Raw genomic sequence first — 52869 nt, forward strand, 5'->3', positions numbered from 1 at the left:
GACGCCGACCGAAATGCGGAGTGCTTCTATCGATGGACTCCGTGACGTGGGCGTCTCTGAACGGAAGGGAGAGACCATCCAAAATATCGCAATTGCATTCGACGAACGCGACTATTCACGCGAATCGTTCGATGGCCGGTCGGACGAGGCAGTCATCGACGAACTCACCGATATCTCCGGGATCGGTCCGTGGACCGCGAAGATGTTCTGTATGTTCGCGCTGGGCCGTGAAGACGTGTTTCCGGTTGAGGATCTCGGTATCCGGAAGGGGATGCAGACGGTTTTCGATGACGAGATGGAGCGAAGCGCCATGGTCGCCCGCGCCGAGCGCTGGCAGCCGTATCGCTCGATCGCCTCGCTGTATCTCTGGCGCGTCGTCGATTGAACTGGGGGACCGACCCACCCTACAGCGAGCTCTTCAGCCGGTCGAAAAAGCCCTGTTCGACGTCGATCTCCTCGCCGCTTGCCTCCGCAAACGCTTCGAGCGCCTCGCGTTGCTCGTCGTTGAGCGATTCCGGCGTGTAGACCTGGACGGTGACCAGCAGGTCCCCCTGTCCACGCCGGCGGAGCCGAGGCATGCCCTTGCCTTCCAGGCGGAACGTCTCCCCACTCTGGGTGCCGGCGGGGATGTCGACCTCGACGGGCCCGTCGAAGGTCGGCACCTCCACCGTATCGCCCAGCGCGGCCTGCGGGAACGTGATCGGTGCGGTGTAGTGGAGGTCGTCGCCGTCGCGCTCGAAGTCATCGTGATCCGCGATCTCGACTTCGATCAGGAGGTCGCCGTTGGGACCGCCGTGTTCGCCGGGTGCGCCTTCGCGTTCCATCCGCAGCGACTGGCCGTCGCGGATACCGGCGGGGACGTCGACGCTGAGGGTCGCCTCGTTTCGCACGACACCGTCGCCCCGACACGTCGAACACGTCTCCTCGTAGAGTGTCCCATCGCCATCACACCGTGAACAGGTCGTCGTTTGCTGGACGCGACCCATCGGCGTCCGCTGGACGCGGGTGACCTGTCCACGTCCCTCACACTCGGGGCAGGTCCGGGAGTCGGCATCAGGGGGATGGCCCTCGCCGCCACAGTCAGAACAGGTCTCCGGGCGCGTGACGGTGAACTGCTTTTCGACGCCCTCGTAGGCTTCGTCGAGGCCGATCGAGAGGCGTGTCTTGAGATCCTGGCCCTGTCGCGGGCGGTCACGACGACGGCCGCCGCCACCCCCGCCGCCGAAGAACTGATCGAAGATGTCCTCGACGCTGCCAAAGCCTCCACCGCCGAAGGGATCGCCCCCACGTTGACCGCCGGCACCACCCCGTCCACCGCGGTCGTCGAAGCCCCCACGTTTTTCCGCCTGCTCGAATCGGTCGTGGCCCATGCGGTCGTAGGCCTGGCGTTTCTCCTCGTCGGTGAGGACTTCCTTTGCCTTCTTTGCCTGTTTGAACTTCTCTTCGGCGTCAGGATCGTCGCTCACGTCCGGATGATACTCGCGTGCTTTCTCGCGGTAGGCTTCCTGGATCTCCTCCTCGCTCGCATCGCGGGAGACACCCAGAACGTCATAGAAGTCCTCGCTCATTCGTTATCGAGCGATAGGCGATTGAGACACTTCAAAAGACCGGGTTGATGACGCCAGCGATCCCCGCCACCCGTCTCACTCCCACCCGGGAGTGGTTCCGGCGTGTTCTGCAACGGCGGGATGGTTTAAGTTCCGCGGGGTGCTACGGTTGGATATGTTCACTCCGCTCTCGTCGGGGGTCGATACGACGGTGATCAACGTCGCCGGTGCGGTCGTCGGCCTGGGCAGTGTTGTTCTTGCGCTGGCGTGGTGGCGCTACCTCGCCCGCTAACGGTCACTCTGTGGCTGAGAGCTCAACCCGGTCGCGGAGCCACGCAGTCGCGCGTTCGACGGCCGTTTGATCCGGACTGGAGATCTTGATGCGGACGGTCTCGCCCGGATAGCTTCCGACAGTTACGTCAAAGCGCTCACTGAGCGTTTCAATCCGATCCAGCAGCGCACTCTCGGGTTCGTCGACGTGGATGACTTCGACGTGTTGCTGTTCACCCGCAAAATCCGCGTTTACGACGCCGAACATGGCTTTCATCTCTTCCGGGACGCCCGGGAGGACGTAGACGTTCGCGAGCACACACCCCGGTGCGACCCCCTCGTGGTTGGGAATCATTCGGGCACCGGCCGGGATCGCCGCCGTCCCGTCGGCGAGGTCTTCGCGAGCGTAATCCCGATGGTCGGCGAGCCAGTCAAGGGCGGCCTGATCCTCGACGAGAGCAACGTCGAACGCCTCGGCGACGGCGTCCATCGTGACGTCGTCGTGTGTCGGCCCGATCCCGCCCGTCACCAGCACGGCATCGTACTGTGTCCGATACGCGTCGACAGTCTCGGCGATGTCCGCCCGCCGGTCGGGCACGACCGTGATTCGATCCACGTCGACGCCACGGTCGGTCAACTGCTCGGCGAGCCAGGCGGCGTTCGTATTGACGGTATCCCCCGCGAGAAGTTCGTCACCGACGGTGATCAGCGCCACGCGCATATCGCGTCTCGGCACCCGGCGAATAAAGGGATGACGCCCGCCCGTAGCCGGCAGCTTCCGGACATCGGGTACGAGACCGGGCTGAACGTTCGATCACAGTCACTACCGCATGCCCGGCGGCGGCCCGCGGTCCCGCGGATCGTCGTCCTCGCTCTCGTCTTCGACATCGAGACCAAGCTCCGTTCGCTCGCGTCTGAGCTTGGCAATTTCCCGACGGTAGTAGAGCACCCCGATTACCGCGACCGCGACCGCGAGCGCCACAAGCCCGCCGAACAGCAGGATGTCCCGTTCGAGATAGGTCTTGACGGAGATCGTGTTCCGGTCAAGTGAGTCCCACTGGAGTACGACACGGTCCTCGACCTGCTCGGTTTCATAGCCACCGGGAACGACTCGCGAGACGACCGGCAACCCGACACGTTTGTTCGGCGGGAGCGCGACCTCGTGTGACCCCTCGACGAGCGTCCGGGTACGGAAGTTCGGCCCGGACCGCTCAGCGGTGAACGCGACAGTGCCGTTCCCGACGGGTGGTTCGAGGACCACTTCGGATTGGCCCGTCGAGACCTCGTAGACTGAGTCATTCCCAACCGTGCCATTTGGGTATTGGAACTTGAGTCCCGAAATCGGAATCGCCATTTTAGATCCGAGGCCGTCTTCGAGGAATAGCTCCAGCGAGTCCTGATTTCGAATCTCGATGACCGCCGTATAGTTGCCTCCATAGAGTCGGTAAGTGGCGTTGGCGTCGGTGTCCCAGTCGTAGGTTGCGTTCTCGGCGAGGTCGGCGTCGCTGACTGGCGAGAGACAGCCTGCTAGCGCGAGCAGGCCGAGCAGTCCGAGGAGGCCGAAAACAAGACGTGTTCGACCCTTCATGGCACGACTGCAAGCAGTTCCGCGGGGAGATACTCACCCACGCTGGCAAGCAGCCCGGGCGGATCCGTTCCCTCACGGCAGACGACACTCTGTTCGAGCAAGCCGAGGCGCTCGACGGTCACGATGTCCTCGGCGTGGCCGGCGCGGTTGACCGTCGCGCGAACCTCCGCGCGGGTCGCGCTATTGACGTTCAATCGACCCATCCCGCGGGTCCACTCGTAGAGCCGATCGCGCTCGTCGTCGGCAAGTCGAGCCGTCGGCGGTGTCTCACCGTCCCCATCGGCAAGGCAGACGAACCGGAGCGGGAGGTGCTGGACGAGCCCGAAGCGCGTCCGAATCTGCTCGGGCGTTCCCGGCCCCAGTCCGATCTCGTCGGCCGGAATCCGGACGGGGCGACCCGCATCGAGAACGAACCCGTCGTCGTCCCAGGATTCGAGCGTCCCGACGTACGTCTCCTCGGGGACGAGATGGGGGGTAATCTCGCCGTATTCCTCCCGGAGGAGGTTCCGGGCGACTTCGGCGTCCGGTCCCGTGACCGTCACCGACGGGAAATCGTCGTTGCGGAGCCCGAGGTCGTATTCGACGTCGAGTTCGCCGAGGTCGTTGTCGAGAAGCGAGCCCAGTGAATCAAGCGCCCGGTCGCGAGCATCGCCGTCGACGTAGCATTTGGTTGCGAGGACGACCATCAGGTGTCGATATCCAGGTTGAGTTCGCTTTCGAGTTCGTCGATCCGTTCGTTCATCGCGTCGATAAGTGCCGTGTTCTCCATCGCTTCGAGCGAGGAGCCACAGTCCGGACACTCGAAGCTGTAGTCCATCGCGTCGGCGAACTCGAAGCGAATGCCACAGTTCTCACACAGGTAAAACTCGTGGTCGAGTTCGTACTCACGCCGTTCCTCGAGACCTTCAAAGAGGTCGTGCATCTCCGATTCGAGTTGTTCGGGGATGTTGTCGTATTCGAACGTCCACAGATACGTCAACCACCCCGAATCCTCGTCACGGAGCCGGCGGTAACTCGCCAGGTCGTTCTCGTAGAGAATGAACAGCGCCCGGCGGACGTCGTTGAGTTCCAGACCGAGTTCCTCGGCGAGTTCCTCGTCCGTGACCTCGCCGTCGGGCGGTGCGGCCGCGACCGGCATGCCCGTCGGTCCCACGAGTTCGTGGAGGTACTTCTGTATGACGGGATCCTCGAGATATTCCTCAAAAGCCATTGTGTACCCATCGGGCGGTGACTCGTTTAAATTCTCCGAACGATGGGCGCGAGATCCTGCGGCTGGCCAGCCGCACTCGATTCATGCTCCGAGGACTCCACTACTCGACCTCTTCGACTCGCTTGCCCGTCTTCTTCGGAACGACGCGCTTGTCGGCGTCTTTCCATTCTCGGTCGAGTTCGCGCCCGTCGAACAGGCGATCGAGAAAGACCGAGAGCGCCGCTATCTCGGAGTGGGGCTGGTTGGTGACGCCGACGTTCCAGTCTGCCCGATCGTACACCTCGAAGGATACTTTCTCCGCCCCGACGACCACCAGCAGCGGCTCTTTTCGGTGGCTCGCCCTGATCTCGTCCTCGACGCGCTGGACTGGCTGGCCGTACATCGTGAGGTGGACGATCGATCCCTCCCAGGATCGAAGCCGGCCCAGCGGGGAGTCAGTGACTTCGACCTCGAAAGGGCCACCGAACCGGTCGGTGATGTCCTCGATCGTCTCACGTCGGCCTTCGGCTGCCGATTCGAGGATGATCCGGTCGGCACCGAGCGCCCGTGCCGTGAGTCCGACGTGGGTCGTCATCCGTTCGTCGCGGCCTGGTCGATGGCCGAGGCGGAGAATGACGACTTCGGGTTCGTCCTGCATTGGTTCAGGCATTCGACGTTTTCTCGTCGAGCGTCGTTCGAACTGCCGACTCGTTGAGTGCATTGACTGCCTCGCCGTCGATGACCAGTGTGGGCGTTGAACTGATACCTGTCTGACTCACGGCTGTCGCCGTGGCCTGGACTCTTTGCTTGTACGTTCTGTCTTCGATGGCAGTCCGGACCGCGTCGACATCGCTGACGCCGACGTCCTCGGCGAACCCCACGAGACGATCGGTCGTCGCCCACGTCTCCCGGGGGTCTCCCTGGCTCGCCATGACGTACTCGTGATACTGCCAGTATGACGCAGGATCTGTGTGCCAGACCGCGAGTCCGGCCTCCGCCGCCCGCGGTGCGTCCGTACCCATCCAGGGATTCCCATTGATGTACGCCAGCGCACGATGCTCGATCGCGAGAGCACCCGGTTCGACGTACTCCTCGACGATCGTCCCGAGAAATCCCGTCGAAAAGTCCGCACAATGGGGGCACTTCCAGTTGGCGACGTACGTTGCGGTCACCGGCGCGTCGTTGGTCCCCATCGTCTCGTAGACGTACTCCGATGCATCGCTCGGGATCGGTGCGTTCGCAACTGGGCCGTCAGGCACTTCGACGTTCGCCTGGCCCCCGAACAACCCGCCACAGCCAGCTAGACCGGCGGTTCCTGCGACTGCGAGCCCCCCGATAAATGCCCGGCGCGTCGACCGGGCAGCACTGTCGTCAGTCATGTGTCACTGTTCGGACAGCCACGGATAAAACGTCTGTCGTTCGCGGCCGGTGCTGCTCGAATATCCGTCAGTCGAGTGCACGTCCCCGTCGTCCGAGAAGTCACCGCCGGAAGTGGAATCGCGGAAAGGCGTGCCGGGAGTGCGGTTCTCGCGGAAAGCGGCAGGCCTTTGTAAGCCACGGGCGAGGGTCGGAACATGGCAGACGGATACGACCAGGTCTCTGTCCCCAGCGAGGGACAGCCCATCGAAGTCATCGACGAGGACGCGGACGAACTGGACATCCCCGAGAACCCGATCATCCCGATCATCCACGGTGACGGGATCGGCAAGGACGTCGGCCCCGCCGCTCAGAAGGTGCTCAACGCCGCCGCCGAGGCGACCGGCCGCGAGATCGCCTGGATGCGGGTCTACGCCGGCGAGTCCGGCCGTGAGCGCTACGACGAGAACCTCCCGGACGATACGGTCAACGCGATCGACGAGTTCCGTGTCTCGATCAAGGGGCCGCTGACGACGCCCGTCGGCGCTGGCTTCCGGAGTCTGAACGTCGCGCTCCGCCAGACGCTGGATTTCTACGCGAACGTCCGCCCGACGTACTATCTCGACGGCGTCCCTTCGCCGATGAAAGCGCCCGAGGAGATGGACATGGTGACCTTCCGGGAGAACACCGAGGACGTCTACGCCGGCATCGAGTGGGAGGAAGGCACCGACGAGGTCGAGGAAGTTCGTGACTTCGTCGAAGAGGAGATGGGTTTCGACGAGACGATGCACGACGGCCCGATCGGCATCGGCATCAAGCCGATCACGGAATACGGGTCCAAGCGCCTCGTCCGGAAGGCCATCGACTACGCCATCGAGCACGACCGCGACAAGGTCACGCTCGTTCACAAGGGCAACATCATGAAGTTCACCGAGGGGCAGTTCGGTGACTGGGGTATGGAAGTCGCCGAGGAGGAGTACCCCGACGACGAGGTCTTCGCCGCGCCGGACTCGCTGTGGGAGACCCAGGACGAGGTCGACATTCCGGAAGACGCCGTCATGGTCGAGGAGCGCCTCGCCGACGCGATGCTGCAGTGGATGCAACTCCGGACCGACGAGTTCGACGTGCTCGCGATGCCGAACCTCAACGGCGACTACCTGAGCGACGCCGCCGGCGCACAGATCGGCGGGCTCGGTATCGCGCCGGGTGCGAACTTCGGTGACGCACGCGTGCTTGCCGAGCCGGTCCACGGCAGCGCGCCGAAACGCGCCGGCCAGAACATGGCTAACCCGACCGCGATGATCCTCTCCGGCCGCCTCATGTTCGATTACATGGGCTGGGACGAGGCCGCTGATCTCGTCCGTGACGCCGTCGAGGAGACCATCTCGTCGGGCAAGGTCACCTACGACCTCGAACGACAGCTCGAAGACGCAGAGAAGCTCGGCACCGAGGAGTATGCCGAGGAGATCGTCGCAAACATCGAAGAGTTGGCCTGAGGCCAACTCCTCGGCTCTGGCGGCGTAGCCGCCAGAACATCGAGAAACTGGCCTGACGCAGATCCCCTGTTTCTACCCGCTAATCAGCCGAATCCTGGTAGCCGGCGAACATCGGGAGGTACGAGTGACTAGAAGAGGAAGTCTTCTGATACAACCGGTGGGAGGGGGCATAGTGGTGTTCGCTTCGATCCATCTGTCTCTACACACGATCGTCACGGGACGCGAAGATTTATCCTTGTTATCTGTATAGAGATAACCAATGATGGACTCCGTCGATCCCACCGCAGCGAAGATCGTTTTGGCTGCGAGCGAGGGTGATTCGATCCGCCGGATCGCTCAAAAGATCGACGGCACGTATTCGTGGGTCTACACCTGGGTCGAACGGTTGGAAGAGATCGATGTCGTCGAGCGCGCCGATGGGATTCGAGTGACTGCGCCAGAGGTCCGGGACGGCTATGCGGAGTTGATGGCCTCGATCGCCCGACAGACGTCGCCCGGTGTCGAGGAGTCGTACGTGATCCCACACTTCGCCGGGATGGACTTCGCGTTCACAAAGATCGATGCCGTCTACGTCTGGACCCATGGCGGATATCAGATCGCTCGCGGTGGTGACGCCTACCCGGTCTTCATCCAGGTCCACGACGCCGATGTCGGGCAGTGGCAATCGTTCTTCGAGCGGTACGACATCCCGTGCGTGATTGGCGAACGCGATGACTCGGTCGTTGAGGATGTCGAACAATCCGTCTATTACAGCGTGTATCCGACGACGGATCCGATCGATCCCGAGTGGGTCGAGGGGGATCCCGTCGTTCCCTTGTCGGAAACGATCGAGTATATGCGGGAGTACCGGTGGAACTTCGAGCCGGCGTTGGAGATGGTCGCCGACGAGTACGACGTGGATATCGACGTGGATAGCCCCAGCTACGCCCCAGCACAATGAGTCTACCCGCTCGCGAACAGGAATTACTAACGACACTTGAGTCGATCAACGGCGCGTCCCTACCGTACGTTCTCGTCGGTGGCTGGGCCATCACCGCGTTCAATCAACGCTTCTCCACTGATGTCGATCTCGTCGTCCCCGTGGAAGCGGTCGAAAACTACGAGTCGTTTCTCGGCGTCCGAGACTACGACCGGACGAGTGAGCACGATACGAATGGCATCTACGAAGGCCAGTTCATCCAGTATTCGAAGGATGTCGGCAATCCAGTGAGCATCGAACTGATGGTGGATGCGCTCCGCTGTCGACAGACAGAAGCCGAGTGGTCGTATCGGTATCTCGACCAGCACGCCCAATCCGTCACGGTCGGACGAACGCAATCGGTGACCACGCGGATCCCCGAACGGGAACTACTTCTCGCGATCAAACTCCACAGCGGGCGATTTACCGATGCCCGTGACGTGGTCGCAGCCGCTGACGACGCTGACTTCGATCGGATCGAAAAGCACCTTCACCGTGGGGATCCAGACGCGCTCGCCAAGCAACTGCGTACCATCGATGATCAACTGACGGACGAGTCGTTCGTCGACTCGTTCAAGGGCGAATTCCAACAGCAAACGGTGCCGGAAGGGACAATCGAACGCGTCCGTGAGTTTCTGGCCACACAGCGGGATCGACTCCAGTGACCGCCATCGCAAACGTAGAAATCATCGGCTTTGATCCCGGTCCGCGACCGACGAACGCAACACCCTTTGACCGTCACCGCCTACGCTGCTCCGTCACGAGAATGACCGCCACCGACTACCGCATCGAGGTCGACGGCGACCGCGAGGACGCCTACGACGTCCGCTTTGCCGTCTTCGTCGAGGAGCAGGGCGTCGATCCGGACATCGAGATCGACGACCACGAGGACGAGGCCACTCACTTCGTCGCCTACGCCGACGGCGACCCTGTCGGCGCGGCGCGACTCCGGGAACCCGAGGCCGGCGTCGGCAAGGTCGAACGCCTGGCGGTCCTGGAGTCCTACCGAGGCCAGGGACTCGGCCGAGAACTGATGGACGCCGTCGAGGCCGCGGCGCGACGACAGGGACTAACGCGGCTGATACTCCATGGACAGCTTCGCGTCGTCGATTTCTACGAGCACCTGGGCTACGAGCAGGTCAGCGACGAGTTCGAGGAGGCCGGCATCACGCACGTGAAGATGGCCAAGTCGATAGACCGAGCGGAGGATTCAAGCCCGTCCGGTCGGAGATGACGGCCATGTACTCGGTGGTCGGGTGTACGGAGTGCAGCGCGCTGTGGGTGATCGAGGGGCGACCCGAAACCTCACAGTGTCCACGATGTGGCAAGCGCCGGCAGTTCGACCTCCTCCGGAAGTTCGCACAGACCGAAACGGCCGACGCTGCCCGGCAGGCTCGCGCGGCGATGCTCGCCGAACGCCAGGATCTGGGCGAGGCGTTCGACGGACTGGACTCCTACGCCGAGATGGAGACTCGAATCGACGAGGACGTGATCGATCACGACACGTATCTCGAATCGAAGGGCGTCGATAGCAACGAGGCCGCCGACGCGGGTCGACGCGCAACGGAAGGGGCCGGCGGATCGACCAGCCGCGAGGAAATCGTCCGTACGGCACTCGCCGAGCTGGACGACCCGGACGAGGATGCAGTCGTCGAATACGCCGCCGAACATGGGGTGCCCGAGGATTATACCCAGCGAGCGCTTCAATCCCTCCTCAGAGCCGGCGACGTCAGCGAAAATCGGGGGACGTATCGTCTCGTTTGAGGACGCTATGCGATGCCGAGTGCCCTGAGCACGCCGTAGGCGAGCAACAGGATCGTCAACGAGCGCTTGATCACGCCGAGCCAGGGCTGGATGCGTCCGGGGATCGAGTTGTCTTTGGTGGCCATGTGTCTCACTTCTGGGGACGCCCGCCGGTGCTCGCCGACGGCCGCCGAGTTGGTGTTTGCGGGCGGCACATAAACCGCTCAGCCGTCCGCCCACGGCGAAAGTGAAGGTGAGCCCGTGGATCGTCCCGGCAATCGCCGATTTTCGCACAGTTTCAAGAGGATCGGGTACCAATTGGGGGGTGTGAGTACTCGTGAGTCGACCGACCCGATGGCCATCGAGCCGTTGATCTGCGGGATCGCACTCGCCATTGCGGGTGTCGTTGCCGCCGGTGCATTCGCGCTTGATCTTCGCGTTCGCCTCGGGAGCTACGAGGTACTGAGCGTCATTGCGGGCGTCCTCGCGATCGGGCTGGGAACGTGGGGGCTGTATGCGGCAACGAAAGGGCGATACCGGACTGGTGTCGGGTCACTGTCGGGGGCGGCCGGGTTCACACTCGTCTTTCTCGCACCGCTCGCGAAGTCACCCCTCCTGTTCGCCGTCGTCGGTGGACTGTTCCTCGCGCTCAGTGGCCTCTTTCTCATCGCTACTGGATACGGCTACGCCGTTGTTGTCGACGACACGGCCGAGGCAACGACTGAGGCCGACGACGGGTGAGCATTTCCGCGTTGATCGTCGCTCTGTAGCTACGGGGCTGCCGTTCACCGACCGAGTTCCTCGTGGGCGCTGGAGAGATGCCGGGAAGCTAACGCGGCCAGCAAGGAGAGTTCGCCCGCCAGCGCGGTCGTCGCGATGATCTCTGCGAGTGCTTCGGCGTTCGAGCCGACTGGATCGCCGCCGCCGGCGACTCCCAGGATCGAGAGAGCTTCGGACTGGGTCGGCAGGGCCGTCCCGCCGCCGACGGTGCCCACTTCGAGCGAGGCGAGCGTTACGCTGGCGTAGAGGCCGTCCTCGCGGGCTTCGAGGCTCGTGATCGCGTTCGATCCCTCGACAACCTGGGCCTCGTCCTGGCCCAGCGCGAGGAAGGCCGCGCCGACGATGTTGGCGACGTGGGCGTTGAACCCGAGACTTCCGGCTTTTGCACTCCCCACGAGATTCTTCCGCGTGTTGACCGCCGCGATCGCCTCGCTGGTCGTATGAAAGGTGTCCTCGACGAGGTCCTCTGGGAGGAACACGTCCGCCGCGACCGTATAGCCCCGTCCCTCGACGGAGTTGATCGCCGCCGGTTTCTTATCGGAACAGAGGTTCCCCGAAAGTGCAACCAGTTCCGCCGGCGTTTCTGCTTCGACGAGTTCGCTCGCCGCCTCGCTGGCGATAGTCACCATGTTCATCCCCATGGCGTCGCCGGTGTCGTACCGGAACCGGAGGAAGACCGAGTCGCCGACGACGTACGGCGTCACGTCCTCGAAGGCGATATGCGGGTCGGTGTCCTCGGCGACCGCCGCGAGTTCGGCCTCGTTCTCGCGGACCCAGTCGGCGACTTCCTTGGCCTCGCCGACGTCCGCGACGCTGAAGACGGGGGCGCGGGTGATCCCCGACTTCATGATACGGGCGGTCGATCCGCCGGCGTCCCGGATCGCCGTGACGCCGCGATTGACACTGGCGACCAGCGCACCCTCGGTCGTCGCCAGCGGAACGTTGTACTCGCCGTCGGCCGCCTCGCCGTCGACCGGGAGCGGTCCCGTGACACCCATCGGGATCTGGACCGTCCCGATCATGTTCTCGATGTTGGGCTCGGCGTCGGCGGCGTCGATCGAGTACGAGCCGACTGTCTCTAGATCGGCGTCGGTCTCCTCGGCGATGTACTGCCGGCGGGCGGCAGTCGCGTCGTCCGGATCGGCTATCTCTTCGAGTTCGTACAGCCGGAGCTCCCCGCTGCGGAGGCGCTCGACCAGGTCAGTTACCGCTGCCATGCCCCTACACTCGACAGCCCGGCCCCTAACAGTTTGCCTTCCGGGGAGACTGCGTCACTCCTGGTGAGTCAGCACAAGCAACTGCTCGTCCGTCCGAACCAGACAGAACGGCCCGGGCGGAGACGAGAACGTGTGCATCCGCTTTTCGGAAATGAGCAACCGTTCGAAGGGACGGCCACAGGCTGGACACCCGAACCCCTCGCGATTTTCGAGGTGCGTCGTCTCCCGATCGTCCTTCAACAACTTGAGTCCGTGACGGTACTCATGCACGTCGAACCCGTCCGCGACGTCGAGTTGTTCCATTGTCTCCGTGGCGTCAGTGTCTGCTGGCGAGTCGTCACTCGGGGATGTGAACGCCGTGTTCGAGCGTCCCGATCCCTTCGATCTCGATTTCGACGGTGTCACCGTCTTCGAGTGGCCCGACCCCGGATGGCGTGCCCGTCGCGATCACGTCGCCGGGTTCGAGCGTCATGTAGTCGGTGATCTCGGCGATCAACTCGGGCACCGAGAACACCATGTCCTCACGGCTGCCCGACTGGCGAGTCTCGCCGTTGACCCGGAGTTCGATGCTCGCGTCCGCCGGGACTTCTTCCGGCGTTGCCAGTACAGGCCCCATCGGCGCGGCATTGTCGAATGCCTTGCCGCGGACCCAGTTGGTCTCGACGCGCTGATCGTCGCGGTTCGAGAGATCGTTGAAGCAAGTATAGCCCGCGATGACGTCCTCGGCCTCGCTCTCGCTCACGTCGTGGCAGGTCTCGCCGATGACGACCGCGAGTTCGGCCTCGTGGTCGATGCGTTCCTTGCCGGCCAAAAGCGAGACCGTCGAGCCGTGGCTCGCCACCGTGTTTGGCGGTTTCAAGAAGAGCAACGGACGATCGGGAACGTCGGCATCCTGCTCGTCGGCGTGATCGACGTAGTTGCGTCCGATACAGACGATCTTCGTCGGCTGTGAGGGTGGCAACACGTCGACATCCTCGGCCGGGTACGTTCGGTCGTCCGTTGGGATGGACGCGGGATCCCCTAATGCAGTCGTAACGTACGCTTGCCCCTCTTCGACGACCCACCGTCCCCCCCGAATCGTTCCTGCCGGGTCACGAAAGCGGACGCGCTTCATGCCCCCGACTATTTATTCGGGCGTGTTAGCGCTTTCGAAGGGGCATCGATCGTTATATTTCGCTGACGACACCGGCTGGCGAGGCGAACTGCTTTTGGGTCGTCCCGGAGTATCGAAGTGGCATGAACGTACTCGTCGTCGGGGCCGGGGAAATGGGCCAATGGTTTGCCCGGACTCTCGACGAACACGCCGCTGCTTCACTGGATTTTGCGTTCGCCGACACCGATTCGGCGGTGGCCCGGACCGCGACAGCGACCGTCGGCGGCCGAGCCGTCTCTCCGGACACCACAGAACGCTTCGACCTGGTCTGTGTCGCCGTGCCGATGCCGGTGACCGTCGACGCGATCGAAACGTACGCTTCGAACGCGAAACGGGCGATCTGTGACGTGGCGGGGATCATGGCCGACCCCGTCGCGGCGATGACTGACCACGCCCCGGACTGTGAACGCGTCAGTTTTCACCCGCTCTTTGCCCCGGCGAACGCCCCCGGAAACGTGCCGCTGGTGGCTGACGAATCGGGTCCCGTCACGGACCAGGTTCGTGACGCCCTGGCGGCGGCCGGCAACGACCTCTTCGAGACGACCTCCGAAGAACACGACGCGGCGATGGAGACTGTCCAGGCCAGGACACACGCCGCGATCCTGGCGTTCGGTCTGGCTGGCGAATCGGTCCCGGATCGATTCCAGACGCCGATTTCCGCCGGGCTGTTCGACCTGCTCGAAACCGTCACTGGCGGCGAGGCGCGCGTCTACGCCGACATTCAGGCCGCCTTCGAGGGGAGCGAGGACGTGGCGGCGGCGGCCGAGCGGCTCGCCGACGCCGACGACGAAACGTTCGAAGCACTGTACCGAGCGGCTCGACCGGACGAGGGCACCGATGAGTGACGAACAGCGCGACGCGATCCTGGATAGCGTCCGGTACCTTCGGAACGTGCGGCCGATCGATCCTGACGAGATCCAGGAGTACGTGGCCCAACGACCCCATCCGGGCGTCGTCAAACAGACAATTCGGGAGTCCGCCGTCGAACTCGGCCTCCGCGAGCGGGATGATGGCACCTTCGTGCCGGCTTCCGAGGGACCGCTCGACGCAACTGTCGACCAGGTCGAGGCGTTCCCGGAGCGGTACGCCCGGGTGCTCGAGAATCTGCTGGTCGGGGAGTTCGGGGCCGGCTGGCCGGATGGGGAATCCGGTGAGCAACTCCGCTCGCGAATCCGATCCATCAAGGAGTCGTACCTCCAGGGAGCCGACGTCGCGTACGACCGGGTGACCGCGCTTGCGTACGGGATCTATCACCTCCCCGATTACTACGCCGTCGGGCAATACGCGCTGGAACCATTGCTTGCCGCCGACCGCTTGCCGACACAGCTCCGGGTGCTTGATGTCGGGGCCGGCGTCGGCGGTCCGGGACTGGGGATCATAGATCTCGTGTGTGAGGGCGGCGGAATCGTCGATTACCATGCCGTCGAGCCCAGCGACGCCGCCGATGTCCTCTCGGAGCTGCTGGATGAAACTGGACGAAACGCACACACGACCATCCACCGCGAGCGCGCCGAGGATTTCGATCCGGCCGGCACGTTTGATCTGATCATCTTTTCGAACGTCCTCGACGAACTCGATTCCCCGGCGGCCGTCCTCCGAACGTACGCCGACGCGCTCGAATCCGACGGATCGATCCTGGGACTTTCGCCTGCTGATAAGCGAACGGCGACCGGCCTTCGGACGATCGAGCGAGCCGTCGAGGACACCTACACGATTTACGCGCCTACCGTGCGCCTCTGGCCCGGCGAAACGCCCGCCGGGAAGTGCTGGTCGTTCGATCGCAAGCCCGATCTGGCGGTGCCGCCGTTCCAGGAGCGGCTTGAGGACGCCTGCGACGATCCCGACCATGACGACGGCGAGTTCGAGAACGCCGATGTCCAGTACGCATACTCGATCCTCCGGAAAGACGACGCGACGGCGATCGAGTACACGCCGGATGCATCACGCGTCATGAAAATGGCCGACGCCGACGGGTATGTCACCGACCGGGTCGACGTCGTCGGGATCAAGCTCAGTCCGGATCTACGCTCGGGTCCCGACGCCAACCCGCTCTTTCTCGTGGGCGACGGCAGCGAGGGGACCGACCACTTCGCCGTCCTGACCCGGGAGTCGACGCTCAATCGCGATCTGGTCGCGAGTCAGTACGGCGACTTGCTCTCCTTCGAAAACGCGCTGGCACTCTGGAACGACGACGAAGGGGCGTACAATCTGGTCGTCGACGCCGAAACAGTCGTCGACAGCGTGCCGGTTCCCTGAACGGCGGACGGCTCCGCGCTGGCACCCCGCGAGGAAGGTTTTTGCGCCCGCCGACCCGAGTGCGCGCATGAACGACGAGCCGACGATCCTGCTGACGAACGACGACGGCATCGACAGCGTCGGTCTGGGGGCGCTGTACGAGGCGCTCTCCGCTGTCGGTGACGTAACTGCCGTCGCACCAGCCGACGACCGGAGTGCAGTCGGTCGGTCGATATCCACGAACGTCGGCGTGACTGAACACGAACTCGGCTACGCTATCGACGGCACGCCGGCGGACTGTGTCGTTGCCGGGATGGAAGTCCTCGTTCCCGACGTCGACATCGTCGTGGCTGGCTGTAACGACGGTGCGAACCTGGGGGCGTATGTCCTGGGCAGATCCGGAACGGTGAGTGCAGCCGTCGAAGCGACGTTCTTCGAGGTTCCCGCCATCGCCGTCTCGATGTACGTCCCCGTCCGGGACGACGACAAGTGGGACCCACTCACGGACGAACCGGAGTCCTACGCGAACGCGACTCGCGCCACCCGGTATCTCCTCGAGCATGCGCTGGAATCGGACGTCTTCGAGGAGGCCGACTACCTCAACGTCAACGCACCGCTGGCCGTCGACGGCGAGGCGACGGCACCGATGGAGATCACGACGCCCTCACGGGTCTACGAGATGGGGGCCCTCAAAAACGGCGACGAGATCGAACTCCACGATCGCATCTGGGAGTGGATGGCAGAGGGCACCATTCCGGATCCCGATGGGACCGACCGCCGGGCCGTCATCGAGGATCGCGTCAGCGTCTCGCCGCTGACGGCACCACACACGACGGAGCATCACGAGACACTCGACGAACTCGCGGACGAATACGAGAGAAGAGGATAGAGAACAGCCTGTAGGCGCTTTTAGTCTTTCATGTCCTGGAGTTTGTCCAGGAGTTCGTCCTGTGAGGCGTCCGCTTCGAAGCTCACGTCCCCATCGTGGTCGGTCGCATCGACGTCGACGCTCTCGCTGTCGTCGATGTCCGAGCCACTGGCCTGATTCTCCTGTTCGGATTCATCGTAGCTTCCGAAGCCCATAACAATGGGATAGAGGGGGTCGACCCTCTAAAGCGGTCCGGTGTTGGATTCGGTGTGTGGCTCTTTCACAATTCGATCCGCTCGACGATCCGGTCGGTATCCTCGCGGGTGTTGATGGCCACGATCCGGAGGAACTCCTCGAGACCGGAGTTGTGGAGTTTCGATTTCAGGAGGTTATCGACCTGGTAAACGCCCGCGGCGTTGGTCATCTCGATTTCGACGAGGACGGGGACTCCGTCGCCGGTCCGGAGGTGGACTGCCTCGATCGCCTGGCTGGAGACGGTGTTGATCCCGCGGCCACCGTGTTCGTACGGAATCCGTGACCGGCCACTTTCCATGTCCAGCGCATCAGCCACCCGCACGACGCCGGCTTCGAGTGTCAGTGGTTCCTCCGCGGTGTCGTGACAGAGGATCGCATGAAGGACTTCACTCTTGACCCGGACCGCTTCGGCGATGTCGTAAAACGGCAACTCAGACAGAATACGGTCCAGTAGGTCCGCTGCCAGCGGAATCGAGTAGTAGGGATGGTCGTCCCGGTGGACAACGTGGCCGATGTCGTGTAGCGTCGCGGCCAGAGCGACGATGACGGGTTCGTCAGCCTCCGCAAGTCCCTGTTCGCGTGCGCCGTTGAACGTCACACCGCCTGCTTTCAATAGGTCGTACAGGCATAGCGCTCGGTTCCGGACGATCGTGATGTGTTTTTCGCCGTGGTCGTTGTACTGCTTGCGCGTCACGGGATTGACGTTCTGTGCCGATAAGTACGCCTGGATTTCGGCATCCGTCGTGACGTATTCCAGAACCTCCGTGAGCCGTTCGTCGGGGAACGTATGTTCCGCCTCCGGATCGTAGATTCGACCTGCGCTTTCAGCTTCACTGCCGGCATCTGACGCGTTGCTCATAGAGGCTACAGCGGCCGGGTCGAGAAAAATCGGTCGGCTGTGCGGCGTCAGGCTGCGTCGGCTGCGGCTTCGAGTACCTCGTCGTAGTCCGGCTCGACGCCGGGGTCGTCGCTGACCCACGCGTAGGTGACCTCGCCGTCAGCGTTGAGGACGAACACCGAGCGCTTGGCCACGTCGTAGACGCCGAGGTCGTCGAAGTCCATCGTGAGATCATAGGCGTCGACGATCTCTTTTTCGGCGTCGCTGATCAGATCGAAGGGCAGTTCGAGTTTGTCACGAAACTCGTTGAGCGCGAACGGCGAGTCGACGCTGATGCCGTACAGCGTCGCGCCGGCTTCCTCAACCTCCTGGATGCGGTCGCGGAACGCGGTCATCTCGTGGCTGCAGACGCTCGTGAACGCGCCCGGGAAGAACGCGAGCACGAGCGGGGCTTCGTCGAGATGTTCCGAGAGGGTGAACGAATCGACATCGCCGTTTGCGAGTGGTGCGGTGAAGTCCGGTGCAGAGTCGCCTTCTGATACCATTGCGCTCCATGCTACGGGTGAGTCCCGCAAAGGTGTACCGCTCTCGACAACCCTGACCGCTGGTCGACCCCGGGCGCGTTCCAACGAGGGGGCGACTAGCAAAAAGACTATAATAGACAGTAGGTAAGAATCAGGTAGCGATGTTCGAAACAACAATCCTGCAAGTACCCGGCATTCCCGGCGGGGCGGAGGTACTCCTCCTCCTATTGCTCGCCGTTCTCCTGTTCGGGGCAAACAAGATTCCAAAGCTTGCCCGGTCGAGTGGCCAGGCCATCGGCGAGTTCCAGAAAGGACGTGAACAGGTCGAGCAAGAACTCGAAGAGATCCAAAGTGGCAGTTCCCTAGACGACGAATCGTCCGACGATGCTGGCGTGACGTCGGCTGACGCTGACGCCGACTCCGAAACCAGCACGAGCACCAACTGAGCGGTTTGGCGCGCGTCGAATCGCACGCCACAAACCCAACAGTTTTTCTTTGGCCTCACCCCATTTTCCGGTAGGACGCGTGGCCTAGGGGACAGGGCGAGAGGTTCCTAACCTCTCGATCGCGGGTTCGAATCCCGCCGCGTCCGTTCACGTTTCACGTCGTCGTGTTCTTGCTGACGACAAAACTCCCCTTCCGGCAGCTGTGCAGTGGTCAGTCTGACACATCTGGGCGGTAGAACGCTGGCGAGGTCTGGAGGATCGGTAAAGACGGACTGTGTCAGTATCCGAGCTGCTCGCGAACCAGGACGACGGTCGTTCGCCCGTCTTCGAGTTCCTGTCGGAAAATGAGCTGTTTGGCAATGGCGCTTTCGACGCCGTAAGCGTCCTGGGCGCGTTCGTTCTCCAGGGGATAGGCGACGGATTCGAGCCGCTCGAACGCGGCGTCGAGGTCAGCGACGATCTTGTTCACACCGCTGACGATGACGACGTTCCCGGCGGCGAATGGATAGGCACCGATTCGGCTCCCCGAACGGTCGGCCGCTACTAGTTCCCCGTTCTGTGTGACCGCGTTGATCCCGCCGAGGAAGTACTCGGCTGTCTGGGACTCACGGCGTGCGGCCTGTCGGTCGGCGTCGTCGTCGATGCTCCAGATCTCGTCGGGAAGGCTCTCCCACTCGTGGTCGCCCTCGCTGAGGTACTCCGTGAATCCGATCTCCTCGAGGGTCGTCGAGTGGCCGTTCATCACGGTGGATCCCGCCGGAATGTGCGACTGGATCGTTTCGAGGGCATCCGCGGCGCTGTCGACGACCGCAACGTCGAAGCCGTTGGCTTCGAGATTCGCCACCGCCTCCTCGATGGTTTCGTCGTCGGGGAGTTCGTCGAGCGATGCGTCGATCTCGGTTTCGGCTATATAATTTTCTTTCTGCGACATGGCCATGAAACTGCGTGATTGCAGTACTCGGTAGAAGCGGATGGTGTATAAGCGCTCGCGGACGTCGGTGTTAGATGGTGACGTGAGTGTTACCGGCCCCGTTGGGAGGATCGCACACGACCGACTGGGGGAGCCGCTTCTCATGGATACCACGTCGGTTCTGGCGGGCCAGCCACTGTCGAACTCGCCGCTCGCTGGTACCTGATAGCGCCGTGTTGGGCTCTCTCCATCGCATCGGTCCGGTTTGTGGGTCGGGGTTGGATTTACGTTTCTCGGCCACCGACCCGGTACTATGCGAACGCGGGGAGTGCATCCGTGACTGTCTGGGTCCTGGGAGATCAACTTGCAACCGAGCACGGGCCCGTCGCGGAGCGTCCCGACGAACCGGTCCTGCTAATCGAGGCCCACTCGTTTGCCGAGCGCCTGCCATACCATCCCCACAAGCTGGTGCTGGTGTTCAGCGCGATGCGACACTTCCGGGACGTGCTCCGCGAGCGCGGGCGGGAAGTGCGCTATTATCGGACGGAGACCTTCGGCGACGGACTCAATGCGTATTTCGAGGCGTACCCCGACGACGAAGTGACGCTCATGCGGCCGGCCGGCGGTGGGATCGACAGGGTACGGGCGCTCGTCGGCGACGCCGGCGGCCGCCTGGAAGTCGTTGCGAACGATCTGTTCTGTTGCTCCCGGGAATCCTTCGATGAATGGACGGCTGGCAAAGATAGCGATGGCTATCGCCACGAGCATTTCTACCGGTACATGCGCCGAGAAACGGGATATCTGATGGAAGACGGCGATCCGGTCGGCGGCGAGTGGAACTACGACGAGGACAACCGCGAGACGCCGCCCGACGACTGGACGCCACCCACGGCACCCGCATTCGATCTCGACGAGATAACTCGCGACGTGGATTCGTGGGTGGCCAACCGCTTCGACGGCAGCTACGATGAAGCGCCCTACGGCGGCTCGTGGGCCGATCCGGAGCCGTTTCGATGGCCGGTGACGCGTCAGCAGGCACTCGAAGCGCTCGCGGACTTCTGTGAGCACCGCCTCGCGGAGTTCGGTCCGTATCAGGATGCAATGCGACGCGAGTCGTGGGCGATGAGCCACTCGTTGCTCTCGACCAGCCTGAATCTCGGGTTGGTTCACCCTCGCGAGGTTATAGAGCGGGCGATCGACACTTACGAGCGCGGCGAGGCACCGCTCAATAGCGTCGAGGGGGTCGTCCGGCAGGTACTTGGCTGGCGGGAGTTCGTCCGGCACGTCTATCGACGGGAGCGCGACGAGTTGGGAACCGCAAATCAGTTGAATGCGACCGAACTGCTCCCCACGTTTTTCTGGACCGGCGAAACCGACATGGCGTGTCTCGCCGACGTGATCGACGGGGTTCGCCGTCGCGGGTATTCACACCATATTGAGCGCCTGATGATCCTCTCGAACTTCGCGACGACGTTCGGAATCGACCCCCAGGCACTCAATCGCTGGTTCCACGCCGCCTACGTCGACGCCTTTCACTGGGTGACGACGCCCAACGTCGTCGGGATGGGTACGTTCGCCAGCGATGTCCTCTCGACGAAACCCTACGCGGCCTCAAGCAACTACGTCGATCGGATGAGCGACTACTGCGGTGATTGTCCGTATTATAAGACGAAAACGACTGGCGAGAACGCGTGTCCGTTCAACGCACTCTACTGGGACTTTCTGGGGCGCAACGAGGATCGCCTCCGGTCGAACCACCGGATGGGACTGGTCTACAGCCACTGGGACGACAAGGACGATCAGGAACGCGACGCCATTCGCGACCGGGCCGCGTCGATTCGACAGCAAGCGCGTACTGGCGATCTATGACAAGATGGCGGCCCGCTGGAGTCAGTCCGCCGGTGCCACGTCAGCCGATTCGGGGTCTTCCCGAAGCGCGCTGACTGCACTGTAGATGACGGCACTCCCGACCGCGAGCGCGGCGAGCATGATGAGCCCGAAGCTCACGACCTGGAGGGCGTCGATCCCGGTGGCGTTGCCGACCTGGCGGAGCGCGACCGCGATCGAGCCCCCGACGAGCATCAGCCCGAAGTAGATCTTGATCTCACTTTCGTCGACCAGGCTGGTGGCTGTCGACCCGATTCGAGCGCCGAGCGCGCTCCCCGCCAAGAGCGGCGCGACGATCGAGAGGTCGACGCCGCCCTCCAGTCCGTAGAGGAACGAGCCCAGCCCGCCCGAGAAGACGATCTCGAAGAGGTCGGTCCCGACGGCGATCGGGACGGGCACGCCGATCAGGTAGAACATGGCTGGCATCCGGATGAAGCCACCGCCGACCCCCAGGAATCCTGAGAGCAGCCCGGTCGCGAAGGCGACGCCGAGTACCATCCACAGCGAGACCTTGATGCCGCCGCCGATTGTCATCATCGGCGGGACAGTGTAGGATTGGATCTTCTTCGCGATGTCCGGAATGTCGTCCGGATCGATCTCCGCGTCAGCGTCGTGGTGGTCGTCGCTGCTCTCCTCGCCTTCTTTGAGCGCGTTCCGGGTGACGAACAGCCCGACTCCGCCCAGCAGGACGACGTACGTGACGCCGACGATGAGGCCGGCCAGTCCCTGATCCTGGAGGAAATAGAGGCCGATCCGACCGACTTCGATGCCAGCAGTCGTCCCGACGATCATCAGCCCCCCGAGTTTGTAGTCGACCTGGCCGAGATCACGGTGCTTCAGCGTCGCGATGACGGCTGTCCCGAAGACGAAGGCCATCCCACTCCCGACAGCCGTGGTCGTCTCGAAGCCCATGATCATCAGCGCTGGCGTGACGAGGAAGGAGCCGCCCATCCCGAAAAAGCCGAACAGCACGCCCACCATGAAGCCAAAGCCGACGAACAGCAGTAGCATGCTCGCGGCGAGTCCGAACAGTTCCATTGGTCAGAGTGTGCGAATGCGGTCGACGAGCGGTTCGGCGACGACACTCGACAACGCGCCGTAGGCAAGATAGAGGACGACTGCCTCGAGCAACACCGCACCCACGAGCGCGCCGGCCTGCAGTAACTGGCCCCCCGACCCGAGCCCGATCATGCGTCTCCCCTCGCCACCAGCGGCAGTTGTGTGCGGATCATGGTTTGTCGTTCAATACTCCCTACTCCATGGGTGGATAAAACGCTTTTGAACCGATTGCACAATATTACAAACGCGTATCCGCCACGTAACCGACGGAGATATCTCTCGAAGTTATGCGAATATACTGCCCCGACGCACCGGTCCGCCCCCAAAGCGAACTCGAAATTCGACCGAGGCCGTCAATGCCGGATATTTTCACTGGTTCCTCGATCCAAGGTACCCCATGACCGTGCCGGGCTATCCGGCCCGTGGGGCCTCAGTAGTTCGGGAGTGGACACACACCGGCACCACGTAGTATTGAATGACCGAAGCAATATTATACTCCCCGTGCCCAACTGATTGATATGAAGGCCGTCTACGCGACAGACCTCTCGGAAGCGAGCGAAGCCACGATCGCCAACGAGACCTGTCTCGCTTGTCTCGACCGGATCGGCATCGAGGAGTTCCACCTCGTGACGGTCGTGCCGTCGAACGTCCACTCGGGCATGCCTGGAATGAACTTCGAGAAGCGCCGACAGCGTGCGCTCGATCGCTATCGGAAAACCTTCGAAGATGCCGGCTTCGGCGTCGAAACCCACGTGGTCCGTGGGACGCCACATCGTCGTATCAACGGGATCGCGGAGTCAGTCGGTGCGAGCCTCTCGATCGTCGGCTCGCGGGGATCGAGTCCGCTGGAGAACCGTCTGATCGGCTCGACGGCCCGCAATCTCGCCCGGACGTCGGTGACACCGCTGCTCGTCAACCGGATCCAGCGGGCGACCGAAGATCCGGCCGTGCTCGAAGACCATCTCTTCGAACGGATGCTGTACGCAACGGACTTTTCGGAGAACGCCCAGGAGGCCTTCGAGGCGTTCTCGTACCTGCGGTACGCGACGAAGGAGGCCACGCTGGTACACGTCCGGACGCCCGCCGATCCGGATCTGGATGCCGCCCCTCGCGAGCAACTCGACGAACTGGCCGACCAACTCGCGGAGTGGGACATCGAGACGCGGATTGCGGTTCGGGATGGCGACCCAGTCGAGGAGATCCTCGCCGCCGAAGGGGAATATGACCCGACGACGACGCTGGTCGGCTCGCGCGGCCACAGTCGGCTCCGGCGACTCCTGCTCGGGAGCGTCTCCGAGGATGTCGTGGCAAAGGCAGACGGCAACGTGTTGGTCGTGCCGCCAAAGCGCGTGGCCTGACGGGCCGGCTAGCAGCCCTCTCGGCGTCGTCGAACTGTTTAACTTCGGGCGGCGGGTGAACCTGATATGGTCGAGACGATCCGCGTCCTCCTCGTCGCGGGCAGCGTGGACGCGGAAACCCCGCCGGCGACGGCTCTCGAACGTGTCGACGATCGGCTCGCCATCGAGAGTGTGCCGGACGCCGATGCTGGAGTGGACGCTCTCGCCGCTTCCGGGTACCATTGTGTCGTCGCCAGCGACGACATCCCTGACACGACCGGAATCGAGTTCTTCGAGGCCGTCCGGGCGGACCATCCAGATCTCCCGTTCGTTTTGATCACTGATGTGGACTCCCCGGCCGCCGCTAGCGAGGCGATTTCCGCGGGCGTGACGGACTACGTACGGCGGCCCGATGGGCCGGACGCCTACAGCGAACTTGCAACGCGGATCGTCACCGCCGTCGAGCAGCGTCGACAACGACGAGCGGGCGATTCCCCACCTTCGCTCTCCACGGCTGCGGGCGGCGCGCGTCTGGCAGAACTCGAGCGCACGGAGGCCCGCTTCGAGGCGCTGACCGGGCAGACAACGCTTGGCGTCCTGACTATCGACGAGGATAGCATTATTCAGTATGCGAACGATGCGATCACAGAATTGTTCGGCTATACGCCAGGGGAACTGGTCGGCGAGTCACTCCATACCATTATGCCCGAACGGTTTCACGACGAGCATACGGCGGCGATCTCTCGGTATCTCGAAGCCGGCCAGCGCCAACTCGACTGGGACTGGATCGAACTGCCGGGTCGCCATCGCGACGGGACGGAAATCCCGCTGGGCATCTCCTTTGGCGAGACGACGATCGACGGCGACCATCGCTTTACCGGGATTGTCCGTGATATCTCCGAACGGAAAGAACAGGAGCGCCAGCGCGAGGCGACGGTCGATCTGCTCCAGCAACTCTACGAGATCACGGCCGACACCGACCGGTCGTTCGAACAGAAGGTAACCCGATTGCTCGAACTGGGGTGTGAACATTTGGATCTCGCGTATGGCTTTCTCTCCCAGATCAAACCGGGACCGAACGGTGATTTGGAGTCCGGAACACAGCGGATCGTCTATGCACACGGCGATCACGCGCTCCTCCAACCTGGAGAGACGTGTCCGCTCTCCGAGGCATACTGTCGCAAAACGATACAAGCCGACGATTTACTCGTGATCGCTGACGCCGTCGAAGCCGGATGGGAAAGCGATCCCGCCTACGAGGTGTTCGAACTGGGTAGTTACGTTGGTGGCAAAGTCGTTGCGAACGGTGAACTGTATGGCACGTTTTGTTTTGCCTCGAGTGAGCCGCGCGAGCAACCGTTCACCGACGCCGAGCAGACCATCGTTCGATTGATGAGCAAGTGGGTTGGTTACGAACTCGAACACGGCCTGGTCACCACTGAACTCGAACGCCAGAACGAGCGCGTCGACGAGTTCGCCAGCGTCCTGGCCCACGACCTGCGAAACCCGTTAAACGTGGCGGTGGGACGTCTCGACCTGCTCCGGACGGAGTGTAACAGCGACCAGCTGGACGATGTCGCGGACGCCCTCGATCGGATGGACGCGCTGATCGACGATGTCCTGACGCTTGCACAGGGCGGCCAGACCGTCACCGAGACGGGAGCCGTTGAGCTATCGACGATCGCCGCGGAGTCCTGGGAGACCGTCAAGACGGAGCGAGCGACGCTTCGAACGGAGGGGAACGTAACTCTGCAGGCCGAACGGAGCCGGCTCCGACAGCTCCTTGAGAACCTCTTCCGCAATTCGATCGACCACGTCGGCGAGGACGTGACTATCACCGTCGGGGATGTCGAGAACGGGTTTTTCGTCGCGGACGACGGGCCGGGCATCCCAGAGGAGGAGCGCGTGGATGTCTTCGAGAGCGGTTTCACGACCGCCGAGGACGGCACCGGGTTCGGCCTCGCGATCGTCCGGGAGATCGTCCAGGCCCACGACTGGACGATCACGGTCACCGAGAGCGAGTCCGGCGGTGCCCGTTTCGAGATCATGACCGGGACGTGACCGGCCGCCTGGGTCATCTCGCCACGAACAGTGTCGCGACACCGTATCCGAGTCCCAGCGCCACCGCGAGCGAGCCGATCCACGCAAGGACAGTCACCCCCAGCTTTCGTCCACTGACGTCGGCTCCGCCGACGGCCAGGCCGCTGCCAACGATGCCGCTGACGATGATCTCGTTGAACGAGACCGGAACGCCGAGCAGGACAGCGATTTGGGCGATCAAAAAGGAGGGGACAAGCGTCGCGATCGAGCGCCGTGGACCCAGCGAGGCGTACTCCTGGGAGAGGGCGGTGATCATCCGGGGCGCGCCGGTCCAGGACCCGACGAGCATGCCGAACCCGCCGCCCAGCAGGATGGCGAACGTCGGGACCATCGACTGCCCCTCGAACAGGGGAACCAGCGGCCCGACGGCCAGGCCGACCTGACTCGCGCCGGCCGAGAACGCCACGAGCGATCCGAGCGCGAGCAGGAATCGCCGGAGTCCGCCGGTCAGGTCGCGGGCAATATCCCATCGGACGACGAGTGCACTCGCGACGGCGGCGAGCGCCGTGACGAGCGGGACAGAGAGGCTGCGACCGGCTGGCATCACGCGCCCGCCCGCAGTCGCGATCGTCCCGCCGACACTGCCGAGGAAGGCGAACTCCAGATTGACGACCACTGCGCCGACGAGCGCGGCCAGGATGGGCACGCTCACGTCTTCGGGCACGTCCGGACGTGGGAGCGTCCGTGCGATCCCGAAGGCGACCGCCCCGCCGCCGATCGGCGTCAGGACCCACAGCGCGCCAATTTCCCCATATTTCGCCCAGGCCGGATCGCCCCCCATCGCGAGGCCGACGCCGATCACCGCCCCGGTCACGGTGAAGGCGGTCGCGATCGGATAGCCGGTCTTGATCCCGATCGCCATCAGCCCTGCTCCGATCAACAGGACTGCGATGACGCCCGTCGGCGGGAGGCTGACGCCCTTGATAAGTCCACTGCCGACGGCCTCGGAGACGTTGCCGCCCTGGGTCACCGCGCCGAGAAATCCGAGGACGCCAACGACGAGGGCCGCCCGGAGTGTCGAGATGGCATTGGCACCCACGGCGGGCGCAAAGGGTGTCGCGCCGCTTGAGCCGGCCCCGATCACCCAGGCCATACCGAGACTCGAGACGGTCGCGACGCCGAACAGCGCTATCGTGGCAGGTTCCATGGAAAAGACGAAGCGAAACAGTCAGTTCGTTCGTGATCGCCAGACGCCCTGGAGGTACGCGCCGATGAACATCCCGGCGATCGCGATCAGAATCGGCCAGTTGCCGATCCCGACGCTCGCGTAAGCCGAACCCGGGCAGATGCCCGAGATGCCCCAGCCGACGCCGAAGATGGCCCCGCCGAGAAGGACGTTCCGGTCGAAGGACTTCAGTCGACGGCCGTAGGTGTCGCCGGTCAGCGGCGCACGCTCGCGAAGCCGTGGAAGCACCGCGAAGGCGAGTCCGGAGACGACCGCCGCGCCGAACATCACGAACAGCAGGCCGAGATCGGTTAGCTGGAGGAAATCCAGGACGACCTCGGGCCGGGCCATCTTACTCGCAGCGAGGCCGAATCCGAAGAGGAGGCCCCCGACCAGAATCACGGGCATGAACAGCGGATGCCGACCGCCGTCAGGTCCGTTCGCGCCCGCCATCAGGGGCTCACCCCCAGCGCCATGACGACCTGGGCCGTTGCGATCGCGACCCCCAGGAAGGTGATCACGCCGATCAGCGACGTCTTCGAGCGCGAGCCGATCCCGCAGACGCCGTGTCCGGACGTACAGCCCTTGCCGATGCGTGTGCCGATCCCGACGAGGATCCCGCCGGCCAGGAGCCGCCAGGGCTGGACGTCGGTCGTCCAGACCTCGCCCTGCCAGATGAGGGCGTAGACGGCTGCCCCGAGGACGATCCCCACGGTGAAGACGATCCGCCAGTCACGCGTGGCGCGGTACTGCTGGAAGCGCGATCGATCCGAGACGAACGTCAGCGTCGATTCGAGGAACGTGCTCGCGCCGGGGGCGATGGCGGTGGCTGCGTAGATGACGGCTGTCCCGAGACCGACGAACAGCCCGCCGATGGCGTAGCGGGCGATTCCTTCGGGGAACAGCGTCTCGAACAGCGACAGGACGATCGGGTCCGGGAACATGTGCGTCGATCAGTCCCCGGCGAGTGAATCCTGGCTGGCCGCACAGTTGTTCGGACCGAGTTCCAGCGTGAACGCTTCCTCGTCGTCGATCTGTTTACGGCCCAGATTCGTTTCGATGATGTCCACGTAGTTGGCCGGCCGGGGCGGCATGTCCGCGAGGATCAACTCCACGAAGTCAGCTCGGTCCATCGAGAGGGCGTCCATCTCCGTACGAAGGTCACCAAGCGGCGCGGTGTAGGTGCCGTCGGCGGCCGGTTCCGCGGCATCACTGGTGTGCCCGCCGGCGATCAGCACGTCGTCGTCGAGCGTCAAGATCCTGTCTTGCAATGTCTCGTAGAGTTGCCGAGCGGCGTCCTCGGCACCATCATCGCCAGCTTCCAGGTCCGGCCGGGCGACGCTTTCGACGAACAGGCCGTCCCCGGTCGCGAGCAGCGCGTCCCCCACGAGGTAGGAGGTCATCCCGGTCGTGTGGCCCGGCGTGTGAATCGCCTCGATCTCGATGTCGCCGACGGTGAAGACATCGCCGTCTTCGGCGGCAGTCAAACGGTCTGCGTCTTCGACGCCGCGGTCGATCGCCGCCGCTGGCAGGACTGCCTCGACCCCCGCGTCTGCGAGCGCACGGATCCCGGAGACGTGGTCTGCGTGGACGTGGGTATCCAGTGCGTAGACGAGATCCGCATCGTGGTCCTCGGCGTCGTCGAGATACCGATCAGTGAACGCACGGAGCGGATCGATCACTGCGGCCTCGTCGCCGTCGACGACGAGATAGCCCAGACAGCCACTGGACGGTCGTTGATACTGAACGACCGTTCCAGGGCCGTCGTAACCCTCGACTTCGACGGCCTCGTAGATCTCCGCCCAGCCGTTCATCCCCTTGGCGACGTTTTCGGCGTCGTAGCCACGCGCTTTCAATACGCCCGCGATGTACTCGCTGGCCTCCCCCTTCGCACACACGACCGTAACCGTTCGATCGTCGGGGATCGAGTCAAAGACGTCGCCGCTGATATCGTCGTCGAGGAACTCGTAGTACGGCACGTTGATTGTCTCGACTGAGTCCCCGTCGATATGCCACTCCTCGTACTCGCTGCCCATTCGAACGTCGAGGATCGTGACTGCCTCCCCGGCATCGATCCGGGATTTGAGGGTCTCCGGGGTGATCGTCTCCGCTGTCTCCGCCGGTGTCGGGAAGTCGACGTCAGCCATGTATCGATTCTGTGTATCACCCGAATCCACATAAGCGTTCCCATAGTATTGCTAATAATCCACAATTTTAACCGGTATTCGATATTCTATATCTGTCCATCAACGCTCCATTTCGGATATTCGTAAGGAGGCGATCCCATATATTTGGGTCTTTTATACAATCTCAGTCTTGGCCGGACTCTATCGGACCAAATAGTATTGCAATCTTTAAGCAATATTGCTGTCGCCGCTCAGCCGAACGGAATACTGTAACTCGACGGGAAAGCAGTTCGCACAAAAAGGGCCGAAACTGCGGTGGTCAGTCTTAGCCGAAGAGTTCGCCGAGGCCCTCACCGCTGGCGTCGTCGTCCTCGTCGTCGCCGGCTTCTTCTTCCTCAGCTGCGTCCGCTTCGTCGGCTTCGTCAGCTTCGTCGTCGGCCTCGTCGTCCGCTTCGACTTCACCGCCGGCCGAGCCACCCGTTGCTGCGGGGACGGCGGCGGCCTCTTCGACGGCCTCGTCGATGTCGACGTCCTCGAGTGCGGCCACAAGGGCCTTCACGCGGGACTCCTCGACGTCGACGCCGGCCGCGTCGAGTACGTTCGTCAGGTTGTCTTCGTTGATCTCTTCGCCCGTCTCGTTCAGGATGAGTGCTGCGTAAACGTATTCCATTGTTGTCCTCCGTTGTTATCCGAACATCTCGCCGAGTGCGTCGCCACCGTCGTCGCCGTCATCATCGTCATCGTCGGCTGCGTCCTCGGCTTCGTCAGTGGTATCCTCGGCGTCGCTGTCTTCCGATTGCTCGTCTGCCTGTTCCGCTGTGGCTGTCTCAGATGCAGTGTCGACCTCGACGCCCTGTAGTTCTTCGGGCAGGGCCTCGTCGTCGTCGATCTGGCTCACGAGTGCGCGTACCTGTCCGTCGGCCTTGCTCACGAGGTCGTCCGCGAGGTCCGGACTCTCGATGGATGCCTGGACGCCGAGGCTCTTTGCCTCGCCGCGGGCCTTCTGGAGCAGTGCCGGCCCGGTCTCGGCCGTCGGGTAGACGGCGTTGACCGAGAGATTCCGTGCACGCGAGGCCGCGGCCTGGACGTCGCTGCGGTACTCCTCGACGTCGAGTTCGAGATCCTCTGGTTCGAAGAGCACGCCCTCTGCATAGACCGCACGCAGGTCGAGCCCGACCTCTTTGGGCTCGATGCCGAGTTCGGCCAGGACGTTCGCCAGATCAGCCGAGACTTCCCCGCCGGCCTCGAGGACGGTCGAGTCCTCGAGCACCTGGATCGAACCTTCCTGAATGCGTGCGTTCGCACCCACGGTCTGGAGTTCACCGACGAACGGCCCGGGATCGATCCCGGTATCGCCCTCGGTGATCACGATATCGTTGGGTGCGATCTCGCCGGCGTTGATCGGGGCCGAGGTCTTCGAGGCCTCGAGCTGCTGATAGAGGCTGAAGGGGTTGTCGTTGGTCCCGATGAGGCCGACGTGGCCCGAGACGAACTCGACGAGTTGTTCGAGGCCATTGTCGACGTCCGCCAGCGCTCGCTCGACGAGCGTGTTCCGGCTGACGCGCAGCTCCGCGGTGCCGTAGAGATTCCGGCGCATGTCCTGGAGCTGCTGGCTCGGAATGCCCGTAATGTCGACGATGCCGACGCTGTCGTAGCGTTCGAGCATCCCGACGATGTCGTCGATCTCCTCGCGTTTCCACTCGGGGATGTGCTCGGTCTTGCGCTCGGATTCGGCGCTCATTTAGGCCACCTCCACGGCCGGCCCCATGGTCGTTTTCACGTACACCGTATCGAGATTCAGCGGTCCCTTTTCGAGATCGGCATGCAACCGCCGGAGGATCACGTCGACGTTGTCGGCGATCTCCTCGGCGTTCATGTCCTCCGCGCCGACGCGCGTGTGGAAGGTCCGCCGGTCACCACTCCGCACCTGCACGGTGTTTTTCATCCGTTCGACGACTTCGACGACGTCGTCGTCCGGCTGGAGCGGTTCGGGCATCTTCCCGCGCGGACCGAGAATCGTCCCGAGGTATCGACCGATGTCCTGCATCAGCGCGGCTTCCGCCACGAAGAAGTCGGTCTCCTCGGCGAGATCCTTCGCCGCATCCTCGTCGTCGCCCAGGTCTTCGAGATCGTCACCGTCGAGGACGTCGTCGGCGACGTCCTCTGCCCGGAGTGCGGTCTCGCCGTCGGCGAAGACCACGATCGTCGTTTCCTGGCCGGTCCCGGATGGGAGTACGATACTCTCGTCGATACGGTTCGACGGATCGTCAAGGTCGATGTCGCGCAGATTGACAGCAAGGTCCACCGTCTCACGGAAGTTCCGGTCGGGTGACTCGCTGAGTGCACGAGTTACTGCGTTCTCTATGTCCTGATCTGCCATTGTTCACCTCCGTAGTACGCCCGTTGGGCTTCTACGGGTCAGTGAAACAGGCACTTGCCTGTCTCCTTTGAAACGACGCCAAAGCGACACTTAAACCCGTCGAACCATCGCTCGGCTCGATCCCGGATCGCCCGGACATGTCGGCTGCCTATCCGTACTCGCTGGATTTACGTCACCACACACCAATCTGGAGGCAGACACACAGATGCGCCTCCGGACAACCCTCATCAGCGTCTTGGTTCTCATTGCGCTGGTGCTGTCCGGAACTATTTATGTTGGATTCACATTACATAAAAATGACGTTCGTGTACAGGAACAACAGGCAGTCGAACAGACGGCGACAGTCGTCGCGGATCGAATCGACACCTGGTTCGAGGCGACGACGGAAACTGTCAAACTCTGGACGGCGAACCTGAACGTCAGTACTGGCGCGCCCAGCCAGCAACCGGCACTCGAAACGTTTCTCAATCGGACAGCGTTTGACAGTGCTGGTGTCTACACCGCAGATGGATCGCTCGTCTCACTCGCCGGTTCGAACTTGTCCTCCGCGGAGCGAGCGGCACTCGTCAATGTCAACTACTCCGAGAAGCCGTTCATGCAACCGCCACTCTCCGGGAGGACCTACGTCGGTGACGTCGATCGAACCCTGTCCGGGGCGTACGTCGTCCGGGTTGCAGCCCCAATTCGGGACGACGACGGGACTGTGAGGGGGGTCTTCTCCGGGAATTTCGAGATCGGGCCGACCTCACTGTTCGGGAACATTACCGGGATTAGCCAGCGTAACGAGTTTGTCAGTATCGCCGCCGGTGACCAGTTGCTCTACAGGGGGTCCCGATCGATGAACGGCACCATTTCGGCCACTGCGACTGCCTCTCGGACCGGATGGATCGTCACTGCCCACCGGCCGGAATCGATCATCGCCGATCAACTCCAGGTGGCGACGGCGATGCAGTTCGGCGGTGTCCTCGTCGCATTACTCTCGATCGCGGTCGTCGGCGTCTGGGTGTCACGAACGACGTTCGACCGTATTCAGGAACTTCACGATGCACTCCACGCGCTTGAATCGGGTCAATATCGAACGGATCTCGATCTGGGCTCGATCACGGAGTGGCAGCAGATCAGCGATCGGTTCAATACGGTCTCGGGGATGCTCGAGCAGCGCGATTCACAACTGCGCGTGTTGAATCGCGTGCTTCGCCATAACCTCCGCAACGACATGAACGTCGTTACCTCCCATGCCGAGCGCATTCTCGCTGAGGAGGAGGTTTCCGACGCCGTTGAAGCAGATATTGAGAAGATCCATTCGACAGCTCACCGACTGATCAACACGAGCGATCACGCCCGGACGCTCTATGACGACCTGTTGGCCAAGCCCAAACAGGCCGTTGGCCCGGTAGATGTCAACTCGATCGTCGAGGAACGAACGGCGGATCTGGCCATGCAGTTTCCCGAAGCCACGATCGAAACGGACTTGCCATCGGACGCCTGGGCGCTCGATTCGGCAACGCTACCGATCGTTGTCGAGGAAATCGCCCGGAATGCGCTCATCCACAACGACCTTTCGCCCTCGGATCGACGTGTCTCCATCTCTGTGCGCCATCCGCAGTTGGCGCGTGACGCGGTCGACGCCAGCCGAGAGATCCGAATCGACGTCGAGGACAACGGCCCCGGCATCCCCATGGTCGAGGAAGCGCTGTTGACCAACCAACTCGAAGAAACGTCGATCGATCACGGCAGCGGTCTGGGCGTCTGGCTGGTCAACTGGCTCGTCGACCAGATCGGCGGGACTGTCTCCGTCCACACTGGCGTCGATCGCGGGACCACAGTCTCGATCCACGTTCCTGCTGCCGAGGAATCGCCGGAAGCTGACGGAGCTGCAGACACAAATGGTCGAGGCGTAAACGGTTCTGCCCACGGTGAGGATAGTACTCCCGACGGTTTCAGTGACCCTGAAGACACGAACGAGGAATCTTAGCGCGTTCCCTTTCGCACTGGGGCCGACTGTCACTGGAAGAGGAGCGACGGGTCACTGCACTCCTGGCACGCGCTACTGTCCGTTTTGATATCGCGAGAAACACGTGAGCGCCGATCGCTCGATCGCTTCGGCGTCGTTACGCTTCGGCGGCGTCAACCAGGGCCCCGTCGTACTCGCCGTCGTCGATCTTGGCGGCGACCTCGCGGGGGTCGTCGCCTTCGATCGTGACGCCAAGCGTGACGCAGGTCCCGATGATCTCCTTTGCGGCCTGCTTGAGTTCGTAGGCAAGCAGGTCGGGGTGTTTCTGTTCGGCGATGGTCTTGACCTGTTCGATCGAGAGGTCGGCGACGAAGTTCTCCTGGGGTTCGCCGCTGCCGGTCTCGAATCCGGCTTCGTCTTTGATGAGTGCCGCGGTCGGCGGGACGCCCACGTCGATCGTGAATGCCCCGTCGTCCTCGTACTCGACCGTTACCGGTACTTCCGTGCCATCGAATGCCTCAGTCTGATCGTTGATCTCCTGAACGACGGCCTGCACGTCGACAGGGGTCGGCCCGAGCTCGGGACCGAGCGGCGGACCAGGGTCGACCTGTCCACCAGCAACGAGTACTTCAATCGTACCAGCCATACACGTTTGTCCGTGGGCGTGGATTTAAGAATTGTTTTTCCGTCCGGAGTCTCCCCGCCGCTTCGATCGCTGGTCACTCCCGGAAAAATCACTCGACTGCGACGCCGTTTCGGGTCAAAAACGCGCTCGCCTGCTTGATCTCGACGGGGCTGCCGATGATGCGAACCTGTGACTGCTCACGATGGATCGTGACGGTGAACCGATCGGCGAGATCCTCGGAGAGTCCCTCGATGGCGTCGGCTGGGAGCAGGATCTGCGTGCTGTCCCGGAGGCGAGACGCAGTTGACATCGAATGATCTGTCGGTCTGCCGTCGTATGAGTGTATCGAAGTCCTCCCCTGGAGTCACGACGCATCAGCGACGCGGACGGAAGCGCTTTTGAGTCGGGACAGCCGACAGTCGGGTAATGGGGCTGCAAGCGGAGATCGAGGAACTCGAGGAGGAGATAGCATCCACGCCCTACAACAAGTCCACAGAGGAGCATATCGGCCGGCTGAAGGCGAAACTCGCCGAAAAGAAAGAAGAGTTCGAGAAGCGCCAGTCGAGTTCGGGCGGCGGCGAGGGCTACGCCGTCGAGAAGACCGGCGACGCGACAGTCGCGCTGGTCGGGTTCCCGAGCGTCGGCAAGTCCACGCTCATCAACGCGCTGACCAACGCCGACAGCGACGTCGGCTCCTACGATTTCACCACGCTCGACGTCAATCCCGGGATGCTCCAGTACAACGGCGCGAACATCCAGTTGCTCGATGTCCCTGGACTCATCGAGGGTGCTGCTGGCGGACGCGGCGACGGCAAGGCCGTCCTCTCGGTCGTCCGGACGGCCGATCTCGTCCTCTTTGTCCTCTCGGCCTTCGAGATCCAGCAGTACGACCGCCTCCGGGAGGAGCTCTATAAGAACAAAGTCCGGCTGGACGTCGACCCGCCGCGGGTTAGCGTCCGCAAGAAACACAAAGATGGGATCACGGTCAACGCCTCCGTCGACCTCGATCTCGACGAATTGACCATCAAGAGTGTCCTCCGGGAGCACGACTTCGTCAACGCCGACGTGACTATCGGCGAGCAGGTCGATATCGACCGCCTGATCGACGGTGTGATGGACAACCGCGAGTATCTCCCCTCGATCGTCGCCGTCAACAAGACGGACCTTATCGATCCCAGCTACGTCGATACCGTCAAGAGTGACTTGCGCGCAAACGACATCGATCCCGATGACGCTATTTTCATCAGCGCCGAGGAGGAGCGCGGACTCGACAGCCTGACCGAACGCATCTGGGACGAACTCGGCCTGATCCGCATTTACATGGACAAACCCAGTCGGGGTATCGATTACGACGAACCACTCATCCTTACCGAGGGTGATACCGTCGGCGACGCCTGCGAGAAGATCGGCGGCCGGTTCGACGATCGCTTCCGCTTCGCGCGAGTCTCCGGGGAGAGTGCGGCCCACGAGGACCAGCAGGTCGGTCGCGATCACGAACTCGCCGATGAGGACATCCTTCGGCTGGTCATCGATCGGTGATCCAGGTCGATGCCGACGAACGACGGTCCCTGGACCCGTCTGCTTGCCGTTCTCGCTCTGCTGGTGGTCCCCTGGACGGTCTTGCTCAGTGGCGGATACGTGACGCTGGTCATGCCGTGGGGACTGTTCGATCCGTTCGGCCCGTACGTCACGCTCCTGCCCGAGTACCTTACAGCAACCGGCAGCGGGCCGCCGCCGTTTCTCTCCGCCTGGCCGCTCGGCGTCGGCATTTACATGCTCGCGGTCGGTGGCGTCACCCTGGAACTGTTCGATCGTGGGGATCCACGGGTGACGGCCGGGTTGCTCGTGCTCGTCGGCGTGACCCAACTCACCGTTTCCTGGGGATTCTTCCGCCGCGGTGGGTACGTGGTCGTCCCGCTGGGCACCCTCGTCGCCTGGACCCTCGTGTGGTGGTTCTACTGGCCCGACTTGCGGGGGATCGTCGCGCCGGCGAGATAGCGTTTCGATCCACGACGAACCGACCGCGTCCGGCACGTTTTTCGGCTGTCCGCCCGACCGTTCGAATATGGATGGAACACTCGACCACGTCATGATGCGCGTCGAAGACCTCGACGCCGCACTGGAGTGGTACACGACGCACTTCGATTACGAGGAGAAGAGTCGCTGGGAGGCCGACACCTTCACCAACGTCCATCTCGGCCCCGAGGACGTCCACGACGAGGGCGCGACGCTCGAACTCACGTACAACCACGACGACCGGTCGTACACGATGGGCGACGCCTGGGGGCACATCGCGGTCCGGGTCGAGGACGTCGAGGAAGCCTACTACGAGCTGATGGACGAGGGCGTCGAGGATTACCGCCCGCCGGAGGAGAACCCCGGGTACGCGTTCGTGACGGACCCCGACGGCCACGAGATCGAGATCGTCGAGCGCGACCACGGCGAAAAGTGGTCGATCGACCACACGATGATCCGGGTCGAGGACGCAGAGCAGGCGATCGGGTGGTACACGCGCGCCCTCGAGTACGAGACGTTCCGCCGGAGCGAGCACTCCTCGTTCGCGCTGTACTTCATGAAGCCCGCCGAGGCCGCCGAGGAGGCGATGTCCGTCGAGTTGACCTACAACTACGACGGGCGTTCCTACGAACTGGGTGACGCCTGGGGCCACCTGGCGGTCCGTACGGACGAAGGCACGCTCGAAGACACCTGGGAGACACTCATGCAGCGCGACGCCGCGGACTACCGCGACCCCGAGTCCTGTGACTACAACTACGCGTTCACGAAGGACCCCGACGGTCACGAGATCGAAATAGTGGAACGCGAGGTCGAGTGACGCGAGGTCGACCGACGGGAGACCTCGGACCGCACGAGCGGGGAGGTACGACCCGCGAGTGAGCGAAGCGAACGAGACCTCGGAGCGGGCGAACGGCGACGGAAGGAGCCGTGAGCAGCGAGGCGCGAACGGAGTGAGCGCCTCGGACACAGCGAGCGGGGAGGTACGACCCGCGAGATCGGGTGACGCGACGACTCACCACACGTTTTATGTTCTTATTGTCTGAAATTCACCTATGGAAGACATGCTCGGCGTCCGGCTTTACGCGGCGGTGTACGTCACAGCGGGGATACTCGTGGCCTGGATCGGATCGTGGTTCGGGAGCGTCGGGACCGCGAACGGCAGCCTCGATGCGGCGCTTGTCGGGTTTGCGACGTGGATCGCGTTCGTTTTCGCCGGGATCGTCATCGCTCTCAAGGGGATCGTCGTGCTGGTCGGGTCCACGATCGAAGAAACAGTACCGAACGCCGGGTGAGAAGCGCACGAACACAGACATGTCCCAACGGCAAGACATATAGTCGGAATCGTCCAACCACGACCAACGAATGATCGAGACGGTCGTCGACTGGTTGGCAGCGTTGAACGGCTATGCAGGTACGCTCGCGTGGGTCGTACTGTTCGCCTTTCTCGCGGGCGTGATCCTCGAGCGGTACGACGAAACGTGGGCCCAACGGGTCTACGCCGGGGCGTGGATCGTCCTCGCGGGCTACTGGCTCGCCTACGTCCACTATTTCGTCTTCGCCGAGAAGTCGATCACCGAGGGTATCGGCGTCGTGATCGGCATTCCGCTGTCGTTGTACGTAGCCTATCTGATCGCCAACGGCCGCCGCCGGTTGTTTGTCATCTCACGTGCGGTAGCGTTTGCCTGGCTGTTTTTCCTGCCGCTGTCCTCACTACCGTTCGTTCGCCAGCCACTGATCGAGACGGTCACGGTCCATACGGACTTCGTGCTGGGGCTGCTCGGCGATAATTACTTCCTCGGCGACTGGTATCCGTATCTCCCCGCAGGCCTCGACCTTCCCGGCGGCTATGAACTACCGACCCAGAACGACCTGCCGGGCAAGCACTTTCCCTATCGGAACACGTTCTTGTATGCACCCGACGGGCATTCGATCACCTACACCATCCGACTGGCGTGTACGGGCATCGGGAGCATGTCGATTTTCGTCGGGTTGATCGCCGCCGTTCGGGGATCGCTCCGCCGGAAAGCCAAGGCGATCGGGGTCGCGATCGGTGTGATTTACGTCCTCAACATCGTCCGGAACGTCTTCATCGCCCACACCCTTGGCAACCAGCGTCTCCACATCGTCCCCGACATCGTCATGTCGCTGTTCTCGACGAATGATCCGTACATGGTGTCGTACTACGTCGGCGATCGAATTCTCGCACAGTTCGGTTCGGTGTTCGCGCTGATCGCCATCACCTGGCTGGTCGTCCAGTGGGTACCCGATGTGCTGACCGTCGTCGAGGACGGGCTCTACGTCGTCACCGGGACGGAATACGACCTCAAGGATGCACTCGATGTCGAATCGTCGGACCACTGATATCTCGCGGACCAACAGATGGGTTATTCGACCGTGTTCTCATCGAGGACAGCAGCGGGGCCATCGCCGATCGCCGCCAGGGCATCCCGTTCGAGGTAATGAAGCGACCCGGGAACGACCAGCAAATGGAGGGGGTCGCCGAAGTCCATCTCCGCAAGGTCGGCGAGGCGACCGGCCCGGACGACGGGATCGGCACTGCCGGCGCGGGCGACGACGACTCCCAGGGCATCCGGTCGCCAATGCTCGGCGAGGAGGCTCGTTGCCTCATCGCCACGCATGTAGGTCCCCTCGTCGCTCTCGGCGGTGATGTCCAGAAAGACAAGTGTGTGGAGGCCGCGTTCCTGATTCGCTTCGATCGTCTCGATGACGCTCCCGGGGACGCCGTCGCCACCGTGCGATCGCTCGAAGGGAAGCGTCGTGGCCTTGCCGAAGCGATAGTTCTGCAGGCCGGTGAGCGAACTCGCGGCGGCCTGGGCTGTCGTGCCGTGAATCACGCGCGTCTCGACTCCCCGATCCTCGGCGCGTAGCCGCAGATCGACGTGTGTCGTCGAGATCATCGTATCGCCCGCAGTCAGGAAGACGGCGTCGCCGCTGGCCGCGGCCGCAAGGATCGGGTCCGGATCCTGCTCGACGCCGGCCCGATCACGGACCTCGATTTCGATATCGTGGAAGTCTTCGAGGGCGTCGATGGTTGTCCCGGCAAGTTGGCTGGTGTAGAATTCAGCGAACACACGGTCGGCCGCGCGGATGGCATCTCGACCGGCGAGCGTAACCGAGCGTTCGTCATAGAGGCCGAGTCCGACGAAGGTGAGCATGCCCCTGCTGAGTGTTCTCCGGGCATAAGCGAACCGTTCTACGCTCCTGTCGGGACCGCGATTGAAACGTCAGGCTTACCGCCCGAACGGACGCAGCCTTCAGTATGGCTGTCCCCTGCGTTCGCGTGGCCCGGGAGGACGGCGAGGCGACGCGCGCCCGTCTCGCCGAGTCCGATCTCATCGACGACGAGCACGAGATCGACGTCGTCGACGGGGCGATCTTCATTCCGGTGACTGACCCCGAACGAGTCCCCGAAGCGCTTCCAGTTGTGGATCACGACTCGCCAGTGCGCGACCGTCAGACGATGCCCGCCGACATCCTCGGGTTCGAGCCGAGTTACGAGCGCCTCGGTAACGTCGTGATCATCGACGAGGACGATATCGATCAGGCACGCGACATCGCCGACGCGATGATGCGCTCGGATCTGCCCGTCGAGACGGTTCTCAACCGCGCCTCGAAAGTCAAAGGCGAGCAGCGCGTCCGGGAGTGGGACATCCTCGCCGGCGAGGGGACCGAGGCCGTCCACCGCGAGTACGGGTGTGAGTTCGTGCTCGACCTCGCGGACGTGTATTTCTCACCGCGGCTCGCGACCGAACGCCACCGTGTGGTCGAGCAGGTCGAGTCCGGCGAGCGGGCGTTCGATATGTTCGCCGGCGTCGGGCCGTTCGTCGTCCCGATGGCGAAACAGGGCGCGACCTGCGTCGGGTGTGACGTCAACCCCGACGCGATCGAATATCTCGGAGAGAACGCCCGGCGAAACGGCGTCGCCGACCGGATCACCGCGATCGAAGGCGATGTCCGCGAGACCGTCCCGGAGTACGCCGACTGGGCCGATCGGATCGTGATGAACCTTCCCCACAGCGCCGACGAGTTCGTAGAGACTGCGTTTGCACTTGCGGGCGACGAAGCCGTGATTCATTATTACGACATCCAGCATGAGGACGACCCCTTTGGACCTGGCGAGCGGGCGATCCGCAAGGCTGCTGGTGACACATACGACGTGACGGTCGAAACGCGGCACACAGTCCGGTCGTACGCACCCCACGAGTTGAACGTCGTCCTCGACGTGCGGATCACTCGCTAAGGGGCTTCGATTCGCAATCCTTATTGCGGTCATCGCCACTACGTGTGAGTACGCACCTGGTCGCTGCGAACCATGTGATCGTAGCGCCAGGACGTGAATGCCGGTGTAGCTCAGACTGGCTAGAGCGAATCCTTCGTAAGGATTAGGCCGGGGGTTCAAATCCCCCCACCGGCTTGGAATTATACGTTCAATTCTGTCTTTTTATTTCACTTCGCCTTACCAAGAGCGGCAGTCACTGGTTAACAAGGGGATCAGCGTGACGCCCGAGCTAACCGTCGACAGGTGAAGCCCGGTGAACCGACTGGGAAAATGACCTGTGAGGAATGTGGTCCATTGGCCCCAACGCCCGAGTACATCGCCCACAAGAAGGGGGGTTCCCGCAAGCTGACGTCGCCTCGCGATGGTATGACTGGACGCACTTACTTGACGATCCAACGTGAAGTCTTTTTCTATGATCGTTCCGAAGTCAAGAGTGGCTGCCACACGGCAGCCGGTCAGCGCTGGAGAATTCAGCGCTGGAGGATCTGCAATGTTGGAAATATCTCTGCCCGGTGTTACGGCACCGGGGTTGGCGGTACTCTGCGGAGCGGCGCTGGTGTACGTCGGTATCGGACCGATCGGCTGCGGATTTGCCGTAGCTGGTCTCTACGTCTGGGCTGACGCACACGCCTAAACACCGTCTGTCGAAATCAGGCGGCCCTACCTCTGGTAGGGTTCTTTCTGAAAGGATCTGCAATGTTGGAGCATCTCTGCCCCAGAGAGTTGCCGGCATCCGCAGCTGCGTGCCACCGTTACGGCGGTGGTGTCTGGCCGGTTACATTGTTGGTCCAGGTGTCTGGCACCAACAACTGATTGTACGGGATCCACTGCAAAGACTGTTTTGATCCTTCAATAACTCGTCACTTTTCCCGAAAGTCATGCCCCTCTTTTTAACTCACCCTCGAGTCCGCAACTCGGTAGATGATCACGGATCGTCCCGTCTTCGAGGAAGACTACCTCCCGCGGATGCTCCCGCAACGCGGCTAGGAATTCGACCAGATCGTCCGTGCCGTCGAGCCAGCAATCCACGACGGGCCAGCCGCTGATCGTCTCGTGATGATGGTCAGAATATTCCCTCAAGCGGGGGGAAGAACTCAGGCAAGAACTCGCGATCAACCTTGACGATGGCGTCGCTTTTGGGGATGCGATCGTCACTCCGTCGGGACCGGACCGGTACCGATCTCCTCGCGGATCGTCGTTTCGAACTCCTGGCGTCGTTCGAAGTACGGCACATCGACCGCGTCCAGGATGTCCCCAAGCTCTCGGGGGCCGTCGGGCGTCCGGATTTCGGTGTCGCCCTCACGACGACGGACGGTACTCTGCTCGATTCCGTACGTAAGACGCGAGGATATCTGGGCAAGGGGAACGCCCGCAACGTCCGGGCCGTCGCCGAGTTCGATCGGCGGTCCTTCGGACTCCTCGTCGGTGTCGTCTGCCATACTGATCGGTTGGCCTCGGCGGCGATTAGTGTTTTCGGAACTGACACCGATCGGCGGCGCTGTCTTTCCCACGTCACCGGCGCTGACTGCAAGACATGTGTCTGACGCACTGTTTTGTAGGACAACGTGGTACCATCCGACATGACCAGTTTGACGGATGTCTACCAGCGGCGGATCGGCGCGGTTGCGAGCCGTCGCCAGGTGCTTGCCGGGTTGACGCTGTTTGCGGCTGGGTTGGGACTGGTAGCCGTCGGTGTCGTCCTCGCGACGACGGGACTCAGAACGACACTGGGACTCGGCGTCTACGACGCACGTGAGTGGGCCGGCATTTTTGCCGGCCTGGGACTTCCGGCGACGTTCGTCGGGTTGTTCGTCGTGCTCCCGACGAGTCGACTTACACGGGCGACGATCGCGATCGGGTCGAGTCTCACGGTCTTCGCGGTCGCGCTGTTCACCCATGCCTACCCGATGCAGTGGCCGGGTGCGCCGGCCGCAAACCCGGCACTGGCGCTGACGACGCTCGCGCTTTACTTCATCGGCGCGATTACGACGGGCTGGTGTCTGTTCGTTGCGATCGCGACGTTCAAAACCCGCAAGTCGCCGGGTGGTGCGGCCGAAATGCGAATCACGGAGGAGGGAACGGTCAGACTCGTCGAGCAAGCCGGAACGAACATGCCTGCTGTTGGTGGTGTCGGTATGTTCGGGACCGATCCCGACGGCGACGTTCCGACCCAGACAGGGACCGCCTCGACGGAAAGTACGTCCGCGCGACAGGCTGCAAGTGATGGCGGTTCGACGACGATCGACGCATCCGCGGACGATAGCGAGTTCATCGAGTCGGCGTCGGTCCGTGGGCAGCCGGACCGATACTGTGGGAACTGCGAGCAGTTCAACTACGTGCGTACCGACGACGGCCTCGAACCGTACTGTAGTCATCATGGTCGCTATCTCGACGATATGGACGCCTGTGACGCCTGGGCGTCCAACAGCCGCGATGAGTTGCGTTGAGCGCGTGAGCGGAAACCCGGGGGCTTAAGTTCCTCAACTGGCATATCGCGGGTATGGAATTCTGCGACGAGTGTGGTTCGATGATGAAGACGGAAGGTGAGAAGTGGGTCTGTGGAAGCTGTGGGGCAGAAACGCCACGCGAAGCGGCTACCGAGAACGCCATGGTCACGACGGAAGGCCAACAGGAGGGCGAAATCGTCGACCTCAGCGACAGTGAAGCGGATGCCCGCCCGACGACTGAGATCCAGTGTGTGGAATGTGACAACGACCGTGCGTACTGGGAACTCAAACAGATCCGGGCCGCCGACGAGTCCGAGACGCGGTTTTTCACCTGCACCGAATGCGGACACAAGTGGCGCGAAGACGATCATTGAACCGTGACTGCTGAGATGGGTCCGGACGACGACGGATCGGAGTCGGATAGCGACGACGGCACCGACCACTCCGAAGACGCGAACTATCCGGCCGTCCCGACGGACGTACTCGAATCGGGTGGCTGGAGTCTCCGGGACACCCGCGTCGAGGTCAGGGCACGTGTCGCCGGTGTCGTTGCTCGCGCCCACGAGCGACGCTACGAGGACGATCGGCTTCGAGAACGGATTCGATCGGCCGGTGGGCCGGACCACCTCTGGCGGCTGTTCTACGCGACGCGACTGACCTTTTCCCCGTCGTTGCCGCCCGGGATCGGCCCGGCGATGGCACTCCCGAAAGTGCGAAGCGCCGCCCGCGAGGAGTTCGCCGAGCAACTCCGCGACGAGGGTCTCGTCGACGTCGAAGCCGGCGAGGACGACCGGATCGAGGTTGCGTCGGGAACGCGGGCCAAACGCATTCGTTTCGAGGCGGCGCTCCCGGTCGAGACGGCGGCGGGCGAAATCGAGGTCCCCATGGAGGGGTGGATCGCCATCTGGCACGACGGGGCGATGTTACTCGCCGGCGGATTGCATCCGACGGACCTGGATGACGTGCTTGCGGGGACAGAGATCAGTTTCGATCCAGCGACGAGCCGGGACGAACTTCGGACGCTGATTCGGCAAGTCTCCGTCTAGGTGTGTCACAGCGTCACCACGGAGAGTCGACAATACTAATAGTTCTGCTGTCAATACTGTTCGACAGATGCACTCGAAGGTACCACAGCCGTCGGCGAACCGTGGGGTGATTTCGATTCTCGCACTCTTGATGCTGTTCGGGAGTGCGATCCTGGGTACGTTCGTCCTCGGATTGGGTCCCGAGGAGCCAACCGCACCGAATGCACAACTGGATTTCGAGGCGGACGACGCTGGGGCGGTGACAATTAGCCACGAGGGCGGGGACATGCTCCTGCAGTCCGAAATCGAAATTCAAAGCCCCGGGAGCGTCAGTGAGTGGCCCGGTCGGGAGATCACCGCCGGCGACGAGATCACGGTCTCCGGCCTCGAAAGTGGTGATACAATCGCGGTCATCTGGAACTCCCCGGACGGCGATATGTCCGCGATCATCGCGACGTACACGGTTTCCTGATCGGAGCGTTCAGACAGACAACAGCGAGCAGCCATATGAACCTACACCAACCGTGCGAAGGTCAGATAGCCGGTATGGCCCACGCCGGCAGTCGAGGGGCGTGACCCCCGGTCGTCGAAGTCCATCTCCCGCTGGATCGTCTCGAAGGTCTCGATCTCCGAGAGGCCGACCGCTCGGGCCGTCTCGACGACTTCCTTCGAGCTTTCGACGAACGGCGAGTAGACGGCGACGAACCCGCCATCGGCCAGCAAGTCGGGCGCGTGGCCGACCAGATCCGGCGCGTCGGCCGTGTCGAGTGTGAGGACGTCGAACGGCGCGTCGTCGGCGAGTTCGTCGAGGGTTTCGGTCGCATCGCCGGTCCGAACGTCGACGGCGTCCTCGACACCAGCAAGGACCATGTTCTCCCGAGCGACATCGGCGAAGTCCTCGCGCTGCTCGTAGGTCACGACCGACGCGCCAACCCGGCCCAGATACCCGGCGAGGACACCGGTTCCGGTCCCCACGTCCAGCACGCGGTCACCACCCGCGACGCCGGTGTGGCCGACGATCAACCCAACGTCGCGGGGCATCATCGGCGCGCCGGTGCGCTCGAAGTGCTCGAAGAGGTCCGGGCCCCGAAGCGCGCGGACGTCGAACTCGGTCCCCAGGTGCGTTTCGAGCGTCTCACCGGGTGCAGCATCTTCGGGGACTTCGAGGATGCCCAGATCAGTCTCTAAGGTCTCCCCATGAGCGACGAGGTACTCCCGCCCCTCGCCGACGAGAAGAACGCTCACTCGAGGCTGGCGATCGCTGTCGCGAGGTCGCCCTCGGCCTCCTGTAGGGCCTCGCGGGCTGTCTCTTCGCTGACCCCTGCTCGCTGGACGACGATGTCGACGTCCTCCTGCGGGATCGCATCCGCTGTGTCCTCGCTGTCGGAACTACTTGCAGCGTCATCGCCATCACCGCGCTCGCGGGATTCGGGCGAGCCGACGATCTGATAGGTCTGTTGGCCCTGGGCGTCCATGCGCTGGACCTCGGCGTCGTCGAAGACCAGTTCCTCGTCGGGCGTCTTGATCACGACCTCTTCGGCGTCGATATCTTCGAGGTCGATCCCCATCTGTTCCATCATCTGCTTCATCTTGCGCGGGTTGAGACCCCCGCCGCCTCCGCCAAACATATCCCCGAATCCGGGACGGGCAATAAAAAGCCTGGCGACGTGCCCTCGGAAGTTCGGTTCGCGTCGGCGACCTACTCCCCAGCCCCGTCCCGGACCGAGACCGCGACGCCACTCGCGAGGTCGGCCATCGCCGCTGCCGGGAGTTCCGCGCGGCCGACGCCAAGCAGAGTATCGTCCGCACGGACGACCAGAACCTCGTCGTCCGATCGAATCGACGTGTCAACCTCGGTGACGAACTTCGCGAAGGCGTTGCGTCCGTCCCGAACGAACGGATCGCTCTCATCGCCGACGTAGACTCGACCACTCGGCGCGTCTAACGCCGTTTTGAGTCGCCGTCCGCCGGCGAACCCGAGCGTGAACCGGCCGTCGAGCCCCAGTGAGACCAACCGCCCGTCCGGGGCGTGGATCTGGCGTGGCCGACCTGATTTCGATCGGGTAACCGTTAGATCCGACGTGTCTCCGAAGAGCGCATCGCTGGCCCCGGCACCGAATTGATAGTCCGCGATCCGTTCGAGACGCGTCCACTCGTCCATCGCTTCCGGCTTGCACTCGGGAACGCATAATCTCTGCCATCCGAGGACGCGGGACGCCTTCGCGTACAGGACCCACACTGCCCGCGGGCGAGACGGCAAACGACCACGGGTACTGGTCGATTTATGGCCGCCGCCGGCAAAGGTTCGTTCAATGACGACAACTTCGATGCGGACGCGTGGCGGGTTCGCGCTACTCGTGGTATCGGCGGCGATCATTCTTGGCATCGGGTTCACCGACCTGATCCCTGCGTTCGTCGCTGCCATCGCCGCGATCGGGTTGGCAGCCGGAACGTTGCTGGTCGGCACCGCCGGCGAGGGGGATCCGGTCTAGCGTTACAGCAAGAAACGGTCGGTATCCTCGCTCAGATCGGTGTAGTCCTCGGCCACGTCGAGCAGTTCCTCCGACGTGGATTCGCCGAAACTCAGTACTTCGACGCGGACACCCTCGTGTCTGACGTGCGTGACAAGCCGGGCGAAGTCGCCGTCGCCGGTACACAGCGCGATCGTGTCCACGTGAGGGGCCAGCGTCACGGCGTCGAGGCTCATCCCCACGTCCCAGTCGGCCTTCTTCGAGCCGTCGGCGAACGTCTTGATGTCCTTTTCTTTGGTCTCGAAGCCGATGTCCGTCAGGGCGTCGAAAAACCGTTCCTCGTCGTCGGCGTCCGCCCGGATGACGTACGCGATCGCCCGCGTCAGCTGTCGGTCCCGGACGGCCGCATCGAGGAGTTCCTCGTAGTCGATGTTCTGTTGATAGAGGCTTTGTGCCGTGTGGTAGAGGTTCTGAGAGTCGGCCAGGACCGCGACCCGCTGGCCCGGATGTACGTCGGTCATACCGAACGATCCTCCCGGCGCGTCCAAAGTACTTGCGACCGGACGCGCGACCGCTCCGGAAGCCTCGGCACCGTCGGCGCTCTCCGCGAGTACACCGTCCGGAGAATACGATACCGCTCTCCGTGAGCGCTCTCTGGCGTCGCGACGCTCACCGGCTTCCTCACGTATCGTCAGGGCCATGAAGCGCTTCGACCGCCCTGGTGGTTGCTCGGGCGTTCAGCGTGTCAGTCTGGTTCCTGCGTTCAGACAGTGATAGTCGTGAGTCCGAACCGGGACCTTTGAAAACGGGCCTCGCCAATCAGTGAGTATGATCGTTGCCTTCGACTTCGACGGAACGCTGTCCGAAGACGAGATGACGACCTTCCTCGCCGAGCAGTGTGGCGTCACCGAGCGCATGGACGAGATCACCCAGCGGGCCATGCGCGGCGAGATCGAGTACGCCGAGAGTCTCCGGGAACGCTGTGCACTGCTTGAGGGACTCGACGATGACCGAGTACAGGAGGCCTTCGAGCAAGTCCACCTTCGTCCGGGAGCGGCGGACGTGATCGATGCACTCCAGAAGGCCGGTGTCACGGTCGCGATCTTCACGGGCGGGTTCGAACGCGGCGTGGACGCCGCCCTGGCACATGCTGACGTCAGCGTCGACACGATCGTCTCGAACCGACTGCCGGTCGCGGACGGGCAACTGACCGGCGAAGTCGAAGGACCGCTGATCGAAGGGACGAAAGACGACGCACTCGAAGACTTTCGGGCTGATCGAGGCGTCTCGATGGACCGGACAGTCGCCGTCGGCGACGGCGCGAACGACCTGCCGATGCTCGAAGTCGCGGGCCTGGCCGTCGGATTCGATCCGAAGCCCGCCGTCGAACCCGCCTGTGACATCGTCGTCGAGTCGATGGCCGAACTCCGGGACGTCCTCGAAGCCGAAGGCGTGTTGTAAGTCTCCGCGACCCGCCAGCACGACCGCCCGAAACCCCGAACTACAAGGTTCGGGTGGTCGAATTTCGGTCACGAATGTCCCGATCCGACAGCGATCCGGCGGACGAACGGACGTCCGGAGATGTCGACGCGGTCGAATCCTACGAGGGCGTCACCTACGCGGAACGCGACGCGGGGGAAATGAAACTCGACCTCTTCGTCCCCGAAACCGACGCCCCGCCGCTGGTCGTCTACGTCCACGGCGGCGGGTGGGCCTACGCGACGCGTGCGAACACTCCTGATCTGGAGCGATACGCAGCCGAGTGGGGGTTTGCCTTCGCGAGTGTGAGCTACCGGTTGGCCCCGATTCCGGACGACTCGCCGTTCGATCCCGCCCCCGATAACCCGACGCCACGGGGCATCTTCCCGGCCCAGATCCTCGACGTGAAGGCTGCCATCAGGTGGTTGCGCGCCAACGCCGAGGCGTACGGGTTCGATGCCGACGACGTGGGGGTCTGGGGAGCGTCTGCTGGCGGTCACCTGGCGGCTCTCGCCGGGACGCTCGAAGACGTTTCAGCTCTCGCTAGCGACGTCTACCCTGCCGAGACCGTCGAAAAGCGCGTGGCACCTGACCACTCCGGGCGCGTCCAGGCCGTCGTCGACTGGTACGGTGTCAGCGACCTCCGCGAACTCGACGGTGCTGGCCTCGAATCGCTCCTGCTGGGCGGCCCCGTGTCCGATAACCCCGAGAAAGCGCGGCTAGGGAGTCCGATTTCCCACGTCTCGGCGACGACACCACCGTTTCTCGTGATGCACGGCCGGGCCGACGAGGTGGTCCCGGTCGCCCAGACCGAACTGCTCGCCGAAGCTCTCGCCGACGCCCACGTCGACGCGACCGTGTACGCACTCCAGGATCTGGGTCACGTCTTCGGCGCTGACAGCGAGCGCTCGGCGATGGAGCGACTCACGGGATCGCCACGGCCCGCACAATCGGTGACGGCGACCGCCCACTTCCCGGAAGGTGAATCGGGTGGTGGGCTCGCAGGTGTTCCGCCCGCCGATCCTGCTGCGATCGAGCGGTTCCTGGACCGAACGATCAGGACCGAAAATCCGGAATAGTGGGACTTCTCACCCGTTTCTGACAGCCTGACTTGTAAAGCCTTAATATCTACCGCTCTGCACAACCTGCCCGCATGCTATCCAATACTGCGTTCGAGCGTGTCGAGACGGTACCGCTTTTCGTCGACCAGTTCGTCGCCTCCTGGGAGTCCGCGATCGAGTCGATCATCGCGGAACTCCCCGGGATCGTCGGTGCGATACTCATTCTGGTCATCGGAGTGCTGTTGGGACGAGCGCTCGGCAGAGTGGCCGAACGACTCGGTCGTCGGGCCGGGCTGACGGAACTGTTCGCCGACTCGGCGATCGAACCACTCTTCGGCGAAGACGGTACCATGGCAGGTGCAGTCGGCGTCGTCGTGCAGTACTATGTGATCGTCTTCGCCGCGTTCATCGCGGTCCGGTACGTCGGCTTTGCGATCCTCGAGGAGTGGCTCCGGGCACTGGTCGAGTACCTCCCGCGGGCGCTCGCCGGCGTCGGTATCCTCTTGGTCGGGATCGTCGTCGCGGAGTACGCTGCGACCCAGACGGCCGAATCCGAGGCAGTCCGGGGAAGCGAGTACGGCGCGTGGGTGACCGCCGCTGTCAGGGCCCTCCTGTATTTCTTCGTCGCGGTCATCGGGCTGGATATGCTCCGGATTAACCTCGATATCGTCTATCTCACTGTTGAAGGGCTGACCTCGGCGATCGGCCTCGGGATCACGGCCGCGATCGCGCTCGCTGTCGGCGTCGCCGTCGGCTACGCCGCCAAAGAATACGCCGAGGAGCGGCCGGGAAGCGACGGATAACCGGTTTGGCTACTCTTTCGGTCGGCTGTGGATACCTGTGTGGGCTATCCGAGGTGGAGGTCGGCAAAATCGAGGATTGCGTCCCAGTACCCCTGGTTCAGGGTGTGTTCCGTCTCACGGCGATACTGCGCCAGCGTGCCGACCGTTCCCGCCGTCACCTTGTCGTCGCCGTACAGTAATCCGTCGCCGACGAGGCCGTCTTCCCCCAGGAGGTCGTAGACGGGATCGGCCGCCCGAATCGAGTCGAGCGCGCGGCCGGGGTTCGTCCAGTAGTCCCGGGTACCTTCGGTGTCGAGTAACGGCCTCGGGGCGACTAGAGCCACCAGCAGGTGTTGATCGACCGGGAGTCGCTCCGGTCGACCGCCGAACGCGGGAAACAGGTCGTTAAACCAGTGCGGGAAGGCTTCCGTGATCGTCGCGATCGTTTCCTGGTCGTTGTCCCGGGCGGGCGTGACGCCGCCAGTCCCCGACTGGTGTGGGACCACCAGATCGATGCGTTCGTCGAACGCCCCCGCGAGGAGCGCGGCCTTGCCGAGCCGGGAATGGCCGATGACGGCGATCCCGTCGTCACGAACCCGGGGGTTCTCCAGCAGGGCGTCGACGCCCCGTCGGAGGCCCCACGCCCATGCAGCGATCGTGCCCCATCGTGTCGGTGCCGGTCCGGGCAGGTCGGCATAGTACGGCTGGATGCCTTCGGTCGGGTCGTCACGATCCGGATCAATATCAGCCGGGTGGAACGTGGCGAGGCCGTAGCCCCGCTCGATCAACTGTTCGACACACCAGTACTCGCTTGCCACACCACGGTCCTCAACGCCGAATTCGACGGCTGACTCGGTGATCGTTACCGCCGGATCGTCGATCATCGCGTGATTGCCGCCGTTGTTCAGACCCAGAAACACCGGAACCGAATCTCGATCGGCCGGGGTAAACACGGCCAACTCGATCGTCGGTGCGTCGGCCGGGAGGCCGGTGAAACAAATCGTGCGTTCTTCGAGGATCGCCTGTCCGTCGAGCACCGCCGTCGACGGTTCCGTCTCGATCTCGATTGGCGGCGCGTCGGGGGCGTACCCGTAGACGTAGTGCTCGAACGCCTGCCGGATCTCCGGGCGACGGCGCGCGTCCCATTCACCGGCCGTTTCGACGGCCGTCCCGTCGAGGGCGACCAGTGGATCCGGAAGCGCCGACCGGGCGGGAATCGCCGATGGAGTCGGAAAATCAGCGTGGGCAGTCGTCTGGTCCATGCCGGCCGGGCGAACGCGGAGCGTGTAAAACTATTCCTCGATCCGGAACGTCCGACGAGTGTCCCGTTCGCCGACGACTGCGTCGACCTCGACGAGACCCCGATCGGTGAAAATACGCTTCCAGTCGCGATGATAGAGCGGGATATCCTCGGAGACGTAGGTCACGTCGTGCTCGTCAGTTCCGTCGCGGTCCCCTTCGTTTTCGACAGTGATGAGGAGGTCGTCGGTGATTCTGACCAGTTCGTCAAACACCCACGCCGATTCCGGGTGGATGTGCTGGAGCGTCTCGACGGCGAAGACGGCGTCGAATCGCCCGTCTGTCATGTCACCGATCACTGCTTCGATCATATCGTGGTGAAACGTTCCCCGCGTCGCGAGTTCGGGATACGTCTCCCTCATTACGTCGAACGCGTCGTCGTTGACCTCGATGCCAGTCAGATCGGTGTATCCGTGTTCCAGCAAATGCGCGAGATGACGGCCCGAGCTACACCCGAGTTCGAGGATTGATGGGTCCGGCCCGAGGTACTGATCGAGAGTCTTCCGAATCGCCTCGCTCGTCTCGTTCGGGCCGTAGTACGCGTAATATTCGGGGGAGTACTCGCCGGACCGGTCGGCCCACTCACGACGAACGATGTCTGGATCCACACCTCTATCTCGTGACCGGAACGTAAAGACCTACGGAACGACCGGTCGGCCGTTTCTCCTGGGCGGACGTTCCATGCCGTCGACGAGCGATAGCGGACCGTCGATCCGGACGGCCCAGCCCGGAACGGCGGCCCGGCCTGATTCCCTGTTGTGAACCCCATCGAGCCGGTCCTGTTTTAAGCGTTCTGTACGGTCTGATTTGCGGTTTCCGTGTCGGTGGGTGGCTCTCCGGGCCCGGGACACACCACTGAATACGTCACTGTGCGTGACGCCGATGTCTCCATCGATACGCTCTCGCCGTCGGCCCGAACCTCGAAGCTAACAGTGGCGGTGTGGGTCTCGTTCCGTCTCCCGGTACACGTCAACGACATCGGAACGGTGAATCGGTCACCGACAGTCAGCAGCTGCCCGTCAATCGACGGGACATCGACCGACAGGCCCCGACCGGCATGGGCAACTGCGGTAAGACTGATCTCGACGGGCTGTACGAACCGATTCTCCACGTTCACAAGCGTCTCTTCGGTATTCGGATCGACGGAAATCGTGCGGTCCGGATACGACAAGGCGAGATATGCATCCTCGTCGCCGACGACGTCAACGCTTACCGTCCGGTCAGCCGTCGTGGCCTCGTACCCAAGTGTGCTGGCAGAGAAGTACAGCCCCGCGATCACTGCGATTCCAGCGATCAGCCAGCGTGAATCACTCATTGGCCACCTCCGGCGGTGCGCTGTTCACCCCGAGTCGCATTCGTCGTGACAGATGAAAGTGGGCGCTTGATGAGACGAGAAACACCACGATAAGGAACGCTGTCCAGGCCACGGATGGAACCGTGGCGAACGGGCCGATGCCGAGCCACGATAACGCGATCACGACGCTACCGAGGACGCTTACGCTGAGATAGTAGGCGCTCCAGGGCAGCTCGTACCTGTCGACGAGTTCAAGGTAAATGTCCAGGCGCTGTGCAGCATCCGTCAGTGAGATATCACCCGTCCGTCGATCAAACTCGACCACACCCTTTTCGTCGAGTTTTGGCAGGTGAAACTGCTGTAACGATGTGTAGACGCTCTTTCGCTCCGATGACGTGACTTCGTTAGTCGTTCCGTGCTCCCAAGCTGCCACCTGTTCGGCGACATCGCTTAACGTCGCGTCCTCCCCGTTCTGTTTGAGGTAGTGCAACGTATAGCGCCGCCGTCGGTTGCTAAGTACCTCGAAGGCTTCGTCGCGGGTAAATTCCGCGGCGTCTTCGTTAGTCGGTCCGATACTCGGTCCTGCCGTCTGTCTGTCCCCCGGTTTTGACATAGCGTTCCCACCCCCATCGATGTGATTCGCCTGCGATACAGGTCGACACTGTTTTGGTCAATATATAAAACTTAGT

At 63.1% G+C, this 52869-nt stretch carries 64 protein-coding genes and 2 tRNA genes (1 of these 66 running past the window's edge); 31 read left to right on the forward strand and 35 right to left on the reverse strand.

Annotated features, from left to right (window positions below; all coding sequences use genetic code 11):
- A protein-coding gene (locus HBNXHr_RS06410; protein ID WP_275883589.1) for a DNA-3-methyladenine glycosylase 2 family protein crosses the window boundary here: on the forward strand, nt 1–385 show its 3' portion. It extends 188 nt beyond the left edge of the window; the window shows 385 of its 573 coding nt (coding positions 189–573); the start codon falls outside the window, past its left edge; the stop codon is at nt 383–385.
- A gap of 19 nt (nt 386–404) precedes the next feature.
- Here HBNXHr_RS06410 and dnaJ read toward each other — a convergent pair whose 3' ends face one another.
- The 7 genes from dnaJ to HBNXHr_RS06445 form a co-directional block, all read right to left on the reverse strand.
- Complete coding sequence (gene dnaJ / locus HBNXHr_RS06415) at nt 405–1568, reverse strand: molecular chaperone DnaJ (RefSeq protein WP_275883590.1); 1164 nt, start codon at nt 1566–1568, stop codon at nt 405–407.
- A 274-nt stretch (nt 1569–1842) separates the two neighbouring features.
- Complete coding sequence (locus tag HBNXHr_RS06420; protein ID WP_275740537.1) at nt 1843–2538, reverse strand: molybdopterin-binding protein; 696 nt, start codon at nt 2536–2538, stop codon at nt 1843–1845.
- 102 nt (nt 2539–2640) lie between these two features.
- Entirely contained in the window at nt 2641–3405 is a 765-nt protein-coding gene (locus HBNXHr_RS06425) for a DUF5803 family protein (protein WP_275883591.1), read from the reverse strand.
- Complete coding sequence (locus tag HBNXHr_RS06430) at nt 3402–4091, reverse strand: DUF2110 family protein (protein WP_275883592.1); 690 nt, start codon at nt 4089–4091, stop codon at nt 3402–3404. Before HBNXHr_RS06430 ends, HBNXHr_RS06425 begins: the two co-directional genes overlap by 4 nt.
- The gene (gene tfe / locus HBNXHr_RS06435) at nt 4091–4615 is read right to left on the reverse strand and encodes a transcription factor E (RefSeq protein WP_275740543.1); all 525 of its coding nucleotides are present in this window, start codon (nt 4613–4615) and stop codon (nt 4091–4093) included. The genes HBNXHr_RS06430 and tfe overlap by 1 nt, the downstream gene beginning before the upstream one ends.
- Nucleotides 4616–4715: 100 nt before the next feature.
- The gene (locus HBNXHr_RS06440) at nt 4716–5252 is read right to left on the reverse strand and encodes a tRNA (cytidine(56)-2'-O)-methyltransferase (RefSeq protein WP_275883698.1); all 537 of its coding nucleotides are present in this window, start codon (nt 5250–5252) and stop codon (nt 4716–4718) included.
- Nucleotides 5253–5256: 4 nt separating this feature from the next.
- Nucleotides 5257–5973: a thioredoxin domain-containing protein gene (locus HBNXHr_RS06445; protein WP_275883593.1), complete on the reverse strand. Its 717-nt coding sequence runs from the start codon at nt 5971–5973 to the stop codon at nt 5257–5259.
- A 195-nt stretch (nt 5974–6168) separates the two neighbouring features.
- Here HBNXHr_RS06445 and icd point away from each other — a divergent pair, with 195 nt between their 5' ends.
- From icd to HBNXHr_RS06475, 6 genes are all read left to right on the forward strand, one after another.
- Entirely contained in the window at nt 6169–7446 is a 1278-nt protein-coding gene (gene icd / locus HBNXHr_RS06450; RefSeq protein WP_275883594.1) for an NADP-dependent isocitrate dehydrogenase, read from the forward strand.
- Nucleotides 7447–7705: 259 nt separating this feature from the next.
- Nucleotides 7706–8386: a helix-turn-helix domain-containing protein gene (locus tag HBNXHr_RS06455; RefSeq protein ID WP_275883595.1), complete on the forward strand. Its 681-nt coding sequence runs from the start codon at nt 7706–7708 to the stop codon at nt 8384–8386.
- The gene (locus HBNXHr_RS06460) at nt 8383–9069 is read left to right on the forward strand and encodes a hypothetical protein (protein WP_275883596.1); all 687 of its coding nucleotides are present in this window, start codon (nt 8383–8385) and stop codon (nt 9067–9069) included. Before HBNXHr_RS06455 ends, HBNXHr_RS06460 begins: the two co-directional genes overlap by 4 nt.
- A 101-nt stretch (nt 9070–9170) precedes the next feature.
- Nucleotides 9171–9638, forward strand: a complete 468-nt coding sequence (locus tag HBNXHr_RS06465; protein WP_275883597.1) for a GNAT family N-acetyltransferase — start codon at nt 9171–9173, stop codon at nt 9636–9638.
- 5 nt (nt 9639–9643) lie between these two features.
- Entirely contained in the window at nt 9644–10168 is a 525-nt protein-coding gene (locus HBNXHr_RS06470; RefSeq protein ID WP_275883598.1) for a DUF5817 domain-containing protein, read from the forward strand.
- A 306-nt stretch (nt 10169–10474) separates the two neighbouring features.
- Nucleotides 10475–10888 carry a hypothetical protein gene (locus HBNXHr_RS06475; RefSeq protein ID WP_275883599.1) on the forward strand — a complete coding sequence of 138 codons (414 nt, stop codon included), beginning with the start codon at nt 10475–10477 and terminating at the stop codon, nt 10886–10888.
- Nucleotides 10889–10932: 44 nt separating this feature from the next.
- On the opposite strand, the gene hmgA is transcribed toward HBNXHr_RS06475, so the two are convergent.
- The 3 genes from hmgA to HBNXHr_RS06490 are packed head-to-tail and all read right to left on the reverse strand — an operon-like array spanning nt 10933 to nt 13258.
- Nucleotides 10933–12144, reverse strand: a complete 1212-nt coding sequence (gene hmgA / locus HBNXHr_RS06480) for a hydroxymethylglutaryl-CoA reductase (NADPH) (RefSeq protein WP_275883600.1) — start codon at nt 12142–12144, stop codon at nt 10933–10935.
- A gap of 54 nt (nt 12145–12198) precedes the next feature.
- Complete coding sequence (locus tag HBNXHr_RS06485) at nt 12199–12447, reverse strand: flagella cluster protein (RefSeq protein WP_275740562.1); 249 nt, start codon at nt 12445–12447, stop codon at nt 12199–12201.
- A gap of 34 nt (nt 12448–12481) precedes the next feature.
- Complete coding sequence (locus HBNXHr_RS06490; RefSeq protein ID WP_275883601.1) at nt 12482–13258, reverse strand: fumarylacetoacetate hydrolase family protein; 777 nt, start codon at nt 13256–13258, stop codon at nt 12482–12484.
- Between the two features lie 122 nt (nt 13259–13380).
- Here HBNXHr_RS06490 and HBNXHr_RS06495 point away from each other — a divergent pair, with 122 nt between their 5' ends.
- From HBNXHr_RS06495 to surE, 3 genes are all read left to right on the forward strand, one after another.
- Nucleotides 13381–14142, forward strand: a complete 762-nt coding sequence (locus HBNXHr_RS06495; RefSeq protein ID WP_275740566.1) for a prephenate dehydrogenase/arogenate dehydrogenase family protein — start codon at nt 13381–13383, stop codon at nt 14140–14142.
- Nucleotides 14135–15553, forward strand: coding sequence for a methyltransferase domain-containing protein (locus HBNXHr_RS06500; RefSeq protein ID WP_275883602.1), 1419 nt, complete (start codon nt 14135–14137; stop codon nt 15551–15553). Before HBNXHr_RS06495 ends, HBNXHr_RS06500 begins: the two co-directional genes overlap by 8 nt.
- 67 nt (nt 15554–15620) lie before the next feature.
- A complete protein-coding gene (gene surE / locus HBNXHr_RS06505) occupies nt 15621–16421 on the forward strand; it encodes a 5'/3'-nucleotidase SurE (protein WP_275883603.1) in 801 nt (266 codons plus the stop codon).
- 20 nt (nt 16422–16441) lie between these two features.
- On the opposite strand, the gene HBNXHr_RS06510 is transcribed toward surE, so the two are convergent.
- From HBNXHr_RS06510 to HBNXHr_RS06520, 3 genes are all read right to left on the reverse strand, one after another.
- A complete protein-coding gene (locus HBNXHr_RS06510; protein ID WP_275740572.1) occupies nt 16442–16615 on the reverse strand; it encodes a DUF5786 family protein in 174 nt (57 codons plus the stop codon).
- Nucleotides 16616–16680: 65 nt separating this feature from the next.
- Nucleotides 16681–17514 carry an HD domain-containing protein gene (locus tag HBNXHr_RS06515; protein WP_275740574.1) on the reverse strand — a complete coding sequence of 278 codons (834 nt, stop codon included), beginning with the start codon at nt 17512–17514 and terminating at the stop codon, nt 16681–16683.
- A 47-nt stretch (nt 17515–17561) separates the two neighbouring features.
- Entirely contained in the window at nt 17562–18038 is a 477-nt protein-coding gene (locus tag HBNXHr_RS06520) for a redoxin domain-containing protein (RefSeq protein ID WP_275740576.1), read from the reverse strand.
- 140 nt (nt 18039–18178) lie between these two features.
- Between HBNXHr_RS06520 and tatA the strand changes: the two genes are divergently transcribed.
- Both tatA and HBNXHr_RS06530 read left to right on the forward strand, forming a co-directional pair.
- The gene (tatA, locus tag HBNXHr_RS06525) at nt 18179–18463 is read left to right on the forward strand and encodes a twin-arginine translocase TatA/TatE family subunit (RefSeq protein WP_275740577.1); all 285 of its coding nucleotides are present in this window, start codon (nt 18179–18181) and stop codon (nt 18461–18463) included.
- A 73-nt stretch (nt 18464–18536) separates the two neighbouring features.
- Nucleotides 18537–18609 (forward strand) — tRNA-Arg (locus HBNXHr_RS06530).
- A 131-nt stretch (nt 18610–18740) separates the two neighbouring features.
- Here the strand turns inward: HBNXHr_RS06530 and HBNXHr_RS06535 are convergent.
- The gene (locus HBNXHr_RS06535) at nt 18741–19394 is read right to left on the reverse strand and encodes a lactate utilization protein (protein WP_275883604.1); all 654 of its coding nucleotides are present in this window, start codon (nt 19392–19394) and stop codon (nt 18741–18743) included.
- Nucleotides 19395–19709: 315 nt separating this feature from the next.
- Between HBNXHr_RS06535 and HBNXHr_RS06540 the strand changes: the two genes are divergently transcribed.
- Nucleotides 19710–21242 carry a cryptochrome/photolyase family protein gene (locus tag HBNXHr_RS06540; RefSeq protein ID WP_275883605.1) on the forward strand — a complete coding sequence of 511 codons (1533 nt, stop codon included), beginning with the start codon at nt 19710–19712 and terminating at the stop codon, nt 21240–21242.
- Nucleotides 21243–21263: 21 nt separating this feature from the next.
- Here the strand turns inward: HBNXHr_RS06540 and HBNXHr_RS06545 are convergent, their stop codons facing one another.
- On the reverse strand, nt 21264–22298 hold the full coding sequence (locus HBNXHr_RS06545) for a sulfite exporter TauE/SafE family protein (protein ID WP_275883606.1): 1035 nt from the start codon (nt 22296–22298) through the stop codon (nt 21264–21266).
- Between the two features lie 3 nt (nt 22299–22301).
- Nucleotides 22302–22451, reverse strand: a complete 150-nt coding sequence (locus HBNXHr_RS06550) for a hypothetical protein (protein ID WP_275883607.1) — start codon at nt 22449–22451, stop codon at nt 22302–22304.
- A gap of 386 nt (nt 22452–22837) precedes the next feature.
- Between HBNXHr_RS06550 and HBNXHr_RS06555 the strand changes: the two genes are divergently transcribed.
- A complete protein-coding gene (locus tag HBNXHr_RS06555; RefSeq protein WP_275883608.1) occupies nt 22838–23677 on the forward strand; it encodes a universal stress protein in 840 nt (279 codons plus the stop codon).
- A gap of 66 nt (nt 23678–23743) precedes the next feature.
- Nucleotides 23744–25717, forward strand: a complete 1974-nt coding sequence (locus HBNXHr_RS06560; protein WP_275883609.1) for a PAS domain S-box protein — start codon at nt 23744–23746, stop codon at nt 25715–25717.
- 13 nt (nt 25718–25730) lie between these two features.
- On the opposite strand, the gene HBNXHr_RS06565 is transcribed toward HBNXHr_RS06560, so the two are convergent.
- From HBNXHr_RS06565 to HBNXHr_RS06595, 7 genes are all read right to left on the reverse strand, one after another.
- A complete protein-coding gene (locus HBNXHr_RS06565) occupies nt 25731–26903 on the reverse strand; it encodes an inorganic phosphate transporter (RefSeq protein ID WP_275883610.1) in 1173 nt (390 codons plus the stop codon).
- Nucleotides 26904–26924: 21 nt separating this feature from the next.
- Entirely contained in the window at nt 26925–27374 is a 450-nt protein-coding gene (locus HBNXHr_RS06570) for a DUF6691 family protein (RefSeq protein ID WP_275883611.1), read from the reverse strand.
- Nucleotides 27374–27865: a YeeE/YedE thiosulfate transporter family protein gene (locus HBNXHr_RS06575; RefSeq protein WP_275740593.1), complete on the reverse strand. Its 492-nt coding sequence runs from the start codon at nt 27863–27865 to the stop codon at nt 27374–27376. The genes HBNXHr_RS06570 and HBNXHr_RS06575 overlap by 1 nt, the downstream gene beginning before the upstream one ends.
- 9 nt (nt 27866–27874) lie before the next feature.
- Nucleotides 27875–29068 (reverse strand): MBL fold metallo-hydrolase, encoded by a 1194-nt coding sequence (locus tag HBNXHr_RS06580; protein ID WP_275740595.1) that lies wholly within the window; start codon nt 29066–29068, stop codon nt 27875–27877.
- A gap of 304 nt (nt 29069–29372) precedes the next feature.
- Nucleotides 29373–29717: a 50S ribosomal protein P1 gene (gene rpl12p, locus HBNXHr_RS06585; RefSeq protein WP_275883612.1), complete on the reverse strand. Its 345-nt coding sequence runs from the start codon at nt 29715–29717 to the stop codon at nt 29373–29375.
- Nucleotides 29718–29732: 15 nt separating this feature from the next.
- Nucleotides 29733–30788 (reverse strand): 50S ribosomal protein L10, encoded by a 1056-nt coding sequence (locus tag HBNXHr_RS06590; RefSeq protein ID WP_275883613.1) that lies wholly within the window; start codon nt 30786–30788, stop codon nt 29733–29735.
- The gene (locus HBNXHr_RS06595; protein WP_275883614.1) at nt 30789–31427 is read right to left on the reverse strand and encodes a 50S ribosomal protein L1; all 639 of its coding nucleotides are present in this window, start codon (nt 31425–31427) and stop codon (nt 30789–30791) included. It abuts the gene before it with no gap.
- A gap of 205 nt (nt 31428–31632) precedes the next feature.
- Here HBNXHr_RS06595 and HBNXHr_RS06600 point away from each other — a divergent pair, with 205 nt between their 5' ends.
- On the forward strand, nt 31633–33402 hold the full coding sequence (locus HBNXHr_RS06600) for a sensor histidine kinase (protein ID WP_275740603.1): 1770 nt from the start codon (nt 31633–31635) through the stop codon (nt 33400–33402).
- Between the two features lie 136 nt (nt 33403–33538).
- Here HBNXHr_RS06600 and HBNXHr_RS06605 read toward each other — a convergent pair whose 3' ends face one another.
- Complete coding sequence (locus HBNXHr_RS06605) at nt 33539–34027, reverse strand: 50S ribosomal protein L11 (RefSeq protein WP_275883615.1); 489 nt, start codon at nt 34025–34027, stop codon at nt 33539–33541.
- Between the two features lie 88 nt (nt 34028–34115).
- Complete coding sequence (locus HBNXHr_RS06610; RefSeq protein WP_275740607.1) at nt 34116–34316, reverse strand: hypothetical protein; 201 nt, start codon at nt 34314–34316, stop codon at nt 34116–34118.
- 116 nt (nt 34317–34432) lie between these two features.
- Here HBNXHr_RS06610 and HBNXHr_RS06615 point away from each other — a divergent pair, with 116 nt between their 5' ends.
- From HBNXHr_RS06615 to artA, 5 genes are all read left to right on the forward strand, one after another.
- Nucleotides 34433–35545, forward strand: a complete 1113-nt coding sequence (locus HBNXHr_RS06615) for a GTP-binding protein (RefSeq protein ID WP_275883616.1) — start codon at nt 34433–34435, stop codon at nt 35543–35545.
- A gap of 9 nt (nt 35546–35554) precedes the next feature.
- Entirely contained in the window at nt 35555–36004 is a 450-nt protein-coding gene (locus HBNXHr_RS06620; RefSeq protein ID WP_275883617.1) for a TIGR04206 family protein, read from the forward strand.
- 67 nt (nt 36005–36071) lie between these two features.
- Nucleotides 36072–36839 (forward strand): VOC family protein, encoded by a 768-nt coding sequence (locus HBNXHr_RS06625; protein WP_275883618.1) that lies wholly within the window; start codon nt 36072–36074, stop codon nt 36837–36839.
- A 235-nt stretch (nt 36840–37074) separates the two neighbouring features.
- Nucleotides 37075–37314 (forward strand): hypothetical protein, encoded by a 240-nt coding sequence (locus tag HBNXHr_RS06630; RefSeq protein WP_275883619.1) that lies wholly within the window; start codon nt 37075–37077, stop codon nt 37312–37314.
- Between the two features lie 70 nt (nt 37315–37384).
- Entirely contained in the window at nt 37385–38383 is a 999-nt protein-coding gene (artA, locus tag HBNXHr_RS06635) for an archaeosortase A (RefSeq protein ID WP_275883620.1), read from the forward strand.
- Nucleotides 38384–38406: 23 nt separating this feature from the next.
- Here artA and dph5 read toward each other — a convergent pair whose 3' ends face one another.
- On the reverse strand, nt 38407–39198 hold the full coding sequence (dph5, locus tag HBNXHr_RS06640; RefSeq protein WP_275883621.1) for a diphthine synthase: 792 nt from the start codon (nt 39196–39198) through the stop codon (nt 38407–38409).
- A 104-nt stretch (nt 39199–39302) separates the two neighbouring features.
- Between dph5 and HBNXHr_RS06645 the strand changes: the two genes are divergently transcribed.
- Complete coding sequence (locus tag HBNXHr_RS06645) at nt 39303–40283, forward strand: class I SAM-dependent methyltransferase family protein (RefSeq protein ID WP_275883622.1); 981 nt, start codon at nt 39303–39305, stop codon at nt 40281–40283.
- Between the two features lie 99 nt (nt 40284–40382).
- Nucleotides 40383–40457 (forward strand) — tRNA-Thr (locus tag HBNXHr_RS06650).
- A gap of 1016 nt (nt 40458–41473) precedes the next feature.
- Here HBNXHr_RS06650 and HBNXHr_RS06655 read toward each other — a convergent pair.
- Nucleotides 41474–41761: a DUF5789 family protein gene (locus HBNXHr_RS06655; RefSeq protein WP_275883623.1), complete on the reverse strand. Its 288-nt coding sequence runs from the start codon at nt 41759–41761 to the stop codon at nt 41474–41476.
- 141 nt (nt 41762–41902) lie between these two features.
- Here HBNXHr_RS06655 and HBNXHr_RS06660 point away from each other — a divergent pair, with 141 nt between their 5' ends.
- The 4 genes from HBNXHr_RS06660 to HBNXHr_RS06675 all read left to right on the forward strand — a co-directional run bounded on the left by HBNXHr_RS06660 (nt 41903) and on the right by HBNXHr_RS06675 (nt 44266).
- On the forward strand, nt 41903–42769 hold the full coding sequence (locus HBNXHr_RS06660; RefSeq protein WP_275883624.1) for a hypothetical protein: 867 nt from the start codon (nt 41903–41905) through the stop codon (nt 42767–42769).
- 53 nt (nt 42770–42822) lie between these two features.
- Nucleotides 42823–43143 carry a transcription factor S gene (locus HBNXHr_RS06665; protein ID WP_275740631.1) on the forward strand — a complete coding sequence of 107 codons (321 nt, stop codon included), beginning with the start codon at nt 42823–42825 and terminating at the stop codon, nt 43141–43143.
- A gap of 3 nt (nt 43144–43146) precedes the next feature.
- Complete coding sequence (locus HBNXHr_RS06670; protein ID WP_275883625.1) at nt 43147–43815, forward strand: hypothetical protein; 669 nt, start codon at nt 43147–43149, stop codon at nt 43813–43815.
- Nucleotides 43816–43882: 67 nt separating this feature from the next.
- Nucleotides 43883–44266, forward strand: a complete 384-nt coding sequence (locus HBNXHr_RS06675) for a type IV pilin N-terminal domain-containing protein (protein ID WP_275883626.1) — start codon at nt 43883–43885, stop codon at nt 44264–44266.
- 41 nt (nt 44267–44307) lie between these two features.
- On the opposite strand, the gene HBNXHr_RS06680 is transcribed toward HBNXHr_RS06675, so the two are convergent.
- From HBNXHr_RS06680 to HBNXHr_RS06690, 3 genes are all read right to left on the reverse strand, one after another.
- A complete protein-coding gene (locus HBNXHr_RS06680) occupies nt 44308–45039 on the reverse strand; it encodes a methyltransferase domain-containing protein (RefSeq protein ID WP_275883627.1) in 732 nt (243 codons plus the stop codon).
- Nucleotides 45036–45422 carry a nascent polypeptide-associated complex protein gene (locus HBNXHr_RS06685; RefSeq protein WP_275740640.1) on the reverse strand — a complete coding sequence of 129 codons (387 nt, stop codon included), beginning with the start codon at nt 45420–45422 and terminating at the stop codon, nt 45036–45038. Before HBNXHr_RS06685 ends, HBNXHr_RS06680 begins: the two co-directional genes overlap by 4 nt.
- A gap of 71 nt (nt 45423–45493) precedes the next feature.
- Entirely contained in the window at nt 45494–45955 is a 462-nt protein-coding gene (locus HBNXHr_RS06690; RefSeq protein ID WP_275883628.1) for a PUA domain-containing protein, read from the reverse strand.
- Nucleotides 45956–46106: 151 nt separating this feature from the next.
- On the opposite strand from HBNXHr_RS06690, the gene HBNXHr_RS06695 reads away from it, so the two are divergent.
- Nucleotides 46107–46286, forward strand: coding sequence for a hypothetical protein (locus HBNXHr_RS06695; RefSeq protein WP_275883629.1), 180 nt, complete (start codon nt 46107–46109; stop codon nt 46284–46286).
- 2 nt (nt 46287–46288) lie between these two features.
- Here HBNXHr_RS06695 and HBNXHr_RS06700 read toward each other — a convergent pair whose 3' ends face one another.
- The gene (locus HBNXHr_RS06700; RefSeq protein ID WP_275740646.1) at nt 46289–46786 is read right to left on the reverse strand and encodes an NYN domain-containing protein; all 498 of its coding nucleotides are present in this window, start codon (nt 46784–46786) and stop codon (nt 46289–46291) included.
- A 307-nt stretch (nt 46787–47093) separates the two neighbouring features.
- On the opposite strand from HBNXHr_RS06700, the gene serB reads away from it, so the two are divergent.
- The 3 genes from serB (at nt 47094) to HBNXHr_RS06715 (ending at nt 49608) form a co-directional block, all read left to right on the forward strand.
- Nucleotides 47094–47726, forward strand: coding sequence for a phosphoserine phosphatase SerB (gene serB, locus HBNXHr_RS06705; RefSeq protein ID WP_275883630.1), 633 nt, complete (start codon nt 47094–47096; stop codon nt 47724–47726).
- A gap of 74 nt (nt 47727–47800) precedes the next feature.
- On the forward strand, nt 47801–48823 hold the full coding sequence (locus tag HBNXHr_RS06710) for an alpha/beta hydrolase (RefSeq protein WP_275883631.1): 1023 nt from the start codon (nt 47801–47803) through the stop codon (nt 48821–48823).
- 74 nt (nt 48824–48897) lie between these two features.
- Nucleotides 48898–49608: a hypothetical protein gene (locus HBNXHr_RS06715; protein ID WP_275740652.1), complete on the forward strand. Its 711-nt coding sequence runs from the start codon at nt 48898–48900 to the stop codon at nt 49606–49608.
- 44 nt (nt 49609–49652) lie between these two features.
- Here HBNXHr_RS06715 and HBNXHr_RS06720 read toward each other — a convergent pair whose 3' ends face one another.
- The 4 genes from HBNXHr_RS06720 to HBNXHr_RS06735 form a co-directional block, all read right to left on the reverse strand.
- Nucleotides 49653–50849, reverse strand: coding sequence for an acetylxylan esterase (locus tag HBNXHr_RS06720; RefSeq protein ID WP_275883632.1), 1197 nt, complete (start codon nt 50847–50849; stop codon nt 49653–49655).
- 30 nt (nt 50850–50879) lie between these two features.
- Complete coding sequence (locus HBNXHr_RS06725; protein ID WP_275740656.1) at nt 50880–51494, reverse strand: class I SAM-dependent methyltransferase; 615 nt, start codon at nt 51492–51494, stop codon at nt 50880–50882.
- 176 nt (nt 51495–51670) lie between these two features.
- Nucleotides 51671–52201, reverse strand: a complete 531-nt coding sequence (locus HBNXHr_RS06730) for a hypothetical protein (RefSeq protein WP_275883633.1) — start codon at nt 52199–52201, stop codon at nt 51671–51673.
- Entirely contained in the window at nt 52194–52793 is a 600-nt protein-coding gene (locus tag HBNXHr_RS06735; protein WP_275740660.1) for a hypothetical protein, read from the reverse strand. Before HBNXHr_RS06735 ends, HBNXHr_RS06730 begins: the two co-directional genes overlap by 8 nt.
- Nucleotides 52794–52869: the final 76 nt, after the last annotated feature.

It is taken from the genome of Halorhabdus sp. BNX81 (assembly GCF_029229925.1).
Classification (GTDB): Archaea; Halobacteriota; Halobacteria; order Halobacteriales; family Haloarculaceae; genus Halorhabdus.

Coding starts and splice junctions, on each gene's coding strand:
- HBNXHr_RS06610 (WP_275740607.1), bottom strand. CDS start 34,316: ATGTCAACTGCGTCTCGCCTCCGGGACAGCACGCAGATCCTGCTCCCA.
- HBNXHr_RS06430 (WP_275883592.1), bottom strand. CDS start 4,091: ATGGTCGTCCTCGCAACCAAATGCTACGTCGACGGCGATGCTCGCGAC.
- rpl12p (WP_275883612.1), bottom strand. CDS start 29,717: ATGGAATACGTTTACGCAGCACTCATCCTGAACGAGACGGGCGAAGAG.
- HBNXHr_RS06535 (WP_275883604.1), bottom strand. CDS start 19,394: ATGTCGCAGAAAGAAAATTATATAGCCGAAACCGAGATCGACGCATCG.
- HBNXHr_RS06560 (WP_275883609.1), top strand. CDS start 23,744: ATGGTCGAGACGATCCGCGTCCTCCTCGTCGCGGGCAGCGTGGACGCG.
- dnaJ (WP_275883590.1), bottom strand. CDS start 1,568: ATGAGCGAGGACTTCTATGACGTTCTGGGTGTCTCCCGCGATGCGAGC.
- surE (WP_275883603.1), top strand. CDS start 15,621: ATGAACGACGAGCCGACGATCCTGCTGACGAACGACGACGGCATCGAC.
- HBNXHr_RS06685 (WP_275740640.1), bottom strand. CDS start 45,422: ATGTTTGGCGGAGGCGGCGGGGGTCTCAACCCGCGCAAGATGAAGCAG.
- HBNXHr_RS06655 (WP_275883623.1), bottom strand. CDS start 41,761: ATGGCAGACGACACCGACGAGGAGTCCGAAGGACCGCCGATCGAACTC.
- HBNXHr_RS06580 (WP_275740595.1), bottom strand. CDS start 29,068: ATGGCTGACGTCGACTTCCCGACACCGGCGGAGACAGCGGAGACGATC.
- HBNXHr_RS06425 (WP_275883591.1), bottom strand. CDS start 3,405: ATGAAGGGTCGAACACGTCTTGTTTTCGGCCTCCTCGGACTGCTCGGC.
- HBNXHr_RS06490 (WP_275883601.1), bottom strand. CDS start 13,258: ATGAAGCGCGTCCGCTTTCGTGACCCGGCAGGAACGATTCGGGGGGGA.
- dph5 (WP_275883621.1), bottom strand. CDS start 39,198: ATGCTCACCTTCGTCGGACTCGGCCTCTATGACGAACGCTCGGTTACG.
- HBNXHr_RS06485 (WP_275740562.1), bottom strand. CDS start 12,447: ATGGAACAACTCGACGTCGCGGACGGGTTCGACGTGCATGAGTACCGT.
- HBNXHr_RS06515 (WP_275740574.1), bottom strand. CDS start 17,514: ATGAGCAACGCGTCAGATGCCGGCAGTGAAGCTGAAAGCGCAGGTCGA.
- HBNXHr_RS06495 (WP_275740566.1), top strand. CDS start 13,381: ATGAACGTACTCGTCGTCGGGGCCGGGGAAATGGGCCAATGGTTTGCC.
- HBNXHr_RS06690 (WP_275883628.1), bottom strand. CDS start 45,955: ATGGACGAGTGGACGCGTCTCGAACGGATCGCGGACTATCAATTCGGT.
- HBNXHr_RS06625 (WP_275883618.1), top strand. CDS start 36,072: ATGGATGGAACACTCGACCACGTCATGATGCGCGTCGAAGACCTCGAC.
- HBNXHr_RS06455 (WP_275883595.1), top strand. CDS start 7,706: ATGATGGACTCCGTCGATCCCACCGCAGCGAAGATCGTTTTGGCTGCG.
- HBNXHr_RS06510 (WP_275740572.1), bottom strand. CDS start 16,615: ATGGGCTTCGGAAGCTACGATGAATCCGAACAGGAGAATCAGGCCAGT.
- HBNXHr_RS06520 (WP_275740576.1), bottom strand. CDS start 18,038: ATGGTATCAGAAGGCGACTCTGCACCGGACTTCACCGCACCACTCGCA.
- hmgA (WP_275883600.1), bottom strand. CDS start 12,144: ATGGCAGCGGTAACTGACCTGGTCGAGCGCCTCCGCAGCGGGGAGCTC.
- HBNXHr_RS06735 (WP_275740660.1), bottom strand. CDS start 52,793: ATGTCAAAACCGGGGGACAGACAGACGGCAGGACCGAGTATCGGACCG.
- HBNXHr_RS06665 (WP_275740631.1), top strand. CDS start 42,823: ATGGAATTCTGCGACGAGTGTGGTTCGATGATGAAGACGGAAGGTGAG.
- HBNXHr_RS06420 (WP_275740537.1), bottom strand. CDS start 2,538: ATGCGCGTGGCGCTGATCACCGTCGGTGACGAACTTCTCGCGGGGGAT.
- HBNXHr_RS06710 (WP_275883631.1), top strand. CDS start 47,801: ATGTCCCGATCCGACAGCGATCCGGCGGACGAACGGACGTCCGGAGAT.
- HBNXHr_RS06445 (WP_275883593.1), bottom strand. CDS start 5,973: ATGACTGACGACAGTGCTGCCCGGTCGACGCGCCGGGCATTTATCGGG.
- tfe (WP_275740543.1), bottom strand. CDS start 4,615: ATGGCTTTTGAGGAATATCTCGAGGATCCCGTCATACAGAAGTACCTC.
- HBNXHr_RS06590 (WP_275883613.1), bottom strand. CDS start 30,788: ATGAGCGCCGAATCCGAGCGCAAGACCGAGCACATCCCCGAGTGGAAA.
- HBNXHr_RS06470 (WP_275883598.1), top strand. CDS start 9,644: ATGTACTCGGTGGTCGGGTGTACGGAGTGCAGCGCGCTGTGGGTGATC.
- HBNXHr_RS06700 (WP_275740646.1), bottom strand. CDS start 46,786: ATGACCGACGTACATCCGGGCCAGCGGGTCGCGGTCCTGGCCGACTCT.
- HBNXHr_RS06440 (WP_275883698.1), bottom strand. CDS start 5,252: ATGCAGGACGAACCCGAAGTCGTCATTCTCCGCCTCGGCCATCGACCA.
- HBNXHr_RS06575 (WP_275740593.1), bottom strand. CDS start 27,865: ATGTTCCCGGACCCGATCGTCCTGTCGCTGTTCGAGACGCTGTTCCCC.
- icd (WP_275883594.1), top strand. CDS start 6,169: ATGGCAGACGGATACGACCAGGTCTCTGTCCCCAGCGAGGGACAGCCC.
- HBNXHr_RS06500 (WP_275883602.1), top strand. CDS start 14,135: ATGAGTGACGAACAGCGCGACGCGATCCTGGATAGCGTCCGGTACCTT.
- HBNXHr_RS06570 (WP_275883611.1), bottom strand. CDS start 27,374: ATGGCGGGCGCGAACGGACCTGACGGCGGTCGGCATCCGCTGTTCATG.
- HBNXHr_RS06660 (WP_275883624.1), top strand. CDS start 41,903: ATGACCAGTTTGACGGATGTCTACCAGCGGCGGATCGGCGCGGTTGCG.
- HBNXHr_RS06620 (WP_275883617.1), top strand. CDS start 35,555: ATGCCGACGAACGACGGTCCCTGGACCCGTCTGCTTGCCGTTCTCGCT.
- HBNXHr_RS06465 (WP_275883597.1), top strand. CDS start 9,171: ATGACCGCCACCGACTACCGCATCGAGGTCGACGGCGACCGCGAGGAC.
- HBNXHr_RS06695 (WP_275883629.1), top strand. CDS start 46,107: ATGACGACAACTTCGATGCGGACGCGTGGCGGGTTCGCGCTACTCGTG.
- HBNXHr_RS06550 (WP_275883607.1), bottom strand. CDS start 22,451: ATGATCGGGCTCGGGTCGGGGGGCCAGTTACTGCAGGCCGGCGCGCTC.
- HBNXHr_RS06720 (WP_275883632.1), bottom strand. CDS start 50,849: ATGGACCAGACGACTGCCCACGCTGATTTTCCGACTCCATCGGCGATT.
- HBNXHr_RS06600 (WP_275740603.1), top strand. CDS start 31,633: ATGCGCCTCCGGACAACCCTCATCAGCGTCTTGGTTCTCATTGCGCTG.
- tatA (WP_275740577.1), top strand. CDS start 18,179: ATGTTCGAAACAACAATCCTGCAAGTACCCGGCATTCCCGGCGGGGCG.
- HBNXHr_RS06645 (WP_275883622.1), top strand. CDS start 39,303: ATGGCTGTCCCCTGCGTTCGCGTGGCCCGGGAGGACGGCGAGGCGACG.
- HBNXHr_RS06715 (WP_275740652.1), top strand. CDS start 48,898: ATGCTATCCAATACTGCGTTCGAGCGTGTCGAGACGGTACCGCTTTTC.
- serB (WP_275883630.1), top strand. CDS start 47,094: ATGATCGTTGCCTTCGACTTCGACGGAACGCTGTCCGAAGACGAGATG.
- HBNXHr_RS06555 (WP_275883608.1), top strand. CDS start 22,838: ATGAAGGCCGTCTACGCGACAGACCTCTCGGAAGCGAGCGAAGCCACG.
- HBNXHr_RS06460 (WP_275883596.1), top strand. CDS start 8,383: ATGAGTCTACCCGCTCGCGAACAGGAATTACTAACGACACTTGAGTCG.
- HBNXHr_RS06675 (WP_275883626.1), top strand. CDS start 43,883: ATGCACTCGAAGGTACCACAGCCGTCGGCGAACCGTGGGGTGATTTCG.
- HBNXHr_RS06545 (WP_275883606.1), bottom strand. CDS start 22,298: ATGGAACTGTTCGGACTCGCCGCGAGCATGCTACTGCTGTTCGTCGGC.
- HBNXHr_RS06630 (WP_275883619.1), top strand. CDS start 37,075: ATGGAAGACATGCTCGGCGTCCGGCTTTACGCGGCGGTGTACGTCACA.
- HBNXHr_RS06605 (WP_275883615.1), bottom strand. CDS start 34,027: ATGGCTGGTACGATTGAAGTACTCGTTGCTGGTGGACAGGTCGACCCT.
- artA (WP_275883620.1), top strand. CDS start 37,385: ATGATCGAGACGGTCGTCGACTGGTTGGCAGCGTTGAACGGCTATGCA.
- HBNXHr_RS06565 (WP_275883610.1), bottom strand. CDS start 26,903: ATGGAACCTGCCACGATAGCGCTGTTCGGCGTCGCGACCGTCTCGAGT.
- HBNXHr_RS06730 (WP_275883633.1), bottom strand. CDS start 52,201: ATGAGTGATTCACGCTGGCTGATCGCTGGAATCGCAGTGATCGCGGGG.
- HBNXHr_RS06615 (WP_275883616.1), top strand. CDS start 34,433: ATGGGGCTGCAAGCGGAGATCGAGGAACTCGAGGAGGAGATAGCATCC.
- HBNXHr_RS06595 (WP_275883614.1), bottom strand. CDS start 31,427: ATGGCAGATCAGGACATAGAGAACGCAGTAACTCGTGCACTCAGCGAG.